The sequence below is a fragment of the Parafrankia discariae genome, assembly GCF_000373365.1.
Lineage (GTDB): Bacteria > Actinomycetota > Actinomycetes > Frankiales > Frankiaceae > Parafrankia > Parafrankia discariae.
In genome coordinates, this window is the sequence record NZ_KB891126.1 from 1 (window position 1) to 57,671 (window position 57,671).

A 57,671-nucleotide genomic window follows, 5' to 3' on the forward strand; every position below is an offset into this window, starting at 1 on the left:
TTGTGGAAGTACTCCGGCGCGTTCTCCTCGAGCTCGTAGTCCATCGCCTCGAGCATGAAGGGGATCCAGCCGATGCCGCTCTCGACCGAGACCATCTTCAGGTTNGGATGGCGGTCGAACATTCCCGAGTAGCAGCTGTTGAGCAGCAGCCGGGAGTTGTTCTGGAACAGCGACGCGCCGCCGATCGCCGGCTTCACGTAGTCGTCCTGGCTCGGCCAGTAGGTCGTGCCGAAGTAGGACAGCGAGGTCTGGCTGGCGCCGATGTGGAAGTGCACCGGCAGGTTCAGCCCGGCACAGACCTCCCAGAACGGGTCCCACGCCGGGTCGCCCAGGTCCGGTGAGCCGGAGTCCTGCGGGTCGGCGGTCATGTTGACCCCGCGGTAGCCCATCTCCGCGCAGCGCTGGGCCTCCCGGACGCAGGCCGCGATGTCCCACGCGGGCATGATCGGCATCGGGAGCAGCCGGTTGCCCGACTCCGCCTGGACCTGCGCCATCGCGTCGTTGTAGAGCTCCACGCAGAGCCGGACGACCGTGGGGTCGGCGACCGCGTTGAACAGGTTCTGGCCGCCGATGCCGATGGCGTTCGGGTAGACCACCTGGGTGTCGATGCCGAGCTCGTCCATCAGGGTGATCCGCCGGCCGGCGTCCCACGCCGCGGGGTGAACGCTCTCGATGCCCCAGTCCCCGCCCTGGGAGTCCTTCCACGGGTGCTTCTTGCCGTCGTGGTCGATCGTGCCACCGGAGCCCGCGCGGCCGAAGGACTTGCCGGCGACGACCCACATGTCCTGGCCGTTGATCCGCTCGACGTGCGGGACCTTGTCCTCGTAGCCCTTCGGGGCTCGCTCGGTGAACAGGTCGTGGCGCTCGGTCATGTGCGAGTCGGCGTCAACTACTCGTAAACCTTCGACCAACTTGACCACCGCGTGCCTCCTGGCGTCGACGCAGCGCCCCCGCCTGTCTGGGCGCTCCAGCCGAACGTAACTCACTACGCCAGGACTGGCAATTTCCAATTTTTAATCTACGATCAAGCATGTGGGTCGCCGGGCCTGCGACCATGAGGGTGTGGCCGAACATGCCTTGAAACGAGTCAGGACGAGCCGCGCCGTGGTCGAGTGGGTGCATCGGCAGATCTTCGACGGGCGGCTGCGCCCCGGCGACCGCATCGACGTCGAGGGCGTCAGCGCGACCCTCGGTGTCAGTCCCACGCCCGTCCGCGAGGCCCTGGTGCTGCTCGAACGGGACGGGGTCGTCTCCACCCAGGTGCACCGTGCCGCGTTCGTCGAGCATTTCGACGCCCGTACGCTGCGCGCCGACTTCCACGTCTTCGGCCTGCTGAGCGGGGTCACGGTCTCCCGGATCGCGCGGCACCGCGAACCGGACGTCCTCGCCGAGCTGCGGCGCCTCCTCGCCGAGCTGCGGGCCACCCCGCCGGAGGCGCGCACCCGCTGGTACGAGCTGACCACCGAGATGGTGCTGTTCCAGCACCGGGCCGGCGCCACCCCCCGGCTGCGCGCCGACCTGCGTGGCTTCGGCGACTTCCTCGACTGGACGGCCCGCCAGAGCGACCAGCGCTCCCACACCGAGGTCGTCCGGGCCCACGAGCTCGTCGTCGACGCCATCGCCGCCGGTGACGAGCACGGCGCCGCGCAGGCCCGCCTCGCCGACGCCCGGGCCGTGGCCGAGGAGGTCATCCGCGAGTTCGTCCGGCGCGGCGTGCTGTCCGCCGAGGCGGACACGGTCGGCGCGGGCTGAGACCTACCGCCGACGGCTGGCGGACAGCACCCGGCGGGCATCTGACGGCCGCTGCCCGCCTGCCCGGCGGCCCGGTCGGCCTGGTGCCGGAGGTCACCTTGCCGCGGGACGGGGTTCCCAGGGCCTGATCGCGAGGACCGCCGCCGAGGTCGTGAGGACCAGCAGCAGGGCCGTGGCCAGCAGAGCACGGGCGTACCCGTCGGTGAGAGCGGTGGCCGGCCCGGCCGGCGTGGCCGCGGCGACGGTGCTGGCGACGGCGACGCCCACCGCCCCGCCGAGCTGCTGCATGGTCGTGAGCAGCCCGGCGGTGACGCCCGCGTCGGCGGCCTCGACCCGCGCCATCGCGATCATGGTCTGCGGCACGAGCACGAGGCCCATCCCGAGCGCGCACACGACGAGCGGACCGAGAACGGCCTGCTGGTAGCTCGAGGCCGCGGTGATCCCGGTCAGCCAGACCAGCGCCGAGGCGGCCAGAACCCCGCCGGCGGCGATCAGCCAGCCCGGCCGGGTCCGCCCGGCCCGGCGGGCGACCACCTGCGAGGTGACCAGGACCGTGGCACTGAACGGGACGTACTCGAGGCCGGCGATCAGCGGACGGGTGTGCAGCACGCCCTGCAGGAACTGCGAGCCGATGAAGAACAGGACGAACATGCCGGCGCCGGCGCCGAACGCCATGATGAACGCGCCGGACCGCGCCCGCTCCGCGATGACCCGCGCGGGCAGCAGGGGATGGCGGCTGCCCCGCTCGACCGCGGCGAAGACGGCGAGAGCGGCGGCCGCCCCGCACAGAGCGGCGCTCACCCACCCGTCCCGCCAGCCCTCGGTGCCCGCCCGGGACACGCCGTAGACGAGCAGGACGACCCCGACGGTGACGCTGAGCGCTCCGGGCAGGTCGAACCGACCGGCGCGCCGCGGCGCCTCCCGCAGCGCGCGCGGCCCGGCGGCCAGCACCGCCAGCCCGATCGGGACGTTCACCAGGAAGATCCATCGCCAGGAGACCCATTCGGTGAGGAGGCCGCCCGCGATGAGGCCGGTGGCGGCACCCACGCTCGACATCGCCGCGTAGACGCCGAGCGCCTTCGCCCGGGCCCGCCCGTCGGTGAAGGTGGTGGTGATCAGAGCCAGCACGTTCGGAGCGATGGCGGCGGCGCCCAGACCCTGCACCGCGCGGGTGGCCAGCAGCTGGCCGCCGTCGGAGGCCAGGCCGCCGAGCAGGGACGCGAAGGTGAACACGGCCATCCCGGCGAGGAGGACCCGGCGGCGTCCGAGCAGGTCACCGGCGCGGCCGCCGAGCAGAAGCAGACCGCCGAACGCCAGGTAGTACGAGGTGATCACCCACTGGGCGCCGTCCGGCCGCAGCCGCAGGTGGTGGGCGATGGTGGGCAGGGCGATGTTCACGATGGTCCCGTCGAGCAGAACCATCAGCTGAGCGGCGCACAACACCAGCAGTGGCAGGCGCGGGAATGCGCCGTCGTGGCTGTCAGGACCGCTGTGGCCGTCGCCGGGGTGAGCGGTGCGTGGGGGCGCGTCGAGGGTCGTCATGGCCTTCTCCTTCGTGACGCGGCGGGAAGCCGGACAGACCGGGCTCGAATGCGGCATGCTGCAGGGCGGTCGTCACGGCGTCTCCCCGATCGGCCCGCGGGGCGCTGAATCCGTAGAGTCCGGCGGCGACCATGCGGCGGCCTTGGCCGCATGTTGGTGACGATGTTGTGGACCGCTTGCAGGGAGCTCGGATGGGAGAGCAGGCCGGGAACCTGCGCCTGGGTGTCCTCGGTGTGGTCACGGCTGATCGCGGCGGGACCACCCTCACGTTGGGCGGGCGCCGGCAGCGGGCGGTCCTCGCGATGCTCATCGCGGCGCGGGGGGACGTGCTGTCGGCCGCGCGGCTGCTGTCGGCGCTCTGGCCCGACGAACAGCCGCCGAAGGCGCAGGTCGCCCTGCACGCCTATGTCTCGCATCTGCGGCGCGGACTCGAACCGGACCGACCCGCCCGGTCACGCACCGGCCTGATCGTCAGCCAGGCACCCGGCTACGCCCTGCGGGTCGATCCGGACGCCGTCGACGCGTGGCGGTTCGAAGCCGCTGTCGCACGGTGGTCGGGTGCGCTGGCCGATGATCCGGACGGTGCCCGGTCCGGTCTCACCGCGGCGCTCGCGCTCTGGCGCGGCGAGGCGTACGCGGAGTTCTCCGGACAGCCGTGGGCGGTCGCGGAGAGCGGCCGCCTGGCGCAGCTGCGCTCGGTGGCACGCGAGACGGTGGCGGAGGCCCGTCTGCTGGCCGGTGAGGCCGCGGCCCTCGTCCCGGAGCTGGAGTCGATGGCCGCGGCGGAGCCGCTGCGGGAGGGCCGCTGGCGGTTGCTCGCCCTGGCGCTGTACCGGTCCCACCGGCAGGGCGACGCCCTGGCGGCGCTGCGCCGCGCGCGCGGGATCCTGACCGAGGAGCTGGGTGTCGATCCCGGCCCGCAGCTTCGCGCGCTGGAGGCGGACATCCTCGCCCAGTCGCCGGCGCTGGACGGCCCCGCCGCGGCGGCCGCCGCACAGCCGCCTCCGGTCAGAGTCGTCCCGGTGCCGCCCGCCGTCGCCGCGGCCCGCCCACCGATCCTGCTCGGACGCCACGACGTCGTCGACCAGCTCGCCCGCTCGACCGGCGTCCAGCTCGCGCTCGTCACCGGGGAGCCGGGAAGCGGCAAGACCGCCGTCGCCGAGGAGCTGTCCCGCCGGCTCGCCGCGGACGGCTGGGAGGTCGCCTGGGGACGTTGCCCGGAGGTCGAGGGGACGCCCCCGCTCTGGCCCTGGGCGGCGCTGCTGCGGGCGCTGCCCGGCGCGGGGGACGTGGCGGGTCTTCGGCCACTGGTGGCGGACCGCGCCGGACCGGACGAGCACGCGGGGGAGGGAGCCGGTGGCGACGCCGGGGCGGGACTCGCCGGGGACGCCGCGACCCGGCGTTTCCGGTTGCGGCGGGCGGTAGCCGAGTTCCTGCGCGTACGCGCCCGGGACCATCCGCTGCTGGTGGTCCTCGACGACGCGCACCGTGCCGACGACGGGACCCTCGACCTGCTCGTGCACGCGGCGGCCGAACTCACCGGCGAGGCGGTGTACCTCGTGGTCACCTATCGGGACGACGAGGTGGGGCCCAGTCTCTCGGCCGCGCTCGCGCGGCTGGCCACCCGCCATCCCGTCCGGGTCGAGCTGGGGCCGCTGCCCGGGGACGCAGTGGCCGAGCTCATCCGTCGGCTGGCGGAGCGCCCCCTCGACGGGCGCACCCTCGCCACCGCCGTCGCCCGAAGCGACGGGAATCCCTTCTACGCCCGGGAGCTCGGCCGGCTCCTCGCCTCCGGCGAGTCGCTGGCAGCCGTCCCGGTGGGTGTTCGCGACGTCGTGCGGCACCGGGCCGCGTCGCTGCCCGGGGACGCCCTGACCGTGCTGCGGATGGCCGCGGTCATCGGCCGCGACATCGACCTGGACGTCCTGTTGGAGGTCGCCGGGCTGCCCGAGGACGGCGTGCTGGACGCGATCGACGCCGCCCTCGTGGCCGGTCTCGTGCACGCCGACGGCGACTCGATCCGCTTCCAGCACGTGCTGGTGCGGGACGCCTTCTACGAGCAGGTCTCGCCTCCGCGACGGGCCCGCTGGCACGCCCTCGTCGCGCGGGCCCTCGAACGGCTGCGACCTGGCGACGTGACGGTGCTGGCGCGCCACTACGCCGCCGCCGGCGCCGGTTTCGCCGACCGGGCCGCCGCCTACGCGGCCCGCGCGGCCGAGGAGGCCGAACGCCGCTCGGCCCACGCCGACGCCGCGGCACTGTGGGGGCAGGCCGCCACCGCCACCGCGGACCCGCGGGAGCGGATCCTCCTGCTGCTCGCGCAGTGCCGTGCCCTGACTGTGCAGGGCGGCAGCGGCGCCGCGACCCGCCGGCGGGCCGAGGCGATCGAGCTCGCCCGGCGCACCGGTGACCGGAACCTGCTCACCCGGGCCATCACCGCGTGGACGGTGCCGACGTCCTGGACACAACGTCGCTACCTGGAGTGGGACAGCGTCCTGATCGGCGAGATCCGCGAGCTGCTGGGCACCGGACAGGTCACCGAAGCGGACCGGTGCCGGCTGCTGTGCGCGCTGGTCACGGAACTGGACGGCTCGTCCGACCCCGCCCTGCGTGCGGACGGCCGCGCGGCGCTCGAGATCGCCGGCCGGCTCGATGATCCCGACCTGGTGGGGCTGGCGGCGGCGGCCGGGCTGCGCCTGACCTACTTCGGGGTCCCGCTGGGGGAGCGGGAGTCGCTCGCCGACCTGCTGCTGGCCACCGGGCGGCGATCCGGACGGCCCGGTCTGACGATGCTGGGCCACCACGCGGCGCTGCAGGTGGCCGCGGCCCGCGGCGAGCTCACCGGGTTCCGCCACCACCGCGCCCAGGTCGAGGCGATCGCGGGCACGTTCCAACTGGGCGCGGGGGCGTTGACCGGCCTGGCCGCGCAGGGTCTGGAGCACTCCCTGGCCGGCCGCTTCGCCGAGGCCGAACGTGCCTACGCCCGTCTCGGGGCGGCGATGGACGCCGCCGGCGCCCATGACAGCGGCGTGCTGGCCCTGGCCTGCACCGCGTGCGTCCGCGAGGCGGCCGGTGGGCTGGAGGCCCTGCGCCCGGCCCTGGAGGCCGCGTACGAGAAGATCCCGTCGCTGCCCACCGACCTGATCGTGCGGGTGCTCCTCGACGCGGGCGAGCCCGCCGAGGCCCGCCGTCGCTGGCGCCCCGACGAGCCGCACCCGGCCGACTTCCTGGGTGTGCTGTGGCGGGTGCTGCGCCTCGGCAACGCGCTCGCCTTCGAGGAGCACGACGTCGCGCGCGGCCTGTACCGGGAACTGCTTCCCTACGCCGACCAGCTCGCCGGAGCGGTCTCCGGGTCACTCACCTGCGGCCCGGTCGCCATGTACCTCGGTGACGCCGCCGCCGCGTGGCGTGATCCGCGGCTGGCCGCCGAGCACTACGCCGCGGCGGCCCGGCTGGCCCGCCGGGCCGGCGCGGCGCACTACGCGGTCCGGGCGGAGATGTCACTTCGCCGGTGCGCGGCGCGGCCCTCGTGACGGGGCCGGTCGCGTCGTCGTTCAGGAGGCCGGGCTTCCGGTCCGCGCGAGGTGCTCGTCCAGGAGCCGGACCGCGGCCGTCCCGTCGGTGACGGCCGCGGCGACCCGCCGGACGGCACCGCCGCGGACGTCGCCGACGGCGAACACACCCGGCCTGCTGGTCTCCAGCACCTGGGGCGGGCGGTCGCGTCCAGCCGCCTCCGCGGTGTCGTGTCCGGCGTCGTGTCCGGTGGCCCGTTCGGCGTCGTGGCCGGTCAGGACGAAACCGTCGGCGTCGAGCGCGACGGCGCCCGCGAGCCAGCCGGTGTTCGGCCGTGCGCCGGCGAGGACGAACAGCTCCCGGGCCGGTAGCGTGCCCCGGGCTCCGGAGTGGTTCTCCCGGACGACGACCTCGCGCAGCGTGCCGTTCCCGACCAGGGCCTCGACCTCGGTGTGCGCCAGGACGACGATCCGCGGCTGGCGGCTGATCCGGTCGACCAGGTAGCGGGACATGCGCTCGCCCGGCTCCTCCTCCCGCAGCACCAGGTAGACCTCGGTGGCCATGTCGGCGAGCAGGAGGGCGGCCTGGCCGGCCGGGTCACCGCCGCCGGCGACCGCGACCGGACGTCCACCGCACAGCCGGGCCTCCATGAGCGTCGCCGCGTAGTGGACGCCGCTGCCCTCGAACCGCTCGATGTCCGCGACCCCGATGCCGGCGATGTCGAGCCGGTTGTACCGGGCACCGGTGGCGGCCACCACCGTCCGGCTGACGATCTCGCGGGGCAGCCCGCCGGGGTCGTAACGGACGACGTGCAGGTCGCCGTCCGGCCGCAGGGCGAGGGCCGTCGCCGGGACGCTGATCTCCACCCCCAGCCGGTCCGCCTGGACGGCGGCCCGGTCGGCGAGCTCCCGGCCTGAGATCCCGTCCGGGAATCCGAGATGGTCCGCGACGCGCGAGGCGCCGCCGGCCTGCCCACCCGTCCCGACCGCGTCGAGGACCGTGGTGGTCAGCCCCCGCGCGGCGGCGTGTACGGCGACCGCCAGCCCGGCCGGCCCGCCCCCGACGACCAGCACGTCCCGGATGGGCGCGCCCGGCCGCGCCGCCGGCAGCCCCAGCGCCCGGGCCAGCTCGGCGTTGCTCGGGTTGCGCAGGACCAGCCCGCCGAACCAGATCACCAGCGGGATGTCGCCCGGCGGCACGCCGGCGGCGCGCAGCGTCCGCTCGCCGTCCCGGTCCTCTTCCAGGTCGACGAAGTGGTGCGGCAGGCGGTTGCGGCAGGCGAACTCGCGCAGCCGGCGGCTGCCCGGGCTGAACCGGGAGCCGATCAGCCGGAACCCGGCTTCCAGGCCGACCGGCATCGCCCGACGCTGGAAGTAGGCGAGCACGGTGCTGTCGGCGTGCGCGGTGCTGTCGGCGTGCGCGGTGTCCGGGTGTACGGCGGGCTGCGACACGGTGCCCGATCAGTCGGCGCCGAAGGAGCTCTGCCCGAAGGGCGTCGGGGCGTCCGGCAGGCCCCCGCCGCCGGAATCCTCGGCCCGCCGGGCCTTCCCAGCGCCACCCTTGCTCTCCGCGCTCCTGCTCTCAGCGCCCTTGCTCTCCGCGTTCTTGGACTCGGCTTCCTTCGACCCGGCTCCCGAGCGGCCGCCCCGCGCGGACGACCCGGCCCGCGCGGAACCGGTCCTGGTGGAGTCCGACCGGGTGGAGCCGGCCCGCGGGGAGTCCGTTCGTCCGGTGTCGTCGCGTCCGGTGTCGCCGCGCCCGGTGTCGTTCCGGCCGGTGGCGTCCTGGGAGGCGTCGCCGGACGAGCCCTCGATGGTGCGGCCCGGCTCGGCTGACGGCGCGGAGATCTCGATCCGGCGGGGCTGGCTGCGGCGGGCCTTCGCCAGCCGGACCGTCAGCAGGCCGTCGTCGAGGCTGGCGTTCACCTCGTCCGGGTCGACCTCACCGGGCAGCAGGATGACGTGCTCGAACCGCCCCACCCGGCGGGTCTGGCGGCGCAGCGTGCCGTGACGCTCCCGTTCCCTGATCTCTCCGGTGACGAACAACTCGCTGTCCCGCAGGTCGATCGAGAGATCCTCGGCCCGGGCACCGGGCAGTTCGAGCTCCACGACGAACTCGTCGGTGGTCTCCTCGACGTCCACTGCCGGCGCCAGCCCGGCCAGGCCGGCCAGCACGCCGTACGGCCGCCGTTCACCGCCGCCGGTGACGTCGCCGAGCAGGCTGCCCATGCGGGTCCAGGCGTCCTCGATCTCGCGGAGCGGATCCCAGCGAATGGTCGGTAGCTGCCGGCCGGATGCTGCGCGCACGGGGTTGGTCATGATTCACTCCCTGGCCATTGCTCATTTTCCTGGGCGGCCTACCCGTCAATCGTCGGCGGGGTTCGCCCGGCCGGCAAGCCGCCCGCCCACGGGCCGTCCGGGTGGCGATTCCTGATCTCCCGGCCCGGTACGCGGTGTTGCGCGGCCGGTCGGGCCGGTCCTACCGTTAGCCGAAGGTGCTTTGCGTCACCGAAAGTGCTTCGCGTAGTTGTGCGTAGTTGACGGAACCTGCCGCGTCCCCGCCGTCTGTCTGCCGGAAGCGCTCCTGCCGGGAGGACATTGTGGGAAAGGCTGTTGGAATAGACCTGGGGACGACTAATTCGGTCATCGCGGTCGTTGAGGGCGGCCAGCCGACGGTCATCCCCAACGCCGAGGGCTCGCGCACGACGCCGTCGGTGGTCGCGTTCACCGAGGGTGGCGAGCGGCTGGTGGGGGAGCTGGCCCGACGCCAGTCGATCCTCAACCCGAAGGGCACGATCACCTCGGTCAAGCGTTTCGTCGGGCGCCGCTACAGCGAGGTCGCCAGCGAGCTGCGGACGGTCACCTTCGATCTCGTCCCGGGCCAGGACGACGCCGTGCGGATCACGGTGCGCGGACGGCAGTACGCGCCCGAGGAGATCTCGGCGATGGTACTGCGAAAGCTCGTCGACGACGCGGCCCGCTTCCTGGGGGAGAAGGTCACCGAGGCCGTCATCACCGTCCCGGCGTACTTCAACGACGCCCAGCGCCAGGCGACCAAGGACGCCGGCCGGATCGCCGGCCTGGAGGTGCTGCGGATCATCAACGAGCCGACGGCCGCGGCGCTCGCCTACGGGCTGGACAAGCGGTCGCACGAGACCGTCCTGGTTTTCGACCTCGGCGGCGGGACGTTCGACGTGTCCGTCCTCGACGTCGGCGACGGGATTGTCGAGGTACGGGCGACCGCCGGCGACACCCATCTGGGCGGAAACGACTGGGACCGCCGCCTGGTCGACTTCCTCGCCGACGAGTTCAAGCATCAGAACGGCATCGACCTACGCGACGATCCGCAGGCGTTGCAGCGGTTGTTCGAGGCCGCGGAGAAAGCGAAGATCGAGCTTTCCTCGGTCAGTCAGACCCAGCTGAACCTGCCGTTCATCACCGCTGACTCGAACGGCCCGAAGCATCTCAACACCACGCTCACCCGGGGCCAGTTCGAAATGAACACGTCCGATCTGCTCGAGCGGTGCATGCCGGCGGTGCGCCGCGCGATGGCGGACGCGAAGATCGCCGAGCCGGACATCGACGAGGTCATCCTGGTCGGCGGTGCCACCCGGATGCCCGCGGTGCAGGCCGCGGTGCGCCGGCTCACCGGCGGCCGGGACCCGAACATGACCGTCAACCCGGACGAGGTCGTCGCCGTCGGCGCCGCCATCCAGGCCGCGGTCCTCAAGGGCGAGGTCTCCGACGTGCTGCTGCTCGACGTCACCCCGCTCTCCCTCGGGGTGGAGACCCTCGGCGGCGTCAGCACGAAGGTGATCGAGCGCAACACGACGATCCCCGCCCGGCGCAGCGAGACGTTCTCCACCGCGGAGGACAACCAGTCCGCCGTGGACATCGTGGTCCTGCAGGGCGAGCGCGAGATGGCCGCGGACAACCGGACCCTCGGCCGGTTCCGGCTGGAGGGCATCCGGCCCGCGCCACGCGGCCAGGCCCAGGTGGACGTCACCTACGACATCGACGCCAACGGCATCCTGAACGTCACCGCGCGCGACACCGACACGGCCGCCGAGCAGCGCATCACCATCTCGGACAACACCAACCTTCCCGCGGACGAGATCGAGCGGATGGTGGCCGACGCCGAGCGCAACCGCGCGGAGGACACCCGGCTGCGGGAGAACGCCGACGCCCACAACCAGCTCGACACGATCGCCTACCAGGTCCAGCGCCGGCTGTCCGAGCTCGGCGACGACGTTCCGGCGCACGAGCGGGCCCGTGCCGAGCAGCTCGTCGCCCACGCCCGCCGGGCCCTGGCGGAGAACGCCGGCGCCGACCGGGTCCGCCCGATCGTCAACGATCTCCAGCAGGTGCTGTACGCGCTGCCCGCCCCGGGCACGCGTGAGTCGGCGGCCGCGCCGGGCGGCGGTGGAAGTGCCGCGGCGGCCGGGCCGGGCACCGGCGGTCCGGGTGACGCCGGCCCGGGAACCGGCGGGCACGGCGCCGGCGGGGACGATGTGATCGACGCCGAGTTCACCACCCGCGATGATGACTGACCACCCCACTGGCACGGACCTGGCGGCCGAGCTGGAGGAGTCGCAGGCCAGGCATCTGCGGACGCTGGCCGACTTCGACAACTACCGCCGCCGGGCCGGACGGGAGATCGGCGCCGCCACGGCGGCCGAGCGGGACCGCGTCATCCTCGCCTGGCTGCCGGTGCTCGACCACCTGGAGCTCGCCCTCGCCCACGCGGACGCCGACCCCGACTCCCTCGTCGACGGCGTGCGCGGGGTGCGCCAGCTGGCGCTCGACGCGTTGCGGGTCTCCGGCGTCACCCGGCTCGACGACGAGACCGGCCCCTTCGACCCGGCCCGGCACGAGGTCGGCGCCGTCGTCGACAGTGCCCTGACACCGCGGCCTCCCCCGGCGGGCACCGTCGTCGAGGTCCTGCGCCCCGGCTTCGAGGCCGGTGGACGGGTGCTGCGGCCCGCATCGGTCGCGGTGAGCGCAGGTCCGCGGTCGGCGTCATGAGCGCCGGGACCACGGGACGCGCGAGCCCGGACTTCTACGAGCTGCTCGGCGTGCCGCGCGACGCCGACGCCGACGCCATCCAGCGCGCCTACCGCAAGCTGGCCCGCCGATACCACCCGGACATCAACTCCGACCCGTCCGCCGAGGAGCGGTTCAAGGATCTCTCCGAGGCGTACGACGTGCTGTCCGACCCGGACACCCGCGCGCGCTACGACCGGTTCGGCCGGGATTTCCGCCGGGTGCCGGAGGGCGCCGAACGCTGGGCGGACGCCCCACCTGGCGGCTTCGGGGCGGCTCCCGGCACCGGGCCGGGCGCCGGCTCCGGGGCCGGCGGGCGCGGCGGGGGCTTCGGGTTCGAGGGGTTTCAGGGGTTTCAGGGCTTCGACTTCGAGGACCTGTTCGGCGGCGTACGCGGGTTCGCCCGCCGGCGCGGCCGGGCGGGCCCGGTGCCCGGCGCCGACCAGGAGGCGGAGATCGAGATCTCGCTCGCCGAGGCCTACCGCGGCGGGCGACGGCGGATCACGCTGCCCGGACCGCACGGCCCGCGGGAGGTCGAGGTGGCCGTCCCGGCCGGCATCCGCGACGGCCAGCGGCTGCGGCTGGCCGGCCAGGGCGGGCGGGGCCGGGACGGCGCGAGCCCCGGTGACCTCTACCTCATGGTGCGCCTGACTCCCGACCCGCGGTTCCGGGTCGAGGGCCGCGACGTCCACACCGATCTGCCGCTCGCCCCGTGGGAGGCCGTCCTGGGGACGGCGGCCGGGCTGGACACGCCGGCCGGTGAGCGGGTGACCGTCACCGTCCCGCCGGGCACCTCCAGCGGCCGCCGGCTCCGTCTGCGCGGCTGGGGCCTGCCGGCGCCGGGCCGGGACGCGGACCGGGCGGCCGAGGGTGCGGGTGACCTGTACGCGCACATGCGGATCATGGTGCCGCCCGACCCCACCGAACGGGAGAGCGAACTGTTCCGCGAGCTCGCCCGCGTCTCGTCCTTCAACCCCAGGTCCGGCAACCCCAGGGGGCGGTCATGACCAGGACGCTCGTCCGCATCCGCCCACGGGACCGTGAGCTGGACCTGGAGTCCTTCTGCGTCGCCGCCCAACTGCACCCCGACCTCGTCCGCAGGCTGGCGACCCTCGGCCTGCTCGACGTCGGGACCGGCCCCGGGGGTCGTCGCGTCCTCGCCGCGGGGGCGTTGGCCCGCGCCGGGCGCATCGAACGGCTGCGCCGCGACCTCGGGATCACCTACACCGCCACCGGGGTGGTGCTCGACCTGCTCGACCGGATCGACGAGCTCGAACGGCTGCTGCGGCAACCGCGGCGGGGACGGTGAACGCCTCGCGCGGGCGCGGGGTTCAGGGGCCGCGGGGTTCAGGGGCGGCGCGGTTCAGGGGCGCAGCGCGGCCATGACCAGACCCGCGTAGCGGCGCCACTCCTTCGGGTCCCGGATCCCGAGATCGGACAGGACGCGCGCGTAGCCGCCGACCAGGATGCGGACGTCCAGGGCGGTGACGTCGTCGCGCAGTGTGCCCTGCTCGCGGGCGGCGTCGACGATGCCGGCGAGCACCCTGCTGACCGGCGCCTCCGCCATCCGGGAATCCCTGGTGGGCAGGACCTCGGCCAGCAGCACCTGGTCGTGGGCCAGCCGTTCGGAGACGTCGTACAGGAAGCCGCACAGCGCCGCGTAGGGGTCGCTCTCCTCGGCGGCGGCCGCCAGCCGTGCCTCCACCCAGCGGACCTGGTGCTCGGCGACGGCCCGGACCAGGTCGGCCTTGGTGGGGTAGCTGCGGTAGACCGTTGCCTTGCCCACGCCCGCCCGGGCCGCGACCTCGGGCACGGTGGCGTTGAGGCCCTTCTCCGCGAACACCGCGATGGCCGCCGCGATGATCTGCTCGTGGTTGCGCCGCGCGTCCGCGCGGCGCTCGGACCAGTCGAGGCACCCGCGTTCCGCCGTCTCGTCGGGCGGGGAGGACATGGCCGTCAGTCTGCCTGATCGCCGGCGGTGCGGGTGGCCGCTGGCCCGGTGGCCGCAGTGCTGGTGGACGCTGGGCCGGCGGCCGGGGCCGTGGCCGGCACCGTCGCGGTGGCCGTCACCGTTGCCGCCGCCGCCGCGATCGCCGCCGTCGCCGGCGCCGGCGCGGCGGGGGCCGGCGGAGCGGTGGGGGCGCCGCCCCTGGGCCGCCGTGGGATGAACACCGCGGCCACCGCCGCGGCCATCGCCCCGCCGCCGCCCAGGAGGAAGGCCAGGGTGAAGGCCCCGTCGGTCGGCAGCGGGTGCGCCGTGGTGACGCTCGCGGCCAGCAGGGTCGCCGCGACCTGGGAGCCCACGGCGGAGCCCACGGAGCGCAGGAGCGTGTTGACCCCGGTCGCCTGCCCGGTCATCGCGGGCGGCACCGCGCGGACGATGATGTTCGGCACCGCCGCCATGATCATGCCGATGCCCCCGAAGAGGAGCACCGACAGCGCGATCACCACGCCCTCACCGCCGTGCTCGAAGGCGAGCGCGGTCAGGCCGGTGGCGGAGATCAGGAATCCGGCGATGAGCGAGTCCCGTGAGTCGACGCGGAGCGTCAGCCGCCCCGAGACACCGGCCGTGACCAGCATCGCCCCGCACGCCGGCAGCAGGAGCAGGCCGGCCCCGGTGGCGTCCAGCCCGAACCCGTAGCCCGAGGACTCCGGGGTCTGCGAGAGCCGTGGGATGAGCACGAACGCGCCGAACGTGCCGAAGCCGACGAGCGCCGTCGCGAAGTTCGTGGCCATGACCTCCGGGCGGCCGAGCAGCCGCATGTCCACCAGAGGCTCGGTGACCCTGCGCTCGTACCACCCGAAGAACACCAGGACGGCCAGCCCCGCCGCGATCATGCCCAGGGTGCGCGGGCTTCCCCACCCCCACGACGGCGTCCTGGTGATCGCGATGAGGGGGGCGGTGAGCCCGAGCGCGAGCAGGACCGCGCCGGGCAGGTCGATCCGCCCGGGGGTGCGCCCGGCGGAGTCCCGCAGCCGCAGCGCGCCGAGGGCCGCACCCCCGGACATGATCGCCCCGGCCCAGAAGACCCACTCCCACGAGGCGTGGTCGACCAGGAGACCCCCCATGATCAGGCCGCCGCCGGCGCCGATGCCCGAGATCGCCGAGACCAGCCCGAGCGCGCCGGGCCGACGCTCCGCGCTGAACGTGTCGTTGATGAGGCCGAAGCACAGGGGGAAGATGCCGCCGCCCGCCCCCTGCACCACCCGGGCCAGGATCAGCAGCCAGACGTTCGGTGCCAGCACCGCCAGCGCGTTGCCGACGGCGAAGGCCGCGAGGGCGACGACCAGCATCCGCCGCTTGCCGAACATGTCGCCGAGCCGGCCGACGATCGGCGTGAGGATCGCGGCCGAGACGAGGTAGGCGCTGAGGACCCACGAGATGTTCTCGGAGGTGGTGTGCAGTGCCTCGGCCAGGGCGCCGAGACCGGGCACGATGGCGGTCTGGGCCAGCGAGAACGCCGCCGACGCCAGTGCGAGGACGGCCAGCGCCCCGCCGCCGGTCCGAGTCTCCGGTCGCGCCTGACTGCTCCGCATCCAGTTCCCCGCTCCCCGCGCTTCCGGCATCGAAGTGGACTCTGGGGTCCGCTTGCTCGGGGGTATCGTAGATCCAGCGGACTTTCGGGTCCACTTACGACCCGTCGCGGGGAGACCCGTCGCGGGGAGTCGGCCGGCCGGTGTCGGCCGGCCGGTGTCGGCCGGCCGGTGTCAGCGGCGGCTGATGACCTGGGCCGAGGATCTGGCCGGGTGGTGGAGCTGGTCGTGGGTGCTGGCCCACGAGTAGGCCTCCGCGGCGACCTGGGTGAACGAGGCCGGTCCGAGACGGCATTCGGCGCAGGACACGCCGAACATCCGGCTCAGGGTCCGCGCGCTGCGGCTCGGGGCCGTCGGGGCCTTCCCCCGGCCGAGCTCCGCGACCGCGCGGCCGTGCTCGGCGGTGGGGCGGATGCGCTCGGCCGCGGAGCGGCCGTGTTCCGTGGCGGGGCGGCGACGGAAGAGCCCCATCAGTCGGTCCCCGGTGTCGGCAGCGCGGCGACCGCGGGTGGAAGGCCGTCGCCGTTCACCGCCCCTCCTCCGAAATGGGGATGGCCGGCGACGGGAGCCTTGTCACCGCTCGCGTTACCGGGAGCTGGCAGCGTGGTCGTGCACCGCGGGTTCACCAGCCGATGGTAGGACGCCGGCGTCCGAGACTCGACCAGAAGTCCTGTGCGGCATGTTGATGACAGGACGCTGTTGGGTGAAGGTCGACGCAGAGTCTCCATGGAGGTCGGATTCCCCGATCGAGTGAACCCTGGTTAGCCCGCTTCGGTGGCCTTCGGTCCGCTTCAGGCGTCTTGAGTGTGTTTAGGGACGCTTAAGGCGTGCTTCACCTCGTTTGGCCTCGGTCGGCCTGGGAGGCCTCGACCGGGACCGCCACTTAGGTCTAGCTTGTCCAAAATGAGAGGAAAGTCGGATCTTGCGGGCGGTGGTGTCCGGGCCTTCGCGGCCATGTGCGCGCGACACCGCTGGATCGTCGTCGCCCTGTGGGTGGCCGGCCTGGCGACACTTCTCGTCTTCGTGCGGGACTCGGGCGCGCGCTTCGACACCGACGTCGCCGTCCCCGGAACGGACTCCGCCCGGGCCATGGACCTCGTCGGTGAGGTCGTCCCCGGCGGTGGTCTCCCGGACACCGAGTCGATCGTGCTGCACGCCCGCCGCGGGACGGTCGACGACCCGGTGGTCCGCGAGCAGATCACCGCGATGGCGGCGGAGCTCGGCAAGCTGCCCAAGGTGGGCGGGGTCATCGACCCGTTCAACCCGGCCGGCGCGGTCGTCCTCGGCGTCGAGCCGGTCAGCGGGAACCGGCGCACCGCGGTCACATCCGTGATCATGAAAGGCTCGGCGCTGAATCCGGACCGGGCCGCCGCGCGGCGCCTCATCGACACCGCGCGGGCGTACGACGGCCCGGACCTCCAGGTCGAGGCCGCCGGCCCGGGCGCTACCGCGCTGAGCGCGACCACGGTCTCGCCGCGGCCGATCATCATCGCGCTGGTGGCCGCCCTGCTGCTGCTCGGGGTGACCCTGCGCTCCCGGGGCGCGGTCGCCGTCTGCGCGGCGACGTCCGCGGTGGCGACGGTGGCCGCCCTCGGCGCCATCGTGCTGCTCTCCCACGCCACCACGACCACCGCCTTCGCCCCGCTGCTCGCGGCCGTCGTCGCGGCCGGGACCAGCCTCGGCGGCGCCGTCGTCGTCGTGCACCGGGCCCAGTCCGCGCTGCGGGAAGGGGCGAGCCCGGCCGAGGCGGCGGCGCAGGCCACCGCCCGCGCCGGCTTCGCCGTCGCCTACGGAGGATTCTGCGTCACCCTCGCGATGGACGGCGTCGCGCTGCTCGGGCTCAGCTTCTTCGACGGCGTCGCACTCGGCACCGCCGCCGCCGGGGCGGCGACCGGCCTGGTCATCCTCACCCTGCTGCCCGCGCTGCTGGCGTTGAGCGGGCCGCGGCTGCTCGGCTGGGCCGAACGCCAGCACCTGACGGCCAGCGGCCGCGGCCTGGCGCACCGGCCGGGGCTGCGGGCCTGGTGGGCCCGGCAGGTGGACCGCCGGCCGGCCGCGATGGCGCTGGCCGCCGGCCTCGGGCTGGTCCTGCTCGCCGTCCCCGCCGTGACCCTCGACCTCGGTGGCGCCGACGACGGGGCCGAATCGACGTCGATGAGCACCCGGCGGGCCTACGACCTGCTCAGCGCCGACTTCTTCCCCGGGCTGAACGGCCCGATGCTCGTCGCGGTCGACCGGGGTGACGGGCCGTCCGCCGTGCCCGTGGCCGACGTGGTCAGCGCCATCGCGAAGACGCCCGGCGTCGTCAAGGCGGCACTCAACCTCGAGAAGGCCGACGCCGGGCTCGCGGTGATCCGGATCGCGCCGCGGGACGGCCCCCGCTCGCCGGCGGCCGTCGACCTGCTGCACCGGCTGCGCGACGACGTCGTCCCACGGGCCGTGGAAGGCACCGGCTCCCGGGTCTACATCGGCGGCTCCACGGCGCTGTTCGTGGACATGGCGGCGGACTTCCGTGGCGCGACGACGCTGTTCCTGCTGGTGATCCTGCTCGTGGTCGGGCTCCTCAGCCTGCTGATCCTGCGCTCGGTGGAGATCGCGGCCGCGCTGGCGGTGACCAGCGTGCTCGCCGTTCTCGCGGCGGCCGGCGTCCTCGCGATCCTGTTCCAGACCGACCTGCCCACCAGGGCGCTGGGGCTGGAGACCGGGCCCGTCGAGCCGTCCATGCTGGTGCTCGTGCTGGTCGCCGTGTTCGGCCTGTTACCCGGTCTGAACCTCAGCCTGCTCGTCCGGCTCCTGGAACCGGCCGACCACGCCGGGAGCGGACCGCCCGCCCGGAACGGGCGGTCCGCGGAGAATCCGCAGGGCACGCAGGGCACGCAGGGCACGCAGGACGCGCGGAGTACGCGGGACACCGGTGGGCCACGGCGCGCGGGGCGGCGCCACCGCACCGACACCGCCCCCATCCGGCGCGGCCACGCCGACGTCGGTCACGTGATGCTGACGATGAACCTCGTGATGCTGTTCCTCTTCATGGCGATCGCCGCGCAGCCCTCCCGCACCATGAAGGTCATCGGATGCGGCCTCGCCACGGGTATGGCCATCGACGCGTTCGTGCTGCGGGCGACGCTCCTGCCCGCGCTGCTCCACCTCCTGCGTCCAACCCGTGCGGGTTCGCCGGCCCGCCGTGCCGGTTCACCCGCTCGCCGTGCGGGTTCACCGGCCCGCCGTGCGGGTTCACCGGCCCGTGGCACCGGCTCGTCGGCCCGCCAGGCCGGCGTGTCCGCCCGTGGCACCGGTGCGGTCATCGGTACCTCGGACTCAGCCCGGGCCGCGGCCGTCGCCGGCGACGGTGCCCCGCCGGTCCGGGTCCGGCGGGGTTGATGTGGGGACGTCCGCCCTGTTTACTTGAAGCGGCAAGTAGTCGGGTGAGGCCCACCGGTCAGCGTGGCCCAGCGGTCAGCACGGCCCACTGGTCGGGGTGGACCCGATGAGCCCACGTAGGTCCCTCCGGGAGAGAGTTCGCCAATGACCATCAAGATCGGCATCATCATCGGCAGCACCCGTCCGAACCGCAACGGCGAGCAGGTGGCCAAGTGGGTGTTCGACGTCGCCGCGAAGCGCGCCGACGCCGAGTTCGAGCTCGTCGACCTGCTGGACTACCCACTGCCGCACCTCGACGAGCCGCTCCCGCCGTCGCTGGGCCAGTACCAGAACGAGCACACCAAGCGCTGGGCGGCGAAGATCGCCTCTTTTGACGGCTTCGTGATGGTGACGCCCGAGTACAACCACAGCACCTCCGGCGTGCTGAAGAACGCCATCGACTACCTGTTCGCCGAGTGGGCGAACAAGGCGGTCGGCTTCGTCTCCTACGGCGGGGCCGGCGGCGCCCGCGCCACGGAGCACCTGCGCCTCATCGCCGGCGAGCTGCAGATGGCCGACGTCCGCCAGCAGGTCGTCCTGTCGCTGCTCACCGAGTTCGAGAACTTCAGCGTCTTCAAGCCCGGCGAGTACAACCTGGCCGCGTTGGGCACGCTGCTCGACCAGGTCGTGGCCTGGAGCGCGGCCCTGGCCCCGCTGCGTCAGCCTGCCGCCGCTCAGGCCTGACCGTTCGCCGTCGGCGCCCGCGTCCAGCGGGGCGCTCAGGGCGGGGACGGCGTCGCGGTCGGCGGCCGCCCAGCGCGGTGGCCGCCGGCGGGGCCAGTCCAGCAGCAACGCCATCGCCGCGACCAGGGTGGCGCTGCTCACGATCTCCCGATTCCTGGTCATTTCCCGGATGCGGGAGAGCGGGATCCATCCGAGACGGTCGGACTCGTTCTTCTCGGTCGGCGGCCCGACCAGTTCACACGCGTCGGCCCGGAACAGAAAATTCCGGGCGTTGGTGACGCCGGCCGCGGGTTCGGCGTAGAGAAGTGATGACAGGGCCGTTGCACGTGAGTGCTCGATGGCGCTTTCATGCCGCCTCACCTTTCGGTGGGGCACCCCGGGTCTGACCGGCCGTGGCTGTGGCTGTGGCCGTGCCCGGTTCCCGCTTCACGGCCACCTGCCCGCTCGCGTGGGTCCTACGGTCGGCGCCACGGGCGTTTTGCGTCTCCGACGTACTGGCGGCGACGAGGTTACGCAGGTTGATCGCGGCGTTGGCGTCGAGGTCAATCGCCAGTCCGCAGGACTGGGCGATCCGGTGGCGCCACATCATGAGGACCCGGCAATCGTCGACCGCCGCGACTACCGCGAGGTCACGGAGCCTGACCACGTGGTAGTCGCCCGCCGTGCCGTCGGGCCGCTCGACGTCGGGCCGCTCGACGTCGGGCCACCCGACATCGAGCCACCCGACATCGAGCCACGGGATATGGAGAACCTCGCGTTCTCTGTTAACCATCCAGCGTACTGCGGGACCCCCTTGCCTCTGGCCGCGGAGTTCGCCTTCCTGGAGACCGCCGCTATCCTGTGGCGGGTTTTTGTCGGGAACCCGTGCCGGCGCGGAACTCCACGGGTGGGCGTCGCCGGCATCGCCGTCGCGATTATGACCTGACGATGCCGTGGGAGCCGGCCTTTCCCTGTTCCGGCCATCGTTCGGGGCCGGGAGCGCCCGCCCGCCGGCCGGCCGGCGCAGGCGCCCGGCCCTTCGATATCGCCGGCGTGCGCAACGGATCCGTCGGCGAGTCGCAAACGTGCTGCACGCCGGACCTCGCCGCTAGGTCTGTGGCATCTGTGTGGTATCTGGATGAGGGCGGTGGACTCCCTTGATAGACCTGATTTGGGTGGTGGGATCCTTTCTTGTCGGTGGGCGACCGTAGGGTGGCGGCGACGCGGGCAGCCGTGCGGAGGATTAATTCAGAGCGCAGCAAACGAACAGGTCAGGGGGAGTCTTGCCGAGAGCGGGGAAGAGTATTTCGCGTGAGGAGAACAACGACCGGGCCGTCGGCGCGAACGCCGACTCGGGCGTGCCCGAACCTGTTGACGAGGCCACCTGCGAGCACGGGGTCGACGCGTACCCGTCCGTCCCGTCGACGGCGGCCTCCGAGCACTTAAGGAAGACGTGGTCCGCCGGCCCGGCCGGGCCGGCTGTGAGCGGGCCGGGTGAGGGCTTCCTCGCGATCCTGGGCGAGCTGGCCGGCGGAGGTCACGGCGAGCTCGTCCGCGCGGTGCCGCCCGCGATCCTGACGCTGCTGGCCGGTGACCGCCCGGTGCCGGGTGACCCGGTGCCCGGCGCGTCGGTGCCCGGTGGCCGCCTGGCCGTGCCCGCGCTGTTGGCGGCCGCCGGTGAGCTGGAGTCCGAGCGGCGGGCGCTGGAACGCGAGGCCCTGCTCGCGTTGACCGAGGCGATCGTAGGTGGCCGCGGAGTCGACGGTGACGTGTTCGCCCGTCTCGTCTCGTATCTGGCCGGCCTGCACCGGGTCCTCACCACCACCGCCACGCTCGGCGCGGTCGGCGTACCGCGGACCCTCCGGGAGGCGGCCGAGGTGCTCGCCGACGTGACGGCCCGCGCCGCGACCGCCGAGCTGGTGAGCCGCGTGCGGCGGCTGGCGACGCTCGCGGGCCCCGAGTACGCGGCGAACCAGGTGGCGAGCCTGGTCGCCCTCGCGGCCTCCGTCGACGAGAGCAGCGATCAGCGGCTCCTCGAGGGGCTCGACGCCCTCCTGTCACTGGTCGAGCTGGGTGGCAGCGACGGGCGGCGGACGGCGGAGCTCGCCCCGGTGGTCCTCTCGGCCCTGCCGGCCGAGGCCGCCCTGCTCCTGGCGCTCGCGGGCGAGATCACGGTCTCGGCCGACCCGCCCGCCGGCCCGGAGCCGCCCGCGGTCGGCCCCACCGACGCGGCCGCCACCGGCCGGCCCACCGAACCCGCCGACATCAGCGCGGGCGCGGCACCTGACACGGACCTCGCTTCCCCCGTCGGCGAGGACGCCCCCGCCGGCCTGGAAGGCCCCACCGGCGGGGGTGTCCTCGCCGGCCTGGGTGTCCTCGCTGGGCCGGGAGACCCCGCTGGCCCGGGAGACCCGGGGGACCAGGAGAAGAAGACCGGCCCGGTCGTGGCCGGACCACCGGCGGCCGACCTGCCGACGACCGACGCCCCGGCGGTCGAGGTACCGACCGGCACACCGGCCGCCGAGGTGCCGGTCGTCGGCCCGGCGGTGGCCGCGGAGCCGTCGTTGGACGACGTCGTCGCCAGGCTTGACTTCGTCCTGCCCGGCCCCGCCGGTCCGTCCGATGAGCTTCCCGGGCGGCCGGTCGCGCCGCCCTGCCAGGGGCGCGCCGTCCGCGAGCCGGAGCCCGCTCCCGTCCCGGGCGGTCTCGGGCGCGGTGTGGTCGAGCGCCGGCACACCACCGACCGGCTGTACGCGGAGCTCCTGGCCGGCGAGCAGTACGCCCTGGCCTACTGGCTGACCGGCGCGAGGGGTGACCCGGAGGCCGTCCAGGCCGCCCACCTGCTCACGGCCCACGCCGCCGCGATACGTACCTCCAGCGGCACGAACGCCGCCGCGTTCGCGCGGGCGCTGCCGTCGCTGGACGTCGACGTCCTGCGCGACCGGCCCGGTACCCAGATGCTGCTCTACGCGGCGTCGGTGCGCGCCGGTCTGCTGTCGCCGACGGCTGGCGCGGCCGGCCCGTTGAAGGAGATGACGCCGGCCATCGTCCGCCCCGGGACGGAGGTCGCCGACCTCACCCAGGCGCTGCTGACCGCGATGTACGCGGGCGTCTACCTCACGCCGCGCAGTGTCGACGCCGCCTCGGCGGCCGCCGCCGCCGAGGACGAGGTCGCGCGGCTCGCCGCGGCCGCCGCGGACATGCTCGAGACCGGTCCGTCCCGGACGATCCTCTACGCGAAGGCGACGGAGGTCCTGAAGGCGTGGATCTCGCCGTCGGGCATTCTCGGCGGGCCGCTGACCATGATCGTCTCCGGTCGGCAGGACCGGGAGACACTGGAGCGGGTCAGCCAGGCGGCCGCCCGCCTGCGCGACCGGGCCTGGCTGGCCACGAGCGTGCGGGGCATGCGCAAGGGGAACCGCGTCATCGAGGCGAAGGCCCGGGAGAAGCTGTTCGACTGGGCCGGCGACGTCGCCGCCCTGCTGTCGGAGTGGATCTCGGCGGTGGAGAACGTCAGCGCGGGCGCGGGCGCGGGATCCTGGATGGCCGGCCCGACGACCGACCTGCGCGCCCGGGTCGCCGCGCACCGGGCCGGCGCGATCGAGGAGCTGTCCGCGCACGCCACCTCGGGCGACCCTGGTGCCAGGGCGGGGATCCGCCTGCTGAACGAGACGCTCGACCTGCTGGCGGGCCGCAGCCTGACCGGGGAGGAGCTCGCCGCCGAGAAGCTGATCCGCGGCCCGCTGACGTTCGCGGCCGACCTGCCGCTGAAGGCCTCGCTCGGCCCGCTGCGCCGGGTCACCGTGGATGACGTCGCGGCCGCCTTCCAGGCCCGCGACGCCGGTCCCGAAGGATGGCGGCGGGTGTTCGCCAGCCGCGCCGCCCGCCACGACCAGGTCGGGACGCAGCTGCTCATCGACACCATCCGGCTCGACGAGCCCCGGGTCGCCCAGCAGCTGACCGCGGAGCGGGAGAAGGCCGTCGACCAGTCCGTCGCCGATGTGGACCGTGCGGTCGCCGAGCTGGCGGCGCGGATCGACGCCGACCGCCGGTTCGGCCGGCTCACCGTCGACGAGTGGACGGACCTGGCCAGCCGGGCGCGCGCCTTCCAGCCGGATCACCGCGGCCCGCGCCGCGACTTCGACGTCATGCTCGACGACCTGGCCGAGATCGACCACGATCGCTCCAAGAGCGCGCGGGTGGCGGTCGACGCAGAGCGGGACAACCTCTCCCGGGCCGTCCAGGCGGCCCGGGAGCAGGGGCTGCGGCCCGGCTTCACCCCCTCGGCACTGGACCGGATCGGCAGGCTCATCGACGACGGTGATCTCACGACGGCGGCCGAGTGCATCGTGACCGTCGCCGAGGGTCGCACCCTGCCGGGCCCGGCCGACCGGGTCGACCACCTCGCCCGGTTCGCCGGGGTGTTCCCCGCCCTGTTCGCCCGCGGCAAGCCGCAGCAGGGCCCGCACCGGCTGCTCTCCGACCTCATCGCCCTCCTCAACATCGGGCAGAACCCGAAGGACGGGCCGCTCGCCGCCGCGTTCGCCGCCGCCGGCGTCGATCTCACGGCCATCGGCCGCGGCACCACCGTCTCGGCCCGGGTCGTGCACTGGCAGGAGCTCTCCAAGGCCCGCTCGTTCGGCCCGCGGATCAACGGCGTGAAGGCGATCATGGAGCAGGCCGGCTTCATCGTCGACAAGACCACCACCCCGCCGACGAGGCAGGGGCTGGCCGGCGGGCGCGGCGCCTGGCTCGAACTGCACGGCGTCAAGGCGACCGCCGGCAGGGCGATCATCCCGGCCTTCGGGTCGGCGATGAGCAGCTCGGGCAACCCCCTGCGGCTGCTGGCCGTGTGGCGCAACCCGAGCCCGGCCGAGCTCGTGCAGATGCTCAAGGACGAGCAGCCCGACCGGTCCGTGGTCGTCCTCTACTTCGGCACCCTCGACCTGGACGCGCGGCGCGAGCTGGCGCACGAGTTCCGGACGGGGAGCAAGCTGCCCACCACCGCCGTGATCGACGACGCGGCGTTCGCCTACCTCGCCTGCCAGGCCAACCCGGGCCGGGACGTCACGATGGCGATCACCCTCCCGTTCACGTCCGCGTCGCCGTTCACCCCGGACGTCGCGGGCCTCGTCCCGGAGGAGATGTTCTACGGCCGCGGCACCGAGCGTGACCTGGTCACCGACCCGCTCGGGCCGTGCATCGTGTACGGCGGGCGCCAGCTGGGCAAGTCCGCGCTGCTGCAGGCCGCGGCGCGCAAGTTCCACGACGGCGGCGCGAAGCAGGCGCTCTACAAGTCGATCTTCCGGGTGGGTCAGGCCACCCCGGCCGACGGAGTCTGGGCCCAGCTCTGGCCCGACCTGGCCGAGCGGGGGATCGTCCCGGCCGAACGGCCCGCCGACGCCCGCGAGGCGTCCGCCGAGCTGACCGCGCACATCGCGGCCTGGACCGCCGCCGACCCGGACCGGCGGCTGCTGCTCCTGCTCGACGAGTCGGACGCGTTCCTCAACGCCGACGGTGACGCCTCCGGCGGCATGTTCACCCAGGTCAGCATCTTCAAGGAACTGATGGAGCGGACCAACCGCCACGTCAAGGTGGTCTTCGCCGGGCTGCATCAGACCGCCCGGTTCGAACGGCTGGCCAACCACCCGCTGGCCCACTTCGGCGACCCGATCTGCGTCGGTCCACTGGCGCCCCAGGCCGCGTTCGACCTGCTCACCAAGCCGCTGGAGGCGCTCGGCTACCGGTTCGCCGACTCCGACGTCGCGGCGCGGGTGCTGGCGCTCACCAACAGCCAGCCGGCGCTGATCCAGCTCTTCGGCGGGCAGCTGCTCAAGAACCTCGCCGCGAGCCCGCTGCCGCCCGGCGCGCCGCCCCAGTACGTCACCGGCGACGACGTCGAGCTCGTCTGGTCGGAGACCAAGCTGCGCGAGTCGTTCCGCAAGCGCTTCGACTGGACGATCAACCTCGACCCGCGCTACAAGGTCATCGCCTACGTCATCGCCCTGCACGCGCACGACTGCGGCATCGACAGCACCCTGACACCGTCCAGGCTGCGCGCCGACTGTGAGGAGTGGTGGCCGGCCGGGTTCTCCTCGGCCGACGTCCGGGCCGACGAGTTCCGCGGGCTGCTGGACGAGTGCGTCGACCTCGGCGTGCTGTCGTACACCGGCCGCGGCTACCGGCTGCGCACCCCGAACGTGCTGGACCTGATCGGCGGCCGGGACGCCGTCTGGGAGGCGCTGGAGCAGGCCGAGTCGTTCGAGGTCGCCCCCGTGTTCGACGCCAGCCTGATGCGGCCGTCGTACGGCACCGGCGCGACCCGGGCGCCGCTGACCAGCGCGCAGATCGCCGACCTGCTCGCGCCGCGCAACCAGGTGCGGGTCGTCGCCGGCTCCGCCGCGCTGACCGTCGAGCGCTGCTGGAAGACGCTGGACGACGCCAACAAGGACGCCGGCCGTGGCACCCTCCTGCGTGAGGCCGCGGCGGCGACCCTGAAGGCGACCTGCCAGCAGGCCACGCTGAAGGCCGCCCTGCACCACGCCGTGCTGGTGGTCGACCTGAAGCAGAACGGCGGAGCGGGCGCCGCGCTGCGCGTGTGGGAGCAGGCCCGGGAGCTGATCGCGGCGCATTCCCCCGGCACGCTCGGCATCGTGCTCGTCCTCGGTCCCGCGCAGGCCGCCGCCTGGCCGGCGGTGTACCGCGCCTCGGACACCTCCTCGGGCCTGACCGAGGTACGCCGTTACGAGAACGGTGACCTGCGCCAGTGGCTGGCCGAGACGAACCTGCCCTTCCAGGACGATGCCTCCCGCGCCGAGCTCCTCGCGGTCACCGGCGGCTGGCCGATCCTGATCAACAAAGTCGCCGACCAGTGGTACAGCGACCACGAGGCGATGTCCACCGATCCGCTGGCCCCGAGCCGCGCCTGGCTCGCCGACCGGGCGCACGCGGCCGAGCTGGTCATCGCGTCCGGCGTGCGGGCCGACGCGCCGCTGTCCGCGGCCTGGGACTGCATCGTCACGCAGCTCGCCGGGGCGAAGGAGCCGCTGTCCGAGTTCGTCGACTACCTCGACCTGCTCGCGGACGATGACGACCGCGGCGCCGACCTGCGGCCGGGGGCGCTGGCCGCGGCCGGATACCGCGACAACGCGGACGTCGTCCAGGTCCTTCGCGCGCTGGGCCTGCTGCGGCCGACCACCGAGGGCAGGTTCTTCGCGGAACCGGTGCTGGCCGAGGCGACCCGGTTGACCGAGGGGACGCGGCCGGCCGGGACGACGCGGCCGGCCGGGACGAGCGGACTGCCCGGGGCGGCCCGCGGATGAGGCCCGGTTCCGCGGAGCTCGTGGACGGAATCCTGGCCCACGCCACCACCCGGGTACTGGCCACCGCCCGGTTCGCCGGGCAGCGGATCCCGCCAGCCGCCTTCGCCACCGACAACCGGGCCATGCTGTTGCTCGACGTGATCGCCCGGATCCCGGCGATGCGGGCCGAGCTGGCCGCCAGGCACGCCGACGACCTCGCCGGCCAGCCGGCGGCCGTGCTGGCGCTGCTCGGCGACGACACCGCCGCGGCCGAGCGAGCCGCGGTGCTGCTCGCCGACCAGCGTCGCGTCCGCGCCATGACCCGCGCGGCGGTGCGCGGTCCGGACAGCCCCCTGGTGCCCGCGTCCGCGTCCGCGTCCGCCGACACTCCTGCCGGGGCCGGGGCCGGGGCCGGGGCCGGGGCCGGGGCCGACGCGGCTGCCGCGGTCGGGCCCGACGACCCGCGCAAGGCCAGGAACCTGGCGAAGAAGCTCGAGGAGGCCCGCCGTCGCATCGAGGTCGCCAACGGCCGGATCGGGTACCGGGACGTGGAGATCCGGGCGCTACGGGCACAGCTCGCCGCGCTCACCGACGACCTCGACGAGGCGCAGGCGGTCATGAGCGCGCTGCGTTCGGAGCTGGCGGCCGTCCGGGCCGCCTCCCGGGCGCTGGCCGGGGATGTCACGGCGGCCGCCACCCTGCTGGCCGCGGCCGTCGCGCCGCCACCGCCGGGCCCGGCACCGGAGTTCGATCCACGGGAGCAGGACCGGATCGGCCACACCCTGCCCGACCCGGGCGGTGCCGCCGCCATGAACGGTGCCGCCCACCCGCACGGTGCCGCCGAGCCGTGCCCCGGGGAGGAGCTGTCCGTCGACCCACGCGTCGCCAGCGCCGTGACGGGCGCCGGGCTGGCCATCGACGTGTTCCGCCGTGTCCTGCAGGTGATCGGCGCGCCGGGGCGGGTGGCGCCGGGGGAGGCCACCACCCGGGAGATCACCCTGACCCCGCTCGGGGGCGGCACGGAGATCGGCGGCTCGTGCATGCTCGTCGCGGCCGGGGACGTCCGGGTCCTCGTGGACGCCGGGATGCGCCTGCGGCAGCCGATCGACCGGGCGGGGCCGCCCGACATCGGCGTTGTCGAGCGGGGCGGCCGGCTCGACGCGATCGTGATCACCCACGCCCACAACGACCACGCCGGGTACGTGCCCGCGCTGACCGCCCGGTTCCCGGACGTCCCCGTGCTCTGCACCGCGGAGACCAGGGCGCTGCTGCCGGTGATGTGGAACGACTCGGCGAAGGTGTTCCGCGCCGCCCGCGCCGCCCGCCTCACGCCCGCCGACCACCCGCCGGCCGGCGGGGCGGCGGCGGTGGTGGCGCCGCCGTACGGCGAGGTCGAGGTCGAGGCCGCGCTGCGGCGAGTCGTGGCGGTCGGGTACGGCCGGCGTGTCCCGATCCGCGACGGTGTCGCCGTCGAGCTGTTCCCCGCCGGGCACATCCTCGGCGCGGCCGGTGTCGTGGTCTCCGCCGGCTCCAGCCGGGTCACCGTCACCGGCGACGTGTCCACCCCGGGGCAGGCCAGCGTCGGCGGCCTGGTCGTACCCCCGGCGGCCCGCGCCAGTGATCTGCTCGTCATCGAGTCCACCTACTGCAACCACGACGGCCGTGACCGCGAGCACGAGGTCAACGACTTCGTCGCCCGGGTCGCGGCGACCGTCGAGTACGGCCGGGTCCTCGTGCCGGCGTTCGCGCTCGGCCGGGCCCAGGAGGTCGCCCTCATCCTGCGTTCCCGGCTGCCGGACGTTCCCGTCCTCGTCGACGGCATGGCCCGGGAGATCAGCCGCGTCTACGAGGAGCAGACGGCCGCCGCCGGCCGGCCGCTTCAGATCTTCGGCGGTCCGGTCCGGCCCGTCCGCCCCCAGCTGCGCGCCGCGGAGATGAGCTCGTTTCGCCGCGGTGTGATCATAACGACGTCCGGGATGCTGTCCGCCGGTCCCGCGGTCCAGTGGGCGCGCCGGATTCTGCCGGACCCGAACTCGGCGCTGCTGCTGTGCGGCTACCAGGACGAGGACTCTCCCGGCCGGGAGCTGCTGGAGCTCGCCGAAGGCGGCGGTGTCTTCCGGCTCGGCGGAGAGGTGGTGCCGGTCAGCGCCGAGGTGAAGAAGTTCGGTCTCTCCGCGCACGCCGACCGGCGTGGCCTGACCGACGTCATCAGGCAGGTGGCACCGGAGGAGGTGATGCTCGTCCACGGCGACCGGTACCGCCAGCTGGAGTACGGCCAGCACCTGCGCCGCCTGCACTACCGGGTCGCCGACACGTCCCGCTGGGAGCGACGCCCGGCCGGCTAGCCGGCCTCAGCTGTCGGGCATCAGGTAGGCCACACCGCCCGCCTCGATCCGCTCGACATCCACCGGCCGCACCGGGTGGCCGGTGGACCGCTCGACGGCTACCAGGCATTTTTCGATCTTGTTCCGGTGGTCGGTGAGGTCCAGCCCCTCCAGGTAGGGCAGCGCGGCCGGCGCGATCTCGGCCGCCCGGTCGAGCCCGGGTTCGAAGGACGCGACGATCCTGCCGTGCTCCGCGAGCGACAGCCGGGTGAGCGCGTTGACATTCCAGAACATGCTGGCAGCCCGGCCCCGCCGGGACAACGCCCGCAGCACCTGCGCCTGGGCGCCCTGGAAGCCGTTGTCCTCGACGGCCAGCACGGCACCCTCCACGGCCAGCACGGCCACCCAGAACCGGCCGGCGCGCCACGTCTCGCGCAGCATGGCCATCGACATTGGTGTGGTGGCGTCCGCGCCGAACGCGCGGAGCACCCGCGTGATGTCGGCCCCCGGGATGACCGTGACGGTGGCCGCCTCCCCGATCGGGCTGCGGCGAACCCAGCGGTAGGCGGCCTCCGGCCGGACCGGGGGCGGTGGCTCGCCGCGCAGCCGGTGCCCCAACCGGTCGGACCGCCGGTACACGACCTCCGGCGCGGCCGGGGCCTCCCAGACGACGAGCAGGTAGCCCTCTCCGCTGCGCGGGTCGCCCTCGTACTCCTCGCCGTCGTCCCGGTCGCGGGCGTGCACGCGCAGTCGGTACGTGCCCGGCCACGGCGGGGTCTCGCCTTCCACCGCGGGGATCGCCGGGCCGGCCCCGACGACGGAGGCGGACCCGGCCGCCGTGCTCCAGCTGACCTCCACTACCTCGTCCCAGCCGGCGAGCTCGACCTCGTCCGGCGGGCCCTGGAGAACCGCCAGGCGGACATGCGGCGAGCCGGCCGCCGCCCCGGTGCGGATCAGCGCGCCACCGGGGATGGTCTCGACCAGCCCGTTCGCGGCGAACGCCGCGGGTGCCGCCGATGCCGGCACCGCGACAGCGACCGCCACCGCGAGGGCGAGGTGCGCCGCACCGTGCCGTGCCGTGCCGCGACCGCCTCCTCGGCCGCGGCCGCCTCTTCAGCCGGGACCGCGACCTCGGTTTCGGTCGTGACCTCGGCTCCGCCGATGGCGATGGCCGCTGCCTCCACCGCGAGCAGCGGGGTGACCCGCGGGTGGGAGCTGAGTGCTCGCACCAGCTCGCAGGTGAGCGTGCTCGCGCCCCAGCGGGCCTGGTCGACCATGATCACGGCGGCCTCCGGTTCGCCGCCGCCACTGGCCATGGCGAACGCGACCACCTGCCCGCCGGCGGGCGCCGGGACCCCGGCCGCCAGCCCGGTCGGGACGCCACCCAGCTCCAGCGCGCCGAGGGTCAGATCCAGCGCGCCGAGCAGGCGTTGCGCCAGCAACGGGCCGAGACCGCGCAACGCGCGCAGCACGGGCGACTCGGCCGCGCCGGCGGGGAAGGGCGGTACGAAGAACGGCTGCGGTGCGGGCGGCGGGCCCGGCCGCGCCGGTGGGATCGGCCCAGGCCCGGACAGGCTCACGCGCGCCACCGACGGCCCCGGGCGCGGCGACCGTGGCTGATCGAGCAGGACCTGCTCCTGACAGCCGGCTCGGCCGGAGCGCCCCCTCGGGCTCGTGCCCTGACCGGCGGTGCCCGGCGCCCATGACCCTCCGGGCACGCCGAGCCGGCCGAGCTGGGCCGCCGGGGCAGGTGGGATGACGTCCGCCAGCGCCGGCACGACCCGGGCCACGGCCTCCGCGAGCGCGTCAAGCGCCGCTTCCGGGGGCATCGTCGTGCCGTCCGCAGCGCCTGTCCGGTGTTCCACAGTCCGCCTCCTGCCTCACGGTTCCGGTGAGGGTGTGAATTCTCGGCTGGTGGTTCCCGCGCGGGCCGGTTGAATCCCGCGCCCGGATGCTTCCACGGAGGTCCGACAGAAATTCGCCGCGCCGGGACGGCCGGTGCCGGCGCCCGCCCGGGCGCCGGCACCGGCGTACACTCGCGGCGGTTTCCCCTGTCTGGCATGAGGCTCCTGCTGAAATACCCGAGGTGAGAACATCCGAAGGGATTCTTGTCGCCGGTGTGACGTGCTCCGTGGTGTGCGCGGGGAAACGGCCAACACCGACCCGGCGAGTGTTTTCGCTGGTCATAGCGGGTGGTACCGAGATTGAGTGAGCCGTGCGCGAGCCCGGGTCGGCGTCCGACGATCGAGCCGGGCCCCTGGCCGGTCACCGCGGCGGAGGCGGAGGACGTCCAACGGCGGTTGCGCGCGCGGGTCGAGGTCGTTCCCGCGGCGTCCGGGATCGATACGGTCGCCGGTGTCGACGTGGCCTACGACACCGGTTCGGACCTGGTCGCCGGGGCCGTCGTCGTACTCGACGCGGCTTCGCTGAGTGTCGTGGTGTCGTCGACGGTCGTGGGCCGTGCCGCGTTCCCGTACGTGCCGGGGCTGCTCGCCTTTCGGGAACTGCCGACGCTCGTGACGGCGTGGAACAGGCTGCCGCCCGACATCTGTCCCGATCTCGTGGTGTGCGACGGCTACGGCCTGGCGCACCCCCGCCGCTTCGGCCTCGCGTGCCACTTCGGAGTGCTGACGGGCCTGCCGACCTTCGGTGTCGGCAAGACCGCGTTCGTCGGCGCCGCCGAGCCACCGCCCGCCGCCCGCGGTGGCTCCTCGCCGCTGATCGTCGATGGCGAGGTCGTCGGCCGTGCGCTGCGTACCCAGGACGGGGTCAAGGAGGTCCACGTCTCGGTGGGGCACCGGATCGAGCTCGACCAGGCCTGCGCGCACGTCCTCGCGCTGACGCCGCGGTTCCGGCTGCCCCAGACCACCCGGGCCGCCGATCAGGCCGCCCGCCGCGTGCTGCGGTCCGCTCGGGCGGCCCGGATGGAACCGAAAGGCCGGCAGGACGTCACTGACAGCCCCGGGGACTGAACGGACGAGACGCGCTGCCGAGTGTTCCCGCGGCGAACAGCGTCCCGGACAGCACGAGCATGTACGCCGGGAAACCGCAGGCGGCGAAGGACGGTCCGTCGACGGTCAGCAGGGTGATCGCCGCGCTCGCCACGGCGAGGAGATACACCCGGCGGCCCTCGGAGTCGGGCCACCGAAAGGCCTTGCGTACGGTCGGCGCGGCGGCGCACGCGTCCGCGGTGATGCTCAGCGCGATGCTGATGTTCCCGTCCCGGAGCAGTGCGAGAAACAGCAGGCCGAGCAGGGAGAGCCCGCCGCAGCCGAGATCGAACCGCGACGACGCCCAGTAGGCGTTTCGGCCGATGAACGAGCAGCCCAGGATGACGAGCGGCCCGAGGCCCACCATCAGGGTGGTCAGGGAGGTGATCCCGACTCCCTCGGCCAGTTGCGCGGTGAAGGCCACCAGCGGTGCGAGCGCCCACAGAAACCAGGTGACCCGGTTCGGCCTGATCCTGCCGCGCAGGGTCCCGCTCGCGTAGGCCGCGGTGCCGACGGCATTGCAGGCGATGGCCGCGACGACAAACCAACGGCTCAGCACCCGACATCCCGATGGCTCAGCACCCGACATCTCCTTCGGCCGGTGGGCGGTGTTCCCAATGCCACGATGAACGGGTGGACGAGTGGACGTACGGACCGGTGAACGAGCTTGTGGACGCTTGGTCTGAGCTGGTGGCGGGAGTCAAGATCGGAGTGAGCCTGCCGCATCTGGCGGCGGACGCGCTGGCGGCCGGGGTCGACAGCCCCGCGCTGCGTGAGCTGGCCGCCCTGGGAGTTCGTGACGATCTCGAGGCGCGTCGCCTGCTGCCCGTCGTGCTCGTGGAGCTGGGCCGCGACCTCGAGCCGACGACGGACGCGTGGGGTGAGCTGTTTCCCTGGGAGGAGTCGCGCGCCCGGTTCGAGCCCGGTCTCGTGGCTCGCACCGAGCAGGCCCTGGTCATCGTGCAGCGGGACCTGGACGGGACCGAGGCCGGTCTGGGCCGCCTGACGCTCCACTGGTCGGGTGGATACGGCGATGACGGCGAGCCGCAGCTCCTCGTCGGCTTCGACGGCGAGCCCTATCGCGGCGGGGGCAACCCCGTGGAGTGCCTGGGCGGCACCGACCTGCCCCGCAGGGTGCTGTCGCTCGCCGCGAACGTGCAGGAGTGCGTGATGGAGATGTTCCAGTTCTACTGGCCGACCTGCGCCCGTCATCGCCGCGGGCTGCACCTGCCGGACTGGGACTGGGACGGAGCCGGATGGCCGGTGTGGCGCTGCCGGGCCGAGGGAGGTCATGTGGCAGTCCCGGTCGGGGGACTGCGGACGGAACCGTCGATCTCCTGATTCGCCCGCCAGCCCCAGGAGGCCAGAACGATGTCGTGCGCACCCGACCGCCGCCGTGGGGTGCTCGCCGTGGGCGGCTCGGCGGTGCGCCGCGGAACATCTCCTCGGTGGGTCGCCGGGTGGGTCAGCCGGGCGTCCGGCGCTGGTGGCCGGGACGGGTCGGCTCGTCGGAGATCTGGAAGACACCCGGGGCGACCTGCCGGGACGCCGACCGCGTCCGGTAGGTCCACTCGCCGGGTGGCCAGGTCGTCGCGGTCGACCAGTACACCCGGTCGAGGCGGGCGGAGCTGAGCCGGGCGGTGCCCAGGTCCGCGCCGCGCAGGTCCGCGCCGCGCAGGTCGACTCCGCGTAGGACCGCCCCGGTCAGGCGGATCCCGCGCAGGTCCGCCTGCCGCAGGTCGGCCTGCCGCAGGACGGCGTCGGTGGCGTCCGCCGCGCGCAGGTCCGCGCCGCGCAGGATGATCCGGTCGGCGTCGGCTCCGCGCAGGTCAGCGCGGGCGAGGAAGGCCTTCCGGAGATCCACGCCGTGGAGGAAGGCTCCGTGCAGGTCCGTCCCGTGCAGGTCGGCGCCGGTGAGGAAGGCGCCGGCGAGCAGCGCGCCGGCGAGGTCCGCGCCGCCGAGCGCGGCCTGGCTGAGATCGGCGTCCCGCAGGTCGGCCCCGCGCAGGCAGGCGTCCCGGAGGTCCGCGCCGCGCAGGTCGGCGCCGCTGAGGTAGGCGCCGTGCAGCCGCGCCCCGCGCAGGATCCGGCCGGTGAGGCACACCCCGGCCAGGTCCGCGCCGGTCAGGTCCGAGCCGGCGGCGTACCCGCCCGTCCGAGGCCTCCCGCGCAGCGCGGCGAGCAGGCCACCCAGCGACCCCAGTCGCGCGGGGGCGCCGCCCTGGGGCCCGGCGCCCGGTGCGGCCTGACCCGGTGCGGCCTGACCCGGTGCGGCCTGATCTGCCGCTGCGTGATCCGGAGCCGGGTGGCCCGGCGTGTCGGAACCTGGGGTGCTGAGCGGCCGGGTGTGCAAATCCCGGCGCTCAGCACCCATCGTGATCACCCGTACGTCGCGAAAGCGGGGCGACCGGTAACTCCACCGCGGCAATCATGGTTTCTCCCCGGGAGCCCGGACGCCCGCACGTGGCCTGCGTCATAGGCAGTGACATTAGCCACATGCGAGCTGAGAGGGGAGTGATTGCCCCGGTCGATGCTCTCCCGACCGGAATTCGGGTGGTTAAGGTGCCTGATCTCGCCGTCAGACGGGTCTCGTCGTCAGGCTGATCCGGTTGTCAGACCGGTTCTGCCGTCAGGCGGGGGCCGTCAGGCGGGGGCCGCCGGGCGGGGGGTCACGGCCACCGAGGGGATGGTGCCGCCGCACTGCAGCACGACGTCCACCACACGCAGCAGCTCCGCGACGTCGAGCAGCGTGCCGGCCATGTAGCCACGCTGCGCCCAGATCTGGTGCACCTCCCCGGCGTACTCCCTGTCCCATCCCGTGACGAACTCGGTCCCGGAGTCACCTTCGCCGCCGGCGCAGTCCCCGACGATGACCCGGGTGAAGCCGATGGACGGGTGCTCGCCGCGCATCGAGTCGATGAGCTTGTCGAGCGCGGCCTTGCTCACGTTGTAGGCCGCGAACCCCGGCCAGGGCGGCGTCAGGGACGCGCTCACCGAGGACAGATAGGCCGCCACGCCACCCGAGGCCTTCAGGTGGGGGAGGGCCGCGGCGGTGATCAGCGCGGCGCCGATCACGTTGGTGTCGAACGCCTTGCGCCAGGTGGCGGCGCTGGTCGTCTCGAACCGGGAGAGCGGCCCGATGCCGGTGGCGTAGACGATCGCGTCGATCCCGCCCAGGCCCGTCGCCGCCTCCTCGATCGCCGCCTGGCAGGACTCCTCGTCGGTCACGTCGCAGGCGATGGCGAGCGTGCCCGGCCCGGCCTCCTTGGCCGCCTCGACCAACCGGTGCTGCCTGCGGGCGAGCAGGGCCACCTGGTTGCCGCGCTGGCCCTGGTCGACGCCGATACACCGGCCGAGGCCGCTCGACGCACCGACCACCACAACTCTCATCGCCTGCACTCCAGTTCTGTAGGCAGTTCTGCCGGGTCGTGGGCCATGGGCCGCAGGAAGCGGGGTCGCTCGGCGCCCACATGCCGCGGTGGACGGCCCGATGTCAAGCTCCGCCGGGCCGTCAGGCCTCATAAGTGAACACAAACACGGACGAGTATCGAGTGAACCACGTCACCGCCACCGGCGGGGCGGGCCGGAGACAGCGCGGCCGACGGCGCGGGCCTGCGACCGGCGGGTCAGGTGGGCAGGAGGCGGCGCAGCCACTGGAGCCGCGCGGCCTTCGCCGCCCGCGAGAGCGCGGCCTGCGGGGCCACCAGGTCGAACCCGTGGAAGCCACCGGGCCAGACGTGCAGCTCGGCCGCGCCCCCGGCCTGCCAGATGCGGCTCGCGTAGGTCACGTCCTCGTCCCGGAACGTCTCGGCCGAGCCGACGTCGACGAAGGTGGGCGGCAGCCCGGAGAGGTCCGCGGCCCGGGCCGGGGCCGCGTAGGAGGAGACATCGGGGCCACCGCGGGCCTCGCCCAGCAGAGCCGACCAGCCCATCTCGTTCATCGACCGGTCCCAGATCCCCAGCCCCGCCATCTGCCGGGCGGACGGGGTGTCGTTGCGGTCGTCGAGCATCGGGCACATCAGCAGCTGCCCGGCCAGGACCGGGCCGCCGCGGTCGCGGGCCAGCAGCGCGGTCGCCGCGGCCAGGCCGCCGCCGGCGCTCTGCCCCGCGATGATGATCCGGGCCGGGTCGACGCCCAGGTCGGCCGCGTGCGCGGCGGTCCACGCCAGGCCCGCGTAGCAGTCCTCGACCGGTGCCGGATGGGGATGCTCAGGTGCGAGACGGTAGTCCACCGAGACCACCACGAGGCCCAGTTCCTGCGCCCAGTCCAGCGGTTCGTCCAGCCCCAGCCGGTTGTCGCCGATGATCATCCCGCCGCCGTGCGCGAAGTACAGGATGGCGCGGGGTGTGGTGAGCGCGGTGGGGCGGCACACGAGCAGGGACACCTCGGGTCCCCCGGGCGGGCCGGGTACCGACACCTCCGTCAGCTCGACGGCCCCGTCGCGGGCCAGCCGCGCGTCCTGGTCCTTGTCCCGGGCCCCGCCGGTGCGCCCCCGGACGGCCAGGACGGCGTCCAGCGTCCGCATCCCCTCCAGCGCCTGCCGCATGATCGCCATCGTCGGGCTCACCTCGGCGTCGAACGGCGGCGGCGGCCCGGCGACGCCGTCCTGGCGCGGGGTCGATAACGGGGAGTCGACGGTCATCGGCGGTCCTCCTGCGTCGGCGCGGAGCATGAGCGGGCGTTCACGCAATGCCCGTCGAGCATCGTCCCTGCTTGTCGTCCGACGGGCGACCGGTCGGGCCGGGGGCCTGGGAGAGCAGGCCCAGGACCCCGCGCATGTACTCCAGGGCCCGGCGGTCGTCGAGCCGCCGGCCGCCGGCCCGCTCCCGTTCCGGGTCCACGCGGGGGTCGGCGGCGACCCGGGCCGCCGCGCCCTCGACGAGCGTCCGCCACGCGGGATGTTCGAGCAGGCCGGTCGTCTCCAGGAAGCCCAGCATGCGGGCCGCGTCCTCGAGCCGGCCGACGGCCGCCGCCATGTTGACGAACTCGACCGTGGTGACGCAGGCGGCCTGCATGTTCCCGTCGTCGAGCAGCTGCTCGACGTGCGCGTGCAGGATGGCGAACGCCCGGGCCCGCTCGCCGCGGCGGAAGACCGCCCGGGCCTGGACGGCCCGGTTCGGCGAGTGCGTCCGGGCCGGCACCTCGACGCCGACGGCCTCGTCGAACAGCCGGTCGGCGCGGTCGTGCCGGCCGCGCAGCAGCGCCGAGTAGCCGAGCAGCACCAGCGTCAGGTTCAGCAGGGTGGGCGGCCCCTGCCGGCGGTACCGCTCGACCAGCGTCCCGACCACGGCGTCGTGCTCGGCGAACCGGCCGGTGAACAGCAGGGCGGCGCCGACGTCCAGCTCGAACTGCTCGGCCAGGTCGCCCTCGCCGCGTCGGCGCAGCTCGGCCACGGCCGGCGCGGCCCAGGTCAGGTGGGCCGGGTAGTCCTCGTAGACGGACGCCCGCGCATGGTGGACGAGCGGGTGGTCCGGCTCGCCGTGGCGGGCGACGAGCCGTTCGTAGGCGGCGCTGTCCTGGCTCATCTTGTAGCGCTGCGCCGCCCAGGTGAGCGCGAAGACGACGAGGTCGGGGTCCGGCTCCGGCTCCGGCCGGCCGGGGGTGAGGTCCGGCTCCGGCCGGCCGAGCGTCAGGAGCCGTTCGATCCAGTCGCCGATCTCGTGGCGGCTGCGGCGGACGACCTCCACCACGACACGGCGCACGAGCGCCCGGGCCAGCGCCACGTCGCCGGCCGCGCACGCCCGGTCGAACGCGGCCCGCAGATCGGGCCAGAGCTCGTCGAGCCGGGCGACGCCCTCGACCTCGGCCGGACCGGCGAGCAGCACCTGGATCCGGGTGGCCGCCGCCAGGCACCAGCGGGCGTGCCGCTCGGTCGCCTGCCGGGTCTCGCCGGCCTCGGCGAGCCGTTCGGCGGCGAACTGGCGCATCGTCTCCAGCAGCCGGAAGCGCCGCCCGAACGGCCCCGCCTCCGCCACCAGCATCGACCTCGCGACAAGGTCCCCGAGCAGATACTCCGCCTCGCCCGCCTCGCCCGCCGCGACGGCGGTGGCCGCGCCCAGGTCGAACGGCCCGGCGAAGACCGACAACTGCCGGAACAGGCGTCGCGCGCCGGGAACGAGCAGGTCGTAGGACCACCGCACGGTGGCACGCAGCGTCCGGTGCCGCTCGTCGGCGGTCCGCGCCCCGCCGACGAGCAGGCGAAGCTGGTCGTCGAGACGCTCGAGCAGATCGGTGAGGCCGAGCGCCGCGGTGCGCGCGGCGGCCAGCTCGATGGCCAACGGGAGGCCGTCGAGCCGGCGGCAGATCTCGGTGATCTCGGCGCGCCCGGCCCGCGCGTCGAAGGCGGGGAAGACCGCGCGGGCCCGTTCCGCGAACAGCTCGGCGCCCGCCCCGGCGGGTTCCAGCGGGCCGACGGCGACCAGCCGCTCGAAGCCGTGCCCGAGGCCGAGGGGTTCCCGGGAGGTGGCCATGATCCGCACCTCGGGGCACCCTTCGGCGATCGCCTGGGCGAGCACCGCGGCGCCGTCGACGACATGCTCGCAGTTGTCCAGGACGAGCAGCACCCGACGCTGGCGCAGCGCCGCCACGACGGACTCGCCCAGCGGGCGCCCGGAGCTCTCCGTCACGCCCACGACGCCCGCCACCGCCCGCGCCACGTCGGACGACGCCGCGATCTCGGTGAGCTTGACCAGCCAGACGGCGCCCGCGTCGGGGTGCCGCGCCGCCGCCGCGAGGGCCAGCCGGGTCTTGCCGATCCCGCCCGGCCCCACCAGGGTCACCACCGGCGCGACGGCCAGCGCGCCGCCGACGGCCTCCAGATCATGCTCGCGGCCGAGCAGCCGCCCCAGCCGGCGGGGGAGATTGCCTGGGCGGTCGTCCGGCCCAGGCCGGACGACCGCCTCTCCGAGCCCTTCACCCGCCTCGCCGGGCCCCTTGCCTGCCTGGCCGAAGCCACCGCCTGCCCGGCGACCGATGCCACCGCCGTGCGGGAGGAGCCGCTCGTCGTGCGCCAGGACCAGCGCCTCGAGTTCGCGCAGCGCCGGCCCCGGCTCCACCCCGAGCGTCTCGACGAGGTGCGTACGGGCGGCACGGAACGCGGCCAGCGCCTCGGAAGGCCGCCCGGCCCGGTAGAGCGCCGTCATCAGCAGCGCCCACAGGCCCTCCCGGAGCGGGTGGGCGGCGGTCAGCTCGGTGAGCCGGCCCAGCGCGGAACGCGCGTCGCTCTCCACCCGGTGGGCCAGGTCCACCTCGACGGCGGCCAGCCACCGCTCGACCAGCCCGTCGACGGCCCCGGCCAGCCCGGGGGCGGCCAGCCCGGCCAGCGGCGGGCCCGCCCACTCGGCGAGGGCGGCGGCGACGTCCCGCTCGTCGAGCAGCCGCTGGAAGCGGACGACGTCCACCGCCTCCGGGGCGACGTCCAGCAGGTATGCGGCGCCGACGCGGCGGATCGAACCGGGGCCGAGCGCCCGGCGCAGCCGGGTGGCGTAGGACTGCAGGGTGCGCTCGGCCGTCCTGGGCGGGTGCGGGCCCCAGACCAGCTCCACCAGCCGCCCGACCGGCACGACCCTGCCGGGGGCGAGCGCGAGCGCGGCGAGCAGCGCCTGGCACTTGGCCGGGCCGACGTCGACCGGCTCGCCGCCGGACGTGACGACACCGACCCCGCCCAGCAGCCGGATCCGCAGCACGGGCGCGCTCCCTGCCTCGACGACTTCCTGCCTCGACCTGCCTCGGCGAATTCCCTGTCGTCTCGACGGTTCTCCGCCCCGGCGATCAATTCCTCCGCCGCCAGTATGCGGCCCGCCACCGACACTCAACCGCCGCGCCAGCGATTCACCGCCGCCGCTCAACACGGCGCCGCCACCGTCGCCTCATGACGGTTCTCAGCTTGGACGCCAGGCGCGCCCGCGCCGCCGCGACAGCCGGTCGGTCCGGTCGGAGATCACGGTGAAGGCGATCGTCCAGGACAGGTTCGGCCCGCCGGACGTCCTGCGGCTGGCCGATGTCGACGTGCCGGTACCGGGGCCGGACGAGGTACTGGTGCGGGTGCGGGCCGCCGCGCTCAACCCGTACGACTGGCACATGCTGCGCGGCGACCCGTACGTCGCCCGGCTGCTGGGCGGGATGGGGCTGCGCCGGCCGAAGAACCCCGTGGCCGGGCTCGACGCGGCCGGGGTGGTCGAGGCGGTCGGCGTGAACGTGCGTGATCTGAGCCCGGGGACGGAGGTGTTCGGCTTCTGCCCGGGTGCCTTCGCCGAGCTCGCCCGCACCCGGCCGGCCCTGCTGGCCCGCAAACCGGCCGGCCTCACGTTCGCCGCCGCGGCGGCGCTGCCGACCGCCGGCACGACGGCGCTGCGCGGGGTGCGGGACACCGGCGAGGTGGGGGCCGGGACCAGACTGCTGGTCAACGGGGCCGCCGGCGGGGTGGGCACCTACGCCGTCCAGATCGCCGCCGGGCTGGGCGCGCGGGTGACCGGTGTGTGCGGCGGGCGCAACACCGAGCTGGTCCGCTCGCTCGGCGCCGCGCACGTCGTGGACTACACCTCGGACGACTTCACCACGGACGGCTTCCTCGCCCGGCACGGGCGTTACGACGTGATCCTCGACAACGTGGGCAACCACCCGCTGCGCCGGCTGCGCCGGGCGCTCGCCCCACGCGGCACGCTGGTGGTCAACGCGGGCGGCTCACCGGGGCGGGTGTTCGGCGCGGTCGGCGCCATGCTCGGAGCGCTCGCGGCGGACAGGTTCGTCCGCCAGCGCCTGCGTGTCCTGCCGACCCGGATGGACCGCGCTGAGCTGGCCGTGCTCGCCGACCTCGCCGCGGCCGGCGGGCTCACCACCGTCGTCGACCGGACGATCCCGCTGGTGGACGTCCCCGCCGGGCTGGCCCTGGTCGAGGACGGCCACGTCCGGGGAAAGATCGTCGTCGACGTCGCCTGACGCCGGGCCGGGCCGGGCCGGTGGTCACGCCGCGGGTCGCCCGGCACCACGGTCGATCACGGCCCAGGCCGGGGCTCAGGTCACGAGGTCGGCGTCGGAGCGGGGCAGCCGCAGGTGCCTGCCCTCGGCCGCCATCCGGTGCGTCAGGGCGACCGCGTCGCGCTTGTCGACATGGCCGTCGGCGACCGCCATCCCCAGGACGTCGATCGTCTCGCCGGTGGTGATGCCGCGCCGGCGGGCGTACCGCAGCGACTCCCGGTCGTCGGAGATCCACCAGGAGCCGGCGAAGGCCGCCCATTCGAGGATCACGAAGCAGCTCTCCGCCTCGCCGAGGTGCCGCAGTGGTTCGGCGTCGGTGCCGCCGAACACGGCCCGCCGGATGCGGTTGACCCGCCGGATGTCGGCCTCGTCGACGATCTCGATCGCCTCGCCGAGCCAGCCTTCCACCGGCAGCATGGCCAGGTCCGGGAAATAACGCGCGGAGCGGCCCGCCTCGTAGGCGACGGCGGCCGTCCAGCGCCCGCGCCCCCGCAGCACCGACCGGAGCAGGTCGAGGCGCCCCACGGCGGCGAAGTTGCACAGGACGGTGTTGTCGGGGAAGAGGAATTCCGTGACTACTCCCCGGGCGCCGGGCGGTCCGCTTCGAGCGCGGCGCTGAGATCGTCCACGTCCACGCCGAGCAGGTTGGCATAGGGGCGCAGGGTTGTCACGCCGGTTTCGTAGGCGGCGTAGGTGTCCCGGAGCATGAGGCCGGGGGGCCGCGGGGTGCCGGCGACCGCGGCCCGCCGGGCGAACTGGTCGCTGCGGCCGGCGAGGTGGGCCGCCCTCGACCCGGTCATCCGCTTCAGCCGGTCACACGTGGCCGAGTCGATCATCTCAAGGCCGCGCAGCCGGTACGCCAGCGCCGACGGGGTCACCATCAGGTCACAGGCGAGGGCGGCGAAACAGCTGTCGGTGAGGCCCGCCGGATCGCCCGCTGCACCGCCCGCTGCACCGACCGCGTCGCCGAGGGCGTCGGCCGGCATCAGGAACGCCGCGGCGAACGCGTTCGCGCGGATCTCGCTGGGATCCCGCGCCTGGGCGGGGTCGAAGATGTCCCGGTCGAGGTGGACGTCCTGGTCGTCGCCGGCGAGCAGGTGGCCGAGCTCGTGGGCGAGAGTGAACCGCTGGCGGGCCGGCACCGGCGATGTAGCCAGCAGGATCAGTGCCACCTCGGTGGAGGCGGCGGCCAGGCCGTCGAGGCCCGGGCCGAGGTCGGCGACGGCGATGTCGACGCCGAAGACGGCCTCGATCACGTCGATCAGATCCTCCTCCAGCACCGACCGGCCCGCCTTGTCGACCTCGCCGAGCGCCCGCCCGGCCAACCGCCGGCCCTGCTCGGACCAGCCGACCGGCACGTGCTCCAGCCGGGGCCCCTGCCAGGGCGCCGGGTAGCCGAGATCGGCGAGGTCGGCGCGCATCGTGCCCAGACGCCTGGCCGTGGCGAGCGCGCCGCCCGCGTCACCGCCCGCCGTTCTGGCGGCGAGTGAGAGGGCCGGCTCGTCACCGGTGAGCAGCCAGTCGACGGTGACCTCGCAGGCCTGCGCGATGCGGGCCAGATCCGTCGAGGAGAAGCGGCGGGTGCCGCGCAACGACTTCGACATCTTCGACTCGTCGAGCCCGATGCGCTGCCCGAAGTCGCGCCTGGTCAGCCCGGAGGCCTCGATGAGCCCGGCGACCCGCTCGGTGACCGTGGCGTGCCCGGCCGCGGCCGCGGGCCCCTGGGGCGGTGCTGCTCCGGAGAACGGTGCTGCTCCGGAGAACGGTGGGCGTTCGGGAAGGCTGAGCACTCCGCCACGGTAGCCACGCCTTGCGATTTTCGCAAGATGACCGGCGGCGGCCGAGACCGTCGGTGCCGAGCCGGGCGGCCCGCTCCCGCTCCGCGGCCAGCGCGGTGGCGCGCAGCGCCCCAGGTCGGGTGCCGTCAACCGCCCTCGACGCCACCGGGACGATCCCGGCGGGGCATCGTCACGCACATCCGGTGGTTTCTTCGTGGCCGATGGCCGCGCATTCCGTCGGGCACCCGCCGTCGGACGATCGCCGCGGCGGCGATGAGCGCCTCGTGCAGCCACCCGCCGCGGCGGGTGCACCGCCGGCTCACCCGGATCGAGTACACCCAGACCGGCTGTAGGCCGTCGCCGGAGCCACCGAGGTGCCCGGGCCGCCGGGCAGTACGGGCATTCTGACCAGGCATAGGTCGATCTGGCAGCTCCGGGGAGCCGTGGCCGAAACACTCGGCGGGAAGCCTGCGGGACAGGCCCAGCCCCTGGCACCCGGCGAGGGCCCCGCGGACCGGGGACTTGCGACGTCCGCCGACGGTGCTCTCTGCCGTGGGCGGGCCGGTCCGTGCCGCGTAGCGTTCACAACCGGCCGGGTTCCTGGACGTCGGACCAGGCGCCGGACCGAGCCGTCCGGAGGGTGACGACCGAAGATGATCGTTGTGCTGATCGTGCTGTTCCCCTTCGCGCTGATGGTGATGATGCTGGGGATGAACGCGATCGAGGGGGCCCTCACCAGGCCGGCCGTCTCCGTCGAGCCGCCGACTCTGACTCTCGCCGCGCCGCCCGGGGGCTCCGCGGCCGCCGCGCCGGCGACGCGCGGCCGGTCCGTCGCCCGTCCGGCGGCGGTGCCCGACCTGGCCGGCGCGCCCCGTCCGGCGGCGGCGCCCCTCCTGTCGATCGTGCCCCGTCAGACCCCTGCGTTCCGGCCCACGGCGCCGTCCCGTCCGGCGGCGTCATCCCGGGAGACGGGGCCCCGCCTCTCGGTCGTGCCGGCGCATCCGTCCCGTCACGTCACGCCGTCGACGGTGCCGACCGTCTAGCGTTCCTGCCGGGTGGCACCGCGGAACCGGCTGCCGGAGCGCTGGTCCGCTGTGGCGTCAGCTGTGGCCTCGGCGCCCGTACGGATGATCAGCGGGCGGATGGTCGGCGGCACGAGGTCCGTCGGCCTGGCCGGCCAGGTACGGGTGCAGGTGCCGGCGCCGCCAGGCCCGCCGCTGCCACCACCGACGGCGAGGCCGTACCGGGTGCCGTCGCGGTACTAGCCGAAGGCCCGGGTGGTGGCGAGGACGGCGAGGCGGTCGCCGCCGCCGGCGTCGCGGGCCTCGACGCGGCCGAGCCCGTCCCGTACCCGGGCCGTGGCCACGACGGGGCCGGTGCGGACCGGCCGCAGGAAGCGCAGGGCCAGGGAGGAGAGCGAGGTGCCCGGGGTCAGCGAGAGTGCCGCCTCCTCGACGGCCAGGGCGATCAGTCCGCCGCTCACCGTGTTCGACGAGTTCAGACCGTCCTCGGTGCGGGGGAGTACCGCGACACCCGGTTCGCGGATCTGGAGGCGGGCGCGCTCGGCCAGCGGGACCTGTAGCCGTCCGCCGCGGGGACGGGAGGCCAGCTGGGTGTCCGCCGGTGGCATGACCATGTCCGGGTTCGGCGCGGCCATGAAGGACGCGGTGCAGAACGCCAGCTCCGCGCCGTCGGCGCCGGTGAAGACCACCTCGACGCCACAGACCGACTTCCCGGCCTTGACCAGCCGGGCCACGGTGTTGATGGCCCGGGACTCGTGCAGCGGGCGGTAGACGTGCACGTCGAGGTCGAGGGTGACCGGGACCCGCGGGGCGACGGCGGCCATCACGGCGTGCCCGCACGCGGTGTCGGCCCAGACGGCGAGAATCGACGTCCGGACGCTCGGCGTGCCGGGCACGAACATCTCGGGGGCGACCTGCGCCGACCCGCGCAGCTCGTCCCCGACCCGGGCCAGCTCGAAACCGAGGTCGGACAGGATGTGCGTGCTCGGGCGCACGTCGCTGTCACTGCTCACGCGGCACGCTCCTGGTCCGGGGCACTGGGACTGAGGCTGGAACGGGCACCACACTAAGCAAATATTGACGTCGGAATCAAAGTAAGTCGGTGCGGGTCGGCGCGACGACACGGCCGCCGCGGTCAGGGCTCCCAGTCCGCGGCGTCGCCGCTGAGACAGCGGGAGAGCCAGTCCGCGGCCTCGACGAAATCGTGCCCCGTCAGCCGCTGGCCCGCGGGCGGCGCCGGCCGGTCGGCGCGGGGATAGGACCCCAGAAAACGGATCTTCCGGCAGTTGCGGCGCAGCCCCATCAGGGCCTCGCTGACCCCGCGCGCGCTGACATGCCCCTCCGCGTCGATCGAGAAGCAGTACCGGCCCAGCCCCTCACCGGTCGGCCGGGACTCGATCCGGACCAGGTTGACCTTGCGGACCGCCCACTCCTGCAACAGCGCCAGCAGGGCACCCGGCTCGTCCTCGGTCGGCCACACCACGATGGACGTCTTGTCCGCGCGCGTCGGCGCCGTCGTCGGGCCGGGCCGTCCGAGCAGGACGAACCGGGTCGTGGCGTCGGCGGCGTCGTTGACGTCGGTCAGCAGCGCCTCCAGGCCGTAGCGCCGCGCGGTGAACTCCCCGGCGAAGCAGCAGTCGAACCGCCCGTCCCGGACCAGCCTGGCGCCCTCGGCGTTGGACGACGCCGACTCCCACTCCGCGTGCGGCAGGTTCGCCGCCAGCCAGCGGCGCACCTGGGCCTGGGTGACCGAGTGGCCGGTGACCGTCTTGACGTCGTCCAGCGTCGTGCCCGGCCGCACCAGCAGCGCGAAGCTGATCGGCAGCAGCACCTCGCGGCGGATGATCAGCGGCCGGCCGGTCGCCAGCTCGTCCAGGGTGGCGGTGACCGCGCCCTCCACCGAGTTCTCGATCGGCACCAGCGCGGCGGCGGCGTCCTCGTTGCGCACCGCGTCCAGCGCCGCCGCCACCGACATGGACGGGAACAGCTCGTGGGTCGCCGCCTCCGGCAGCGTGCGCAGCGCGGCTTCGGTGAAAGTGCCCTCGGGGCCCAGGTAGGTCAGGCGGGCGTGCGGGGCGTGGGCAGGCAAGACATGTCTCCTGGGACCGGTTCGGTGGCGGTCGTCGCCTGCGGAGTGAAGGTCGGCGGTCACAGGTACCGGAGCAGCGTTGTGGGGTTCTCGACCGCGTCGGCGACGAGGCGCAGGAACGCGCCGGCGGTGGCGCCGTCGCAGACCCGGTGGTCGAACGTGAACGAGAGCTGGGTGATCCGGCGGACGGCCAGCTCGCCGTCCACCACCCACGGCCTGGGAAGGATCCGGCCGACGCCGATCATGGCCACCTCGGGGTGGTTCACGATGGGCGTGGCGCCGTCGACGCCGAAGACGCCGTAGTTGTTCAGCGTGAACGTGCCGCCGGTCAGCTCGGCGGGGGTGAGCCGGCCCGCCCGGGCGGCGGCGGTCAGCCGGGCCACCTCGGCGGCGAGGCCGGCGGTGGTGTGATCCTGGGCGTCGCGCACCACCGGGACGACGAGCCCGCGCGGGGTCTGCGCGGCGAACCCGAGGTGGACTGCGCGGTGCCGGCGCACACCGGTCGCGCGGCCGTCGGCGTCGGTGACTACGGCCGAGTTCAGCTCGGGGAAGCGGCGCAGCGCGGCGACGCAGACCCGGGCCAGCAGCGCCAGCAGACCGACGCGGGGCTCGGCGCCGCCCGCGTTGAGGGCGTCCCGGGCGGCGAGCAGCCCGGTGGCGTCCGCGTCGACCCAGGTGGTCGCGTCCGGCACCTCGCGCCGGCTGCGCCCGAACGCCTCCGCCGCGCGCCGCGCCAGCGGGCTCAACGGGACGACGTCCGCGTCGGCCGGGCCGGCCAGGTCCGCCAGGGGGGCCGTGCCGGTGCGGGTGGCCGTGGTGATGGCCGCCTCGACGTCCCGGCGGCGGATCAGGCCGTCCGGGCCGGTGCCGGTGAGCGCGCGCAGGTCGACGGCGTTGTCCCGGGCGAGTCGCCGGACCAGCGGCGAGATCACCTTGACCGGCGACCGGTCGGTACGGCTCGTGCGGCCGGCCCGGCTGGTCGGTGCCGGCTCGGCCCGGGGGCCGTAGCCGACGAGGACCCTGCCGGGCGCCGCGCCCTCCCCTGAAGTGCCCTCAGTCCCGGGCGGGCCAGGTGGGCCGGGCGGGGCGGGTGGGCTGTCCGCCGGCTGTTCCGCGGGTCCGTCGACCGTCACGGTGATCAGCGGGGCGCCGACCGGGACGGCGGTGCCGGTCGGGCCGGCCAGCGCGGTGACGACGCCCGCGTGCGGGCACGGCACCTCGACGACCGCCTTCGCCGTCTCGACCTCGGCCACCGGCTGGTCGACGACGATGACGTCCCCGATGCCGACCATCCAACGGACGATCTCGGCGGAGGTCAGCCCCTCGCCGAGGTCCGGGAGGGCGAATTCGAGTACCGCGGCCACGGTGTCACTGCTCCCACTGGAGTCGGGCGACGGCGTCGAGGACGCGGTCGACGCTGGGAAGGTAGTGATGTTCGAGCATCGGCGGCGGGTACGGGATGTCGAACCCGGTCACCCGCAGCACCGGGGCGGCCAGGTGGTGGAAGCACCGCTCGGTGACCCGGGCGGCGATCTCCGCGCCGACGCCGCCGAAGCCCGCGGCCTCGTGCACCACGACCGCCCGCCCGGTGGCCCGGACCGCCGCGCAGACCGTCTCGTCGTCGAAGGGCACCAGCGAGCGCAGGTCGACGACCGCCAGGTCCCAGCCCTCGGCGAGGGCGGCCTCGGCGGCCCGCAGGCACACCGGCAGCGCCGGGCCGTAGGTCAGCAGCGTCGCCGAGGCACCCGGCCGGCGGACGACGGCGCGCCCGATCGGCCCGACCTCGGCGCGGGCGACCTCGGCGGGGGAGAGGCCGTCCTCGGTGGACCAGTAGAGCCGTTTGGGTTCGAGGAAGACGACCGGGTCGTCCGACGCGATCGCGGCGCGCAGCAGCCCGTAGCTGTCGGTGACGGTGGCCGGGGTGACCACGTGCAGCCCGGGGGTGTGCGCGTAGTACGCCTCGCTGGAGTCGCTGTGATGCTCCACGCCGCCGATGCCCCCGCCGTACGGGACGCGGATCGTCAGCGGCAGCCCGACCGCCCCGCCGGTGCGGTTGCGCATCTTGGCCACGTGCGACGCGAGCTGCTCGAACGCCGGGTACGCGAAGGCGTCGAACTGCATCTCGACGACGGGCCGCAGCCCGTACATCGCCATCCCGACCGCGGTGCCGAGGATCCCCGCCTCGGCCAGCGGGGTGTCGAGGCAGCGCTGCGCGCCGAACTCGGCGGCGAGGCCGTCGGTTACGCGGAACACGCCGCCGAGCGCACCGACGTCCTCACCGAGCACGTGGACGTCGGGATCGGCCCGCAGCGAGTCGCGCAGCGCGGCGTTGAGCGCCTGCACCATCGTCGCCGCGCTCACCGGACCTCGCCCCCGGCCGGATCGGTGCCGGCCCAGCCGGTGGCCGCCGGGTCCGCCTCGGCGGCGATGCGGGCGGCCAGCTCGGCGGCCTGCTCCCGCAGCTGGCTGGTCGGGCGGGCGTAGACGTGCGCGAACAGCGAGGCCGGGTCCACCGCGGGGGGCTCGGCGCCGAGCTCGGAGCGCATCTCGGCGGCGAGCTCCTCGGCCGCCGCGGCCACGGTGGCCCTCGCCGCGTCGTCGAGGAGGCCGGCGTCACGGAGATGCCGTTCGATCAGTGTCACCGGATCCCGGGCCTGCCAGGCGGCGACCTCCTGCGCCGTGCGGTAGCGGGTCGCGTCGTCGGCGCTGGTGTGCGCGTCCAGCCGGTAGGTGACCGCCTCGACCAGCACCGGCCCGTGCCCCGCCCGCGCGTGCTCGACCGCGGCACCGAGCACGGCGTGCACCGCCGGCGCGTCGTTGCCGTCGACGAGACGTCCGGTGACGCCGTAACCCACCGCCTTGTGCGCCAGCGTCGGCGCCGCGGACTGCCGCGCCAGCGGCACCGAGATCGCGTAGCCGTTGTTCTGCACCAGGAACACCACCGGCGCGCTCAGCACCCCCGCGAAGGTCAGCGCCTCGTGGAAGTCACCCTCACTGGTGGCCCCGTCGCCGACGAGGGCGAGCGCCACGACGTCGCGCGGCGCCGCCGGACCGGACGCCGCGCGCAGCCGGGCGGCGTGCGCCAGCCCGACGGCGTGGCAGGCCTGGGTGGCCAGCGGGGTGGCCAGCGGCGCGATCCGGTGCGCCCGCGGGTCGTAGCCACCGTGCGTGTGCCCGCGCATCGTGGCCAGGACGTCCGCCGGCCGCACCCCGCGCGACACCACCGCCAGCGTGTCGCGGTAGGTCGGGAACAGCCAGTCCGTCTCTCGCAGCACCATCGCCGGGGCGATCTGGCACGCCTCCTGCCCGGTGGACGCCGGATAGACCGCGAGGCGGCCCTGCCGGGCCAGGGTGGTGGCCTGCTGGTTGTAGCGACGTCCCAGCACCAGGCGGCGGTGGAGCGTACGCAGCAGCTCGGCGTCGAGCGCCCGCGCCGCCGGCGTGCCGAGCACCCGGACCGGCTCGGGACCGGGCAGCAACGGCCCCGGATCACGCCGCGGACCGTGGTAGACCGGCCCACGGTCGGTCGGCCCATGGTCGGTCGGGCCGGGGGAGCCTGGCTGCCCGGCGAGGCCGGACGCGGCGCTGGCGTCGAGGATCGTCATGTCCACCTTCGGCAGTTGGCGGCGGAAAGGGTTCGAATGCGGCCCGTCGCCGGCTCTGCAGCCCGACCGAGATGTGGCGGTGCCGCTCGACTTCTTGGCACTGGATGGGCTTCGCGGCGTCCCCTTGACGGTATCCGGGAGGTAGCCGGCCGCTGCCAACCGATTTTCCGCCTCCCGTCGACAGCTGGACCGTGTTCAGAATCACTCTGGGGGTTGCGGAATATCGTCAGCTGTGTGGGTTCCGTCGAGAGCGACGTCGGCGAAAATCTTGCAGATTCTTAACGTGTAATGCATTGTTGAAATGGTCGACCGGCAGCCTCGACGGCATTTTTGTGGAGGACTGGAGCTCGCTGGCCCGACTCGTCGTGGCTCGCATATTGCCTGTTCAGCGGCCTGGAGGCGCCCTGCTCGTCGCTGTTTTCCGCATCGGGTGCGGGGTGTGCGGCATGCTTTTTGTCGACCGTGATGTTCAGTGCTCCCGCCGGCCGGAGCGAAAAATCCTGGACGGCTGGACGCCGACCGGAATTCGCCTGACTTCCGGCTCTCATGGCCTGTGATCAGGGTCTCCCGCGGGCCCGCCGAAAGTGCCCTCGACGGTTGTCATCCTGCCGTCCCGTTCCGTTCCGGATCCTATTGGGTTGGGAAAGACGAGCCAATGCATACGCCCGGGTGCATGAAAACGCGGCCCTCCCGCGGCCGCACCTGCCCCCGCCCCGCCCCGCAGTCTCCAGCCCGCGGCCCGTGGCCCGTGGCCCGTGGCCCGTGGCCCGTGGCCTGAGGCCCGTGGCCTGAGGGCCGTGGCCTGAGGGCCGGGGGTCTGGGTCGTCGGAGCTCGTGGCCTCGGAGGTGTTCCCGCGGCTGTGGACCTTGACGGTCTTATTAAGTGAACGCATACTCGCCCGAATGTCGAACGGTGGGAACGATGGACCGGAACCGAGAGCACTTCCGATACCGGCGGACTGGGATGACGTCACTCCCGCCTGGATGACGGCGGCGCTCACCGGTCGGCACCCGGGCGCGGAGGTCAGCGAGGTCAAGCTGGTCCTGCGGGACGACGGCAACAACCGGCGCGCCCGCTTCGGCGTCACCTACGGCGCGGGCACCGGCCCGGACACCGTGTTCTGCAAGGCTGAGGGCCTCGGCGAGCACCGGGTGCTGCACCGGAACAACGGCAACATGTTCAACGAGCCGGACCTGTTCGCCTCGGGCGCCCCGCTCCCGGTCGACCATCCCCTCGCGTACCTGGTCGTCATCGACCGCCCGGCCGAGGACTACGTGATCGTCATGGAGGACGTGACCGGGCGCGGTGCCGATCCGCGCGACGCCACCCGGCCGATGACACCCGACCAGGTCGCGCACGGGCTGCGCGGACTCGCCCGGCTGCACAGCCGGTACTGGGGGTTCTCCGGCGAGACGAACCCGGAGCTGGCCTGGCTGCGGACCTGGGCGGCGACGGAGGGTTTCGCCGGGGCGCTGCGGACCCGCGTGCCGACCGGGGTCGAGCGCGCCGTCGGCCTGCTGCCCGACGAGGTCGGCTCGCGTAGCGCCGACGAGCTCGTCGGGCTGTGGTGGCGTTACGTGGACTCGCTGGCCGCCGACCCGCCGACCCTGCTGCACGGCGACGCCCACATCGGCAACACCTACGTCCTGCCCGACGGTGACGTCGGGTTCCTCGACTGGCAGGTGGCGCGCCGCGGCGGTTGGTCGCAGGACATCGGCTACTTCCTGGTGGGCTCGCTGACGGTGGCGGACCGGCGCGCGCACGAGGCCGACCTGGTCGCGGAGTACCTGGGCGCGCTGGAGCTGCCGGGGGAGCGGCGTTTGTCCCGGGAGGCCGGCTGGCTGTCCTACCGTGCCTCGGCCGCCTACGGTCTCGCGGTGTGGCTGTCGACGCTGGGCACCGACGGCTGGCAGCGCCGGGACGTCTCGCTCGCCCTGGTCGAGCGGTACGCGGCGGCGTTCGTCGAGCTGGAGACCGAGGCGGCCCTGGACCGCCTGCGGTCCTGAGCGCCTGCGGTCCTCGGCCGGGCGGCCGGGTGGCCGTTGCCGTCCACAACAAAGTGAACGTACACTCCGAAACTGTGGATCCGTTGTCTGAGCGCAAGGATGGCAGGCCGGGAAGCGGGCCGCTGGCGGGTGTGCGGGTCGTCGAGCTCGCCGGCCGCGGTCCGGGGCCCTTCGGCGCGATGATCCTCGCCGATCTGGGCGCCGAGGTCGTCCGCGTCGCCCGGCTCGAGGACGTCGCGCCGAGCGAGGCGGAGAGCGCGACCGAGCGCGCCCTCAACGGGCACCGCCGGATCGATCTGCTGACCCGCGGCCGCCGGTCCGTCGCACTCGACCTCAAGCGGCCCGGCGGCGTCGAGGCCGTCCTGCGGATGGTCGACCGGGCGGACGTCCTCGTCGAGGGCTACCGGCCGGGGGTGGCCGAACGGCTCGGGCTGGGGCCGGACGAGTGCCTGCGGCGCAACCCCCGGCTGGTGTACGCGCGGATGACCGGCTTCGGGCAGGAGGGCCCCTACGCCCGCAGCCCCGGGCACGACATCAACTACGTCGCCCTCGCCGGGGCGCTGGAGCCGCTGCGCCGGCCCGGCCAGCCACCCGCCCCGCCGCTGAACCTGCTCGGCGACTTCGGCGGCGGCGGGATGCTGCTGGTCATCGGGGTGCTCGGCGCGCTGGTCGAGCGGGCCCGGTCGGGGCTCGGCCAGGTCGTCGACGCGGCGATGGTCGACGGCGTCGCGCTGCTGACCACCCTGTTCCACGGGATGCGCGCCGAGGGACTGTGGTCCGACGAGCCGGACGGCAACATCCTCAGCCTGGCGGCCCCGTTCTACAACGTCTACGAGACGTCCGACGGCCGGCACGTCGCGGTCGGCGCGGGCGAGCGCCAGTTCTACGCGGAGCTGCTCCAACGGCTCGGCCTCGGCGACGAACTGCTCCGCCAGCAGGGCGACCCGGCGACCTGGCCGGCCGGCCGGGCCGCGCTGGAGGCCGTCTTCCGCACCCGCACGCTGGCGCAGTGGACGGCCGAGCTCGAGGGCACCGACACCTGTTTCACCCCGGTGCTGACGATGGACGAGGCCACCCGCCACCCGCACAACGTCGAGCGGCGGACCTTCATCGAGGTGGACGGCGTCGTCCAGCCGGCACCCGCCCCGCGGTTCAGCCGGACCCCGGCGGGGCCGGGCGGGCCACCCGCGGCGGCGGGCCAGCACACCCGGGAGGTCCTGCTCGACTGGGGTTTCGCGGCGGACGAGCTGGACGAGCTGCTCGACTCCGGCGCGGCCCGCCAGGCACCCACCCGCGAGACGCCCGGCGGTGACGGGCCGGCGTGATCAGCCGAGCCGCCAGAGCCGCCAGAGCCGGCCGAACCGCTCGCGCATCCCGCTGACCGGGGCACCGAAGCCCCGGTTCCGGGGCTGGTGGACGGCCGCCATTCCGACGGCGTCGCCACGAGCTCCAGCACGCCGCTCACGGTGGTGCCCGCCCGCGGCGCCCCGGCGGGCGCGGTGGGCGCGGTGGGGTCGCGCAGCTCGTACCCGGCCATGGCCTCGGTCCCGCTCAGGAAGACGACCGGCGTGACCCGGTCCACCGCGAGACCCGCGACCCCACCGGCCTGGCCGACCCCATCGACCTGGCCGGCCCAACCGGCCTGCCCGGTCCCACCCGCGGCGGGCGGGCCGCTGCCGGCCGATCGCCCCGTGCCGAAACAGGCCCGCACCGCGGCCTCGACCGACCTCCGCGCGCCCGCCGCGTCGGGTGGGCCCGGCGGCACCGGGCCCACCACGAGGCTGTCCGCGATCCGGGCGACCTCGTCCGCCCTGCCCCCGCCGACGCTGAGCACGAGACCCGGCCCGGGACTCCACCGCAGCGAGAACGACCGTCGGTCACCGATCCCGGTGCTGAGGAGGAACCCGTCGTGACCGTCGACGACGGCGGCCAGCACCGTGTCCCAGCCGTCGCTCGGAGCGTGCGCCACCTCGGCGGCCAGGTCGACCGCCGGCCCGCGCCGGACACCGATCCCGTACGTCGCCGGCCCCACCGGGAGGTCCCCACCGGCACCGGGGCTCCCGGCACTGGCGTTGACGGGTCGGGCGCTGGCAAGCCGGGTGCTCGCGTCGCCGGCGGGCGCGGCGGCGTAGACCACCCGCACCTCGAAATGGTCGCGCCGCGGGCCGCGGACGTCCCGGAAGTACTCGCCCTCGCGCGACTGCCGGCGGAACCCGGCGGGAACCCACCCGACGCCCACTCCCCAGACCTGGTCCCGGATCTCACCGACGGCGCCGAGCCGGCTCGGCGCGTCATGGGTGGTGCGCTGCTTCGCCGGTACGACGGCGCTGGTGGCAAGGACGGTGCTGACAGCGAGGACGGCCGCCAGCATCACGGCCGCGACGACTACGGGTAACCTCCGGAGCCGCCGGGCATCGGGGACGGCTGTGGTGTCCTTGGGCCCGCTGAAGGGACGGCCCCGATGTCTCCTGGTCACGAGATGGTGATCGGTGGGCAGATCAGCGCCAACGTCATGTGGGCGCAGTAGTCCTGTTGTCGGACCTTCCATCCGTCGGCGGTTCGGATCATGCGGACGGAGGCGGGCCATGAGATCTTGCTCATCGCGCGGCCCTGCCATTCCTGGGCGTTGATCAGAAGGGTGATCATTGCTTCGGTCTCGCTCAGGAAGGTGACCGGCCCGGTCGACGTCACCTGGATGCTCTCCACCCGCTTCCGATCGGTCCGTACCCCCTCGGCCATGGCCGCGCGCAGGCCGTCGCCGCCCTCCACCCGGTCGAGGGCGGCCCACGGGGCCGTTCCGGAGCCGGGAGTGAAGGCGTCGCGCGCCGCCTGCTCGACCTGGAGCGACTGTCCCGGGTCCCGAGGACCGCGCGGCGCCGGCCCGACGACGAGACTCTCGGCGATCTTCCGTATGTCGGCCTCCGACGGCCCCCACACGGTGAGCACCACCGCCGGCTCCGGACTCCAGGCCAGCCAGTAGATCAGGTTCTCCGCGCCGTCGCTCATCGTGTACGTGTAGGTCCGGTGGCCACCCACACCCGATGTCAGTCTCGGTCTCCCCAGGACGGGGTGGACGGCCACTTCGTTCATCTGCCGCATCCTGGCGTCAAGATCTACTTTGGGATCGCGGCTGACCGCCACCGTGTAGTTGGGGCTTTCCGGTGTGTATCGGACGATGCGGGGAGAGAACCTCCCGGTCGTCGGAAGGCTGCTGTAGTCGGTGGCGATCTGAGACGGCCCGAGGTCCGAGCCCGGTCCCAGGAGGTCCTCGGGCTGGCGCGAGCGCACGCCGTAGCCGTCGGGGAGCCAGTGGACGTCCACCCCGTAGGCCGTGTCGAGCGGCGGGCTCAGGACGCTGATGCCGGCGGGGTACGCCGCCGATCTCCTCTCGGGGAGGATCTGTGGAATGACCACCGCGCCGACGGCCGCGACGGCCAGCGCCATGGCGGCGGCGAGCGCCTTGCGCCGTCGACGGCGGCGCCCGCGTTCGATCACTTGTCGCGCCAGGCCGGATGGCTGCTGGATGGTCCGGGCGGCCGAGGTCATCGTCGCGCGCAGGTGCAGCTCGAACCCGGTGTCCGGGTCTGGGCCAGTCATGGGGTGCTGCTCCTTTCCGCTGGGGTGTACTCCGGGCCGAGGACGGTGCGCAGCCGGGCGAGGCCGCGGGCGGCATGGGTTTTGACGCTGCCCGGGGCGCAGCCGACGGCGGCCGCTATCTGGGTCTCGCTGAGGTCGTCGAAGTAACGCAGCACGATCACCGCGCGTTGGCGCGGTGGGAGCTGGCGCAGCGCGGTGAACAGCTGGTCGCGGGTGGAGAGCGCGTCCGTGCTGTCCGGGGCGCTGTCCGCGATCGGCTCCGTGGCGATGTCGAGCGGGTCCTCGCGGAAGCGCCGCCGGCGCCGTCGGCTGGCGGCGGCGTTGACGAGCGCCCGCCGCACGTAGGCGTCGGGGTCGTCGACGCGGCGCCAGTGTCGGTAGACGCGCAGCAGGACATCCTGGAGCAGGTCCTCGCCCGTGTGCGGGTCACCGGCCAGGAAGACGGCGGTGCGCAGCATCGCGGTGCCGCGGTTGGCGACGAAGAGCTCGAACACCGCCGTCTTCGAGGCGGAGTGTTCCGCCATTGATGCCCCTCCCAGCCGCGATCCTCGGCTCCCCACTGGATGCCGCCGGAACGTCAGTCACCTTCAAGACGCCGGCGGGTGGGAAACCGGTGGACACGCGACCCGAGGAAATGCGAAAAAATTGTGCGGACGGCCCCGGACGGGAAACCGGGGCCGTCCGCACAGGGTCAGCCGGCGGGCAGGGTCAGCCGGCGGGCACGGCCTCCGGCCGGGGGATGGCGCCGGCGGCTACCAGGGCGGCCCGCTCGTCGGCGTCGAAGCCAAGGGCGTCAAGCACCTCGTGGGTGTGCTCGCCCAGCCGGGGGATGGCCCGCGGGGCGCCGGGCCGGGCCGCCGGGCCGAGCCACAGGGGGAACGCCGGCTGGTCGAGCCGGCCCCGCTCACCCCAGTCGAAGCTGACGACCCGGCCGAGCTGCTGGTTGACCGGGTCGTCGACCAGCCGGGCGATGAACCCCGTGCGGTCCACCTCGGCGACGAGTTCCGCGGGTACCCCGGCCGCCTGCAGCCGGGCCACCCAGTCCGCGGCGGCACCGGTGCGGAAGACCTTCTCCAGCAGCTCCTCGGCGGGCTGGCGCTCGCCGCGCCGCGTCCGCAGCGGCGGCGGGTCCTGCGGCAGGCCGACGTCCGCGGCGCCCTCGCCTGTCGCGACCCCACCTGTCGCGACCCCGCCCGCCACGGCCTCGCGCAGCCGTCGCCAGGCCGCCGTGTCGGGCACCGCGAGGGCGAGCCACCCGCCGTCGCCGCACCGGTAGATCCGGTACGCGGCGCCGTAGCCGGTCTGGTCGTGGTCCAGAACCGGGCCCTCGACGACGGCGCCGTCCGCGACGAACGCGCCGGACTTCAGCATCAGGGCCGCACCGAGCAGGGACGTCCGCACCGACTGGCCCGTGCCGCCGCCGCGGCGGCGCGCGTAGAGGCCGGCGAGCACCGCGCACGCCGCCACCCAGCCGCTGGTGACGTCGATCGCGCCCCAGACGAGGAACGTCGGTGGCTGGTCCGTCCCGCCCTGGGCCGCCTCGACGCCGGACAGCGCCTGCATCAGATGGTCGTTGGCGGGCAGCGGAGCGCGGGGGCCGGTCGCGCCGAAGCCGCTGGAGTGGCTGTAGACGACGCCGGGATTGGCGGCGCGCACCGTCGCCTCGTCGTAGCCGAGCCGCTCGGCGAGGCCCACCCGCGCGTTGTGGTGCACGACGTCGCTCCAGCGGAACAGCCGGTCGAGAACGTCCGCGGCGCCGGGCGCCTTCATGTCCATCGCGACGGCCCGCTTGCCGCGCTGGCCGGCGGCGAACATGGGCTCCATGCTTCGGTGGACGTCCCCGGTGCCCGGCTCCAGTTTGATCACGTCGGCGCCGAGCTCGGCGAGGATCAGTGGGGCGATCGGCCCGGCCAGGTAGGCCGACACGTCGAGGACGCGGACGCCGGTGAGCAGCCGCGCGCCCGGGGTCGGGGTGGTGCCCGGGGTCGGGGTGGCGGCGGCCCATGGAGTCACCTGGCCGACCGGCCCCAGCGTCGTGATGGTGCCGTGGTCGGGGTCGGCGCGCTCCACGCTCAGCCCGATCTCCCGCACGTGCGGGTCCAGCAGTGCCTCGCCGGGGCGGAGCACCGGCTCGCAGCGGAAGTTCGCCCCGGCCAGGTCCCGCAGCCACCAGGACCGGTCGCGGGCGGCGAACGCGCGGGTCCACCGCTCGCCGCGCTCGGCCATCGCACCGGACACCAGGTCGGCGGTGTAGCCGTGCTCGCTCGGCGGCTCGTTCATGTGCTCGAGGAACGCCTCGTAGGCACCCTTGGCGCCGAACCACAGCTGGACGTACCCGCCGTCGGCGCACCGGTAGGCCAAAGTCTCGGCGGGCCCCTGCTCCTTCCAGAGCAGCCTGGTCGACGGCGAGGGATTCTCCACCCGTCCGATGATCATCGGCAGGATCGCCTGCAGGCCGTCGACGAGCGAGGTCTCGGCCCAGCCGCCGACGCCGGTCGACTCCCGCTCGTAGAGC

At 74.4% G+C, this 57,671-nt stretch carries 44 protein-coding genes (1 of these 44 running past the window's edge); 19 read left to right on the top strand and 25 right to left on the bottom strand.

Going from position 1 to position 57,671, the window contains the following annotated elements; all coding sequences use genetic code 11:
• On the bottom strand, positions 1 to 920 hold a 920-nt coding region (locus B056_RS0106060), incomplete at its 3' end, for an amidohydrolase family protein (protein WP_026239384.1).
• Between the two features lie 142 nt (positions 921 to 1,062).
• On the opposite strand from B056_RS0106060, the gene B056_RS0106065 reads away from it, so the two are divergent.
• Positions 1,063 to 1,752, top strand: coding sequence for a GntR family transcriptional regulator (locus B056_RS0106065; protein WP_026239385.1), 690 nt, complete (start codon positions 1,063 to 1,065; stop codon positions 1,750 to 1,752).
• Between the two features lie 93 nt (positions 1,753 to 1,845).
• Here the strand turns inward: B056_RS0106065 and B056_RS35370 are convergent, their stop codons facing one another.
• The gene (locus tag B056_RS35370) at positions 1,846 to 3,294 is read right to left on the bottom strand and encodes an MFS transporter (RefSeq protein WP_051105556.1); all 1,449 of its coding nucleotides are present in this window, start codon (positions 3,292 to 3,294) and stop codon (positions 1,846 to 1,848) included.
• Between the two features lie 191 nt (positions 3,295 to 3,485).
• On the opposite strand from B056_RS35370, the gene B056_RS35375 reads away from it, so the two are divergent.
• Positions 3,486 to 6,827, top strand: coding sequence for an AfsR/SARP family transcriptional regulator (locus B056_RS35375; RefSeq protein WP_018501000.1), 3,342 nt, complete (start codon positions 3,486 to 3,488; stop codon positions 6,825 to 6,827).
• A gap of 21 nt (positions 6,828 to 6,848) precedes the next feature.
• Here the strand turns inward: B056_RS35375 and B056_RS35380 are convergent, their stop codons facing one another.
• Positions 6,849 to 8,258, bottom strand: coding sequence for an NAD(P)/FAD-dependent oxidoreductase (locus B056_RS35380; RefSeq protein ID WP_018501001.1), 1,410 nt, complete (start codon positions 8,256 to 8,258; stop codon positions 6,849 to 6,851).
• Positions 8,259 to 8,267: 9 nt separating this feature from the next.
• Positions 8,268 to 9,125 (bottom strand): Hsp20/alpha crystallin family protein, encoded by an 858-nt coding sequence (locus B056_RS0106085; protein WP_018501002.1) that lies wholly within the window; start codon positions 9,123 to 9,125, stop codon positions 8,268 to 8,270.
• Between the two features lie 281 nt (positions 9,126 to 9,406).
• Here B056_RS0106085 and dnaK point away from each other — a divergent pair, with 281 nt between their 5' ends.
• From dnaK to B056_RS0106105, 4 genes are read left to right on the top strand one after another with little or no spacing between them, the layout of a single operon-like run.
• Positions 9,407 to 11,356: a molecular chaperone DnaK gene (gene dnaK, locus B056_RS0106090; protein ID WP_026239386.1), complete on the top strand. Its 1,950-nt coding sequence runs from the start codon at positions 9,407 to 9,409 to the stop codon at positions 11,354 to 11,356.
• Complete coding sequence (locus B056_RS0106095; protein WP_154676870.1) at positions 11,346 to 11,831, top strand: nucleotide exchange factor GrpE; 486 nt, start codon at positions 11,346 to 11,348, stop codon at positions 11,829 to 11,831. Before dnaK ends, B056_RS0106095 begins: the two co-directional genes overlap by 11 nt.
• Positions 11,828 to 12,856 carry a DnaJ C-terminal domain-containing protein gene (locus B056_RS0106100; protein ID WP_018501005.1) on the top strand — a complete coding sequence of 343 codons (1,029 nt, stop codon included), beginning with the start codon at positions 11,828 to 11,830 and terminating at the stop codon, positions 12,854 to 12,856. Before B056_RS0106095 ends, B056_RS0106100 begins: the two co-directional genes overlap by 4 nt.
• Positions 12,853 to 13,158, top strand: coding sequence for a chaperone modulator CbpM (locus B056_RS0106105; protein ID WP_018501006.1), 306 nt, complete (start codon positions 12,853 to 12,855; stop codon positions 13,156 to 13,158). Before B056_RS0106100 ends, B056_RS0106105 begins: the two co-directional genes overlap by 4 nt.
• Positions 13,159 to 13,212: 54 nt before the next feature.
• Here the strand turns inward: B056_RS0106105 and B056_RS0106110 are convergent, their stop codons facing one another.
• The 3 genes from B056_RS0106110 to B056_RS39320 form a co-directional block, all read right to left on the bottom strand.
• The gene (locus B056_RS0106110) at positions 13,213 to 13,800 is read right to left on the bottom strand and encodes a TetR/AcrR family transcriptional regulator (RefSeq protein WP_018501007.1); all 588 of its coding nucleotides are present in this window, start codon (positions 13,798 to 13,800) and stop codon (positions 13,213 to 13,215) included.
• Positions 13,801 to 13,805: 5 nt separating this feature from the next.
• Positions 13,806 to 15,386, bottom strand: a complete 1,581-nt coding sequence (locus B056_RS0106115) for an MFS transporter (protein ID WP_018501008.1) — start codon at positions 15,384 to 15,386, stop codon at positions 13,806 to 13,808.
• A gap of 171 nt (positions 15,387 to 15,557) precedes the next feature.
• Positions 15,558 to 15,854 (bottom strand): hypothetical protein, encoded by a 297-nt coding sequence (locus tag B056_RS39320; RefSeq protein WP_018501009.1) that lies wholly within the window; start codon positions 15,852 to 15,854, stop codon positions 15,558 to 15,560.
• 432 nt (positions 15,855 to 16,286) lie between these two features.
• Here B056_RS39320 and B056_RS35390 point away from each other — a divergent pair, with 432 nt between their 5' ends.
• The 5 genes from B056_RS35390 to B056_RS0106150 all read left to right on the top strand — a co-directional run bounded on the left by B056_RS35390 (position 16,287) and on the right by B056_RS0106150 (position 29,112).
• Complete coding sequence (locus tag B056_RS35390) at positions 16,287 to 18,764, top strand: MMPL family transporter (RefSeq protein ID WP_154676872.1); 2,478 nt, start codon at positions 16,287 to 16,289, stop codon at positions 18,762 to 18,764.
• Between the two features lie 144 nt (positions 18,765 to 18,908).
• Complete coding sequence (locus tag B056_RS0106130; protein WP_018501011.1) at positions 18,909 to 19,487, top strand: NADPH-dependent FMN reductase; 579 nt, start codon at positions 18,909 to 18,911, stop codon at positions 19,485 to 19,487.
• Between the two features lie 448 nt (positions 19,488 to 19,935).
• Positions 19,936 to 20,412 (top strand): hypothetical protein, encoded by a 477-nt coding sequence (locus tag B056_RS45960; protein ID WP_407672313.1) that lies wholly within the window; start codon positions 19,936 to 19,938, stop codon positions 20,410 to 20,412.
• Positions 20,413 to 20,749: 337 nt separating this feature from the next.
• The gene (locus tag B056_RS35400; protein ID WP_154676874.1) at positions 20,750 to 26,788 is read left to right on the top strand and encodes a hypothetical protein; all 6,039 of its coding nucleotides are present in this window, start codon (positions 20,750 to 20,752) and stop codon (positions 26,786 to 26,788) included.
• Positions 26,785 to 29,112 carry an MBL fold metallo-hydrolase gene (locus B056_RS0106150; protein WP_018501015.1) on the top strand — a complete coding sequence of 776 codons (2,328 nt, stop codon included), beginning with the start codon at positions 26,785 to 26,787 and terminating at the stop codon, positions 29,110 to 29,112. The genes B056_RS35400 and B056_RS0106150 overlap by 4 nt, the downstream gene beginning before the upstream one ends.
• Positions 29,113 to 29,118: 6 nt before the next feature.
• Here the strand turns inward: B056_RS0106150 and B056_RS35405 are convergent, their stop codons facing one another.
• Both B056_RS35405 and B056_RS39325 read right to left on the bottom strand, forming a co-directional pair.
• Positions 29,119 to 30,117 carry a DUF6461 domain-containing protein gene (locus B056_RS35405; protein ID WP_020572333.1) on the bottom strand — a complete coding sequence of 333 codons (999 nt, stop codon included), beginning with the start codon at positions 30,115 to 30,117 and terminating at the stop codon, positions 29,119 to 29,121.
• Positions 30,045 to 30,956 carry a hypothetical protein gene (locus tag B056_RS39325; RefSeq protein ID WP_230202849.1) on the bottom strand — a complete coding sequence of 304 codons (912 nt, stop codon included), beginning with the start codon at positions 30,954 to 30,956 and terminating at the stop codon, positions 30,045 to 30,047. Before B056_RS39325 ends, B056_RS35405 begins: the two co-directional genes overlap by 73 nt.
• A gap of 339 nt (positions 30,957 to 31,295) precedes the next feature.
• On the opposite strand from B056_RS39325, the gene B056_RS0106160 reads away from it, so the two are divergent.
• Positions 31,296 to 32,063: an endonuclease V gene (locus B056_RS0106160; protein ID WP_018501017.1), complete on the top strand. Its 768-nt coding sequence runs from the start codon at positions 31,296 to 31,298 to the stop codon at positions 32,061 to 32,063.
• Here the strand turns inward: B056_RS0106160 and B056_RS35410 are convergent.
• Entirely contained in the window at positions 32,041 to 32,640 is a 600-nt protein-coding gene (locus tag B056_RS35410) for a hypothetical protein (RefSeq protein WP_018501018.1), read from the bottom strand. The genes B056_RS0106160 and B056_RS35410 overlap by 23 nt on opposite strands.
• Positions 32,641 to 32,714: 74 nt before the next feature.
• Here B056_RS35410 and B056_RS0106170 point away from each other — a divergent pair, with 74 nt between their 5' ends.
• Entirely contained in the window at positions 32,715 to 33,422 is a 708-nt protein-coding gene (locus B056_RS0106170) for a hypothetical protein (RefSeq protein WP_018501019.1), read from the top strand.
• A gap of 124 nt (positions 33,423 to 33,546) precedes the next feature.
• Here the strand turns inward: B056_RS0106170 and B056_RS0106175 are convergent, their stop codons facing one another.
• From B056_RS0106175 to B056_RS0106190, 4 genes are all read right to left on the bottom strand, one after another.
• Positions 33,547 to 34,455, bottom strand: a complete 909-nt coding sequence (locus B056_RS0106175; protein WP_035750340.1) for a pentapeptide repeat-containing protein — start codon at positions 34,453 to 34,455, stop codon at positions 33,547 to 33,549.
• A gap of 269 nt (positions 34,456 to 34,724) precedes the next feature.
• The gene (locus B056_RS0106180; RefSeq protein WP_026239388.1) at positions 34,725 to 35,471 is read right to left on the bottom strand and encodes an SDR family oxidoreductase; all 747 of its coding nucleotides are present in this window, start codon (positions 35,469 to 35,471) and stop codon (positions 34,725 to 34,727) included.
• Between the two features lie 236 nt (positions 35,472 to 35,707).
• A complete protein-coding gene (locus tag B056_RS0106185; RefSeq protein ID WP_018501022.1) occupies positions 35,708 to 36,724 on the bottom strand; it encodes an alpha/beta hydrolase in 1,017 nt (338 codons plus the stop codon).
• A 40-nt stretch (positions 36,725 to 36,764) separates the two neighbouring features.
• Positions 36,765 to 39,767 (bottom strand): BTAD domain-containing putative transcriptional regulator, encoded by a 3,003-nt coding sequence (locus B056_RS0106190; protein ID WP_018501023.1) that lies wholly within the window; start codon positions 39,765 to 39,767, stop codon positions 36,765 to 36,767.
• A gap of 259 nt (positions 39,768 to 40,026) precedes the next feature.
• On the opposite strand from B056_RS0106190, the gene B056_RS0106195 reads away from it, so the two are divergent.
• A complete protein-coding gene (locus B056_RS0106195) occupies positions 40,027 to 41,019 on the top strand; it encodes an NAD(P)-dependent alcohol dehydrogenase (protein WP_018501024.1) in 993 nt (330 codons plus the stop codon).
• A gap of 75 nt (positions 41,020 to 41,094) precedes the next feature.
• On the opposite strand, the gene B056_RS0106200 is transcribed toward B056_RS0106195, so the two are convergent.
• From B056_RS0106200 to B056_RS0106210, 3 genes are all read right to left on the bottom strand, one after another.
• Positions 41,095 to 41,583 (bottom strand): hypothetical protein, encoded by a 489-nt coding sequence (locus tag B056_RS0106200; protein WP_018501025.1) that lies wholly within the window; start codon positions 41,581 to 41,583, stop codon positions 41,095 to 41,097.
• A gap of 50 nt (positions 41,584 to 41,633) precedes the next feature.
• The gene (locus tag B056_RS0106205; protein WP_018501026.1) at positions 41,634 to 42,848 is read right to left on the bottom strand and encodes a helix-turn-helix domain-containing protein; all 1,215 of its coding nucleotides are present in this window, start codon (positions 42,846 to 42,848) and stop codon (positions 41,634 to 41,636) included.
• A 134-nt stretch (positions 42,849 to 42,982) separates the two neighbouring features.
• Positions 42,983 to 43,252, bottom strand: coding sequence for a hypothetical protein (locus B056_RS0106210; RefSeq protein WP_154676876.1), 270 nt, complete (start codon positions 43,250 to 43,252; stop codon positions 42,983 to 42,985).
• A gap of 237 nt (positions 43,253 to 43,489) precedes the next feature.
• On the opposite strand from B056_RS0106210, the gene B056_RS0106215 reads away from it, so the two are divergent.
• Positions 43,490 to 43,879: a hypothetical protein gene (locus B056_RS0106215; RefSeq protein ID WP_035750300.1), complete on the top strand. Its 390-nt coding sequence runs from the start codon at positions 43,490 to 43,492 to the stop codon at positions 43,877 to 43,879.
• Positions 43,880 to 44,097: 218 nt separating this feature from the next.
• Here the strand turns inward: B056_RS0106215 and B056_RS0106230 are convergent, their stop codons facing one another.
• The 5 genes from B056_RS0106230 to B056_RS0106250 form a co-directional block, all read right to left on the bottom strand.
• The gene (locus tag B056_RS0106230; RefSeq protein ID WP_018501031.1) at positions 44,098 to 44,871 is read right to left on the bottom strand and encodes a PaaI family thioesterase; all 774 of its coding nucleotides are present in this window, start codon (positions 44,869 to 44,871) and stop codon (positions 44,098 to 44,100) included.
• Positions 44,872 to 44,993: 122 nt separating this feature from the next.
• Positions 44,994 to 45,947: a prephenate dehydratase gene (gene pheA / locus B056_RS0106235; RefSeq protein WP_018501032.1), complete on the bottom strand. Its 954-nt coding sequence runs from the start codon at positions 45,945 to 45,947 to the stop codon at positions 44,994 to 44,996.
• A gap of 59 nt (positions 45,948 to 46,006) precedes the next feature.
• On the bottom strand, positions 46,007 to 47,311 hold the full coding sequence (locus B056_RS0106240; protein ID WP_018501033.1) for a dihydrolipoamide acetyltransferase family protein: 1,305 nt from the start codon (positions 47,309 to 47,311) through the stop codon (positions 46,007 to 46,009).
• A gap of 4 nt (positions 47,312 to 47,315) precedes the next feature.
• On the bottom strand, positions 47,316 to 48,293 hold the full coding sequence (locus B056_RS0106245; RefSeq protein ID WP_035750341.1) for an alpha-ketoacid dehydrogenase subunit beta: 978 nt from the start codon (positions 48,291 to 48,293) through the stop codon (positions 47,316 to 47,318).
• 11 nt (positions 48,294 to 48,304) lie between these two features.
• Positions 48,305 to 49,552 (bottom strand): thiamine pyrophosphate-dependent enzyme, encoded by a 1,248-nt coding sequence (locus tag B056_RS0106250; protein WP_020572335.1) that lies wholly within the window; start codon positions 49,550 to 49,552, stop codon positions 48,305 to 48,307.
• A 296-nt stretch (positions 49,553 to 49,848) separates the two neighbouring features.
• Between B056_RS0106250 and B056_RS42435 the strand changes: the two genes are divergently transcribed.
• The 4 genes from B056_RS42435 (at position 49,849) to B056_RS0106275 (ending at position 53,954) form a co-directional block, all read left to right on the top strand.
• Positions 49,849 to 50,109, top strand: coding sequence for a hypothetical protein (locus B056_RS42435; protein ID WP_154676877.1), 261 nt, complete (start codon positions 49,849 to 49,851; stop codon positions 50,107 to 50,109).
• 427 nt (positions 50,110 to 50,536) lie between these two features.
• Entirely contained in the window at positions 50,537 to 51,559 is a 1,023-nt protein-coding gene (locus tag B056_RS0106255; RefSeq protein WP_018501036.1) for a phosphotransferase, read from the top strand.
• A gap of 83 nt (positions 51,560 to 51,642) precedes the next feature.
• Entirely contained in the window at positions 51,643 to 52,884 is a 1,242-nt protein-coding gene (locus tag B056_RS0106260; RefSeq protein WP_026239390.1) for a CaiB/BaiF CoA transferase family protein, read from the top strand.
• A gap of 584 nt (positions 52,885 to 53,468) precedes the next feature.
• Positions 53,469 to 53,954 (top strand): hypothetical protein, encoded by a 486-nt coding sequence (locus B056_RS0106275; protein ID WP_018501039.1) that lies wholly within the window; start codon positions 53,469 to 53,471, stop codon positions 53,952 to 53,954.
• Between the two features lie 77 nt (positions 53,955 to 54,031).
• Here B056_RS0106275 and B056_RS0106280 read toward each other — a convergent pair whose 3' ends face one another.
• The 3 genes from B056_RS0106280 to B056_RS0106290 form a co-directional block, all read right to left on the bottom strand.
• Positions 54,032 to 55,156, bottom strand: a complete 1,125-nt coding sequence (locus B056_RS0106280; RefSeq protein WP_018501040.1) for a hypothetical protein — start codon at positions 55,154 to 55,156, stop codon at positions 54,032 to 54,034.
• Entirely contained in the window at positions 55,153 to 55,680 is a 528-nt protein-coding gene (locus tag B056_RS0106285) for a SigE family RNA polymerase sigma factor (protein ID WP_018501041.1), read from the bottom strand. Before B056_RS0106285 ends, B056_RS0106280 begins: the two co-directional genes overlap by 4 nt.
• A 184-nt stretch (positions 55,681 to 55,864) precedes the next feature.
• Positions 55,865 to 57,671, bottom strand: partial view of a CaiB/BaiF CoA-transferase family protein gene (locus tag B056_RS0106290; protein WP_026239391.1) — the 3' portion only. Its footprint extends 614 nt past the window's final position; the window shows 1,807 of its 2,421 coding nt (coding positions 615-2,421); its start codon lies beyond the right edge, outside the window; the stop codon is at positions 55,865 to 55,867.

What these genes read in the sequence shown, in the direction of transcription:
- B056_RS35370 (WP_051105556.1), bottom strand. Translation starts at nt 3,294, where the DNA reads ATGACGACCCTCGACGCGCCCCCACGCACCGCTCACCCCGGCGACGGC.
- B056_RS35375 (WP_018501000.1), top strand. Translation starts at nt 3,486, where the DNA reads ATGGGAGAGCAGGCCGGGAACCTGCGCCTGGGTGTCCTCGGTGTGGTC.
- B056_RS0106085 (WP_018501002.1), bottom strand. Translation starts at nt 9,125, where the DNA reads ATGACCAACCCCGTGCGCGCAGCATCCGGCCGGCAGCTACCGACCATT.
- B056_RS0106095 (WP_154676870.1), top strand. Translation starts at nt 11,346, where the DNA reads ATGATGACTGACCACCCCACTGGCACGGACCTGGCGGCCGAGCTGGAG.
- B056_RS0106100 (WP_018501005.1), top strand. Translation starts at nt 11,828, where the DNA reads ATGAGCGCCGGGACCACGGGACGCGCGAGCCCGGACTTCTACGAGCTG.
- B056_RS0106105 (WP_018501006.1), top strand. Translation starts at nt 12,853, where the DNA reads ATGACCAGGACGCTCGTCCGCATCCGCCCACGGGACCGTGAGCTGGAC.
- B056_RS0106110 (WP_018501007.1), bottom strand. Translation starts at nt 13,800, where the DNA reads ATGTCCTCCCCGCCCGACGAGACGGCGGAACGCGGGTGCCTCGACTGG.
- B056_RS0106115 (WP_018501008.1), bottom strand. Translation starts at nt 15,386, where the DNA reads ATGCGGAGCAGTCAGGCGCGACCGGAGACTCGGACCGGCGGCGGGGCG.
- B056_RS39320 (WP_018501009.1), bottom strand. Translation starts at nt 15,854, where the DNA reads ATGGGGCTCTTCCGTCGCCGCCCCGCCACGGAACACGGCCGCTCCGCG.
- B056_RS35390 (WP_154676872.1), top strand. Translation starts at nt 16,287, where the DNA reads ATGAGAGGAAAGTCGGATCTTGCGGGCGGTGGTGTCCGGGCCTTCGCG.
- B056_RS0106130 (WP_018501011.1), top strand. Translation starts at nt 18,909, where the DNA reads ATGACCATCAAGATCGGCATCATCATCGGCAGCACCCGTCCGAACCGC.
- B056_RS0106150 (WP_018501015.1), top strand. Translation starts at nt 26,785, where the DNA reads ATGAGGCCCGGTTCCGCGGAGCTCGTGGACGGAATCCTGGCCCACGCC.
- B056_RS0106175 (WP_035750340.1), bottom strand. Translation starts at nt 34,455, where the DNA reads ATGGGTGCTGAGCGCCGGGATTTGCACACCCGGCCGCTCAGCACCCCA.
- B056_RS0106180 (WP_026239388.1), bottom strand. Translation starts at nt 35,471, where the DNA reads ATGAGAGTTGTGGTGGTCGGTGCGTCGAGCGGCCTCGGCCGGTGTATC.
- B056_RS0106185 (WP_018501022.1), bottom strand. Translation starts at nt 36,724, where the DNA reads ATGACCGTCGACTCCCCGTTATCGACCCCGCGCCAGGACGGCGTCGCC.
- B056_RS0106210 (WP_154676876.1), bottom strand. Translation starts at nt 43,252, where the DNA reads ATGCCTGGTCAGAATGCCCGTACTGCCCGGCGGCCCGGGCACCTCGGT.
- B056_RS0106215 (WP_035750300.1), top strand. Translation starts at nt 43,490, where the DNA reads ATGATCGTTGTGCTGATCGTGCTGTTCCCCTTCGCGCTGATGGTGATG.
- B056_RS0106245 (WP_035750341.1), bottom strand. Translation starts at nt 48,293, where the DNA reads ATGGTGCAGGCGCTCAACGCCGCGCTGCGCGACTCGCTGCGGGCCGAT.
- B056_RS0106250 (WP_020572335.1), bottom strand. Translation starts at nt 49,552, where the DNA reads ATGACGATCCTCGACGCCAGCGCCGCGTCCGGCCTCGCCGGGCAGCCA.
- B056_RS0106255 (WP_018501036.1), top strand. Translation starts at nt 50,537, where the DNA reads ATGACGGCGGCGCTCACCGGTCGGCACCCGGGCGCGGAGGTCAGCGAG.
- B056_RS0106280 (WP_018501040.1), bottom strand. Translation starts at nt 55,156, where the DNA reads ATGACTGGCCCAGACCCGGACACCGGGTTCGAGCTGCACCTGCGCGCG.
- B056_RS0106285 (WP_018501041.1), bottom strand. Translation starts at nt 55,680, where the DNA reads ATGGCGGAACACTCCGCCTCGAAGACGGCGGTGTTCGAGCTCTTCGTC.